The organism is Kitasatospora sp. NPDC048194 (genome assembly GCF_043202455.1).
Taxonomy (GTDB): Bacteria; Actinomycetota; Actinomycetes; order Streptomycetales; family Streptomycetaceae; genus Kitasatospora.
Genome location: NZ_JBIDAK010000020.1, coordinates 1 through 56,159, shown reverse-complemented (window position 1 = coordinate 56,159; position 56,159 = coordinate 1). Strand labels below are relative to the sequence as shown.

Sequence of the window (56,159 nt, the reverse complement as noted above, 5' to 3'; positions counted from 1 at the left end):
CGGTCACCGCGCCGCTTGCGGGTGGGTGACCAGGTGGTGCCCGGGTGCTTGACCGGGTCGCGGTTCTCCTCGCGGAAGCTGTCGGTCAGCCCGGCGGTCTGCAGGGCCGCGGTGACCGGCCAGTTGAGGGCCCCGACGCCGTTGTGGGCGGCGGCGGTGGCGGCCGTCCAGTCCAGGTGGGAGGGCGAGGAGAGCGCGCCGCCGAGGACCACCGGGAGGTGCCGGGCCAGGTCCGCGCGCACCGCGTCGGCGAGCGCCTCGGCCTGCTTCAGCCGGGTCGAGGCGTTCTCGGCGGCGGTGATTCGGTCGGCGCTGCTGCCGTCCTGCACGGCGTACGGGCCGTAGCCCGTCTCGTCGAGGTGCGCGGCCCAGAAGCGGACGCTGCGTCCCCCGGGGAGTTGGACGGTGGCGGCGAGGGCGGGCAGCTCGGCGGTGGCCGGGGTGAGGTCGGTCAGCGGGTGGCGGCTGAGGATGCCGACACTGCCGGCGCTCTGGTGGGCGTACCAGCCGAGCGCGTCGGCCAGCGTCCTGGCCCGCTCGCCGGCCGTCTCCTGGAGCGCGACCACGTCCAGCCCCTGGGCGAGCACGACGCGCAGCTGCTTCTCCAGCGCGTCGCCGTAGGCGGCGCCCGCGTCGTGCAGGTTCCAGCTGGCGGCCTTGAGCCGGGGCGGGGCCGCCGGATCCGCGACCGGGACGAGGACGGTGAGGGTGTCGGTGGCGCCGGTGCTGTCCTTGACGCCGACCACGACCACCTCGGGGTTCCGGCCCGGGGTGGCGGGGGCGGTGCCGGTGAGCGTGCCGGCGGCGTCGACGGACGCCCAGGCCGCGCCGCCGATCTTGCGGTAGCTCGCGGAGCCGGCGGCGTTCCCGGCCGGGCGGCACCAGAGGCCGCCCAGCTTGATCCGCACGGCCGCGCCCGGGGCGACGGGGGTGGCGGTGAAGGAGTCGACAGCGGCGTGCGGGCGGACGACCGCGGGCTTGGGGCGGAAGCTGAACGGGGCCGTCTGGGCCAGGACGCCGTAGCCGTCCTTGGCCAGCAGGTAGGCGGTGTACGGGCCGCCGGTCAGCGCGGAGGTGTCGAGCTGGACGTCGCCGGAGGTGCCCGGGGTGTACTTCCACAGCAGTGAGGAACCGGTGCCGGGCCGGCGGCTGCCGTCGTAGATGCCGACCCAGTTCTTGGCGTCGGGGGTGTCGGTGGTCCAGTGGAAGCTGAGCCGGTCGCCTTCGGCGGGGCTGCTGGACGAGGTCAGGGTCAGGGCGCTGCCTGCGGCCACGGGAGTCCTGTCCGCCGCCGGGGCACGGTCCGCCGGGGGACGGGTACCGGGGCCACGCGCGGCTGGTCACGGAGGCTGGGAGGGGAGAGTGCCCATAGTTGGCTGTACAACTGTGGGCGCCCCTCATTCATCCGAAGACCAGCGACCGGGACGTGAACGCCGCGTGACGGAGCATCGGGCGGTTCGGGAACACCGTGGCGGAAGCGCCGTCAGACCACCGGGGCAGGCCGAAGGGCCGCGACGGACGATCCGTCGCGGCCCCGCCCGCCGCGAATCAGCGCCGGGCCAGCCGGCGCTCTCCCGAGGCACCGGGCGCGTAGGGCAGTTCGTAGTAGGCGAAGACCTCGGGTTCGTCGGTGGCCGGCAGGATGTCGTCGGTGCCGATCGCAGGGGCCTTGCTGACCTTGCTCTTCGGGTACGCCACCCGCACGTAGTCCGGGCCGACCACCGCTCCCTCCAACGGGACGAAGGCCAGGCGACGTCGGCCCATCACCCCGACCGTCACGGTGGCGAAGAACGGCTCGTCGGTGGACGTCTCGACGTAGACCGACTCCAGCGTGCCGATGCGGTGGCCCTTCTCGTCGACCACATGGTGGCCGCGCCACTCTCGGATGTCTGCCATAGCGATCCCCACGGCCTCGAACCTCCCGTGTCGCGTCTGCCGCGGCTGCACAGCCCGGAGCTTCCATCCTGCTCCGGTACGGGCCCGGCGGCGCGACGAACGGGACATCCGGGGCCACCCCGGCCTCGGCGGCCGGGACTCCCCGGGCCGACGGAAGGCAGCGGATTGGGGGGTTATTACCACCGACCGGGCCGGTGCCTCCCGGCTACCGTCGTGGGGACGGCTCGGGACAGGGCCGGTCATACGGGGCCATCACGCGACGAACGCGCATGACATGGGGGGGAACACCATGCTCCACTTCCGCCGCTACGCCGGGGCCGTCGTGGTCGCCGGGCTCGCCGGGCTCGCCGCCGGGGCGCTCACCGCCTGCAACCCGGTGGGCACCAAGTTCAGCGACGACGCGACCGTCACCGACAGGATCACCGCCGTGAAGCTCGACAACTCCTCCGGGGACGTGACCGTCCGCGGCAAGCCGGGCGCCGGCGGCGTTTCCGTGCACCGCAGCATCGAGTACCGCAGCGACAAGCCGGGCGCGACCACCCGGGTCGAGGGCGGGGTGCTGGTGCTCGGCGGCTGCGGGCGCAACTGCTCGGTGGACTACACCGTCGAGGTGCCGCCGGGCCTGCCGGTCAGCGGCGGCACCTCCTCCGGCGGGGTCCACCTCTCCCAGGTCGGCGAGGTGTCGGTGCACACCGACTCCGGTGACATCTCGGTCGACCAGGCCTCCGGGGGCGTCGACGTGCGCACCAACAACGGTGAGATCAAGGGCACTTCGCTCAAGGGCGACCGGATCCAGGCCAAGACCGACAACGGCGGGATCACCCTCACCCCGGGCAAGGCCCAGGACGTCAAGGCCAGGACCTCCAACGGCGAGATCCACCTCACCGTGCCGGCCGCCTCCTACCACGTCAGCGCCGGGACGGACATCGGCGAGAAGCACATCGGCGTGCAGAACGACCCCAACGGCGCGTACAAGCTGGACCTGGGCACGGACATCGGCGACATCACCGTGAAGACCGGCTGACCGAGCCCTCGCCACCGGCCCGGCCCGGCCCGGCCCGCGCCGCCGACCGCCTCGCCTTGCCTCGCCGGGCGGCCGGGCGAAGCGGCCGGGCGGGCGGAGCGGCCAGGCGGGACGGGCCGGCTCGGCGGGACCGCCGGCTCACAGGCCGGTCTGGATCTCCGCGCGGTGGCGGAGGTACTCGTCCGGGTGCGACCGGGCGATCGAGACGGCCACCTCGACCAGGGGGTGCAGTTCCGCCGGGTAGGCGCGCGGCACCAGCGGGAGCCCGGGAAGGATGCAGCGGCGGACGTCGAGGTCCTCGTTGGCGACGAACTCCCGCAGCGCGGCCGCGTTCCAGCTGTCCCGGACCGCCGCGCCCTCGTCGGCGGTCGCGTTGCGGCCGCCGGCGACCGACAGGGCCGTCCAGTACCAGGCCCGAGCGGCGCCGGCGCGCTCCGAATCGGTGCCCGTCCGCAGGCGCTCGAGCAGGGCCTGGCGGACCCGGCGCTGGCCGAAGGCGATCAGGGCGGGTTCGACGAAGCGGCGGTTGAAGCTCGGATTGGGGTCGTGGACTGCGGCTTCGATGAGCGCCTCGAAGTACTCCTCGGGCAGCTCGGAACGCCCGGCGAGCGCCTTGTGGACCTCCCACCGGGCCGCGCCCTGGTAGTCCGCGCCCGGTGCCACCTCGACCCCCAACAGGAGGAGCAGTCGCGCGAGCCGCAGCTCGAACGCCTGCGACCCGTCCTCCGTACGCCCGGGCAACGGCTGGAGAACCCGCACCTCGCCGGCCGTGTCCTTGGTTTCCACGAACACCCTCCTCATTCTGAGTCACCGGCAGACTACTGGCTGACACATCAGTTCGGAGGTCGTTTCGGGCAGGCCGGTCCCCAGGGCGGTAGGCCCGTTAGCGATGTGACGGACGCTCAGCGCGCCCGGCCTGTCGCGGGCTTCGGACTGCGGGCTTCGCGCTGCGGGCTGCGGGCTGCGGGCTGCGGGCTGCGGGCGCGATCGCGCTCAGGCCGGGCGGCCGGGCGGCACCAGCCCGGACTGATAGGCGATGGCGACCAGTTGGGCCCGGTCGCGGGCGTCGAGCTTGGCCATCGCGCGGTGCACATGGGTGCGGACGGTGAACGGGCTGACGAACATCCGCTCGGCGATCTCCTCGTTGGTGAGCCCGGTGGCGGCCATCGACATCACCTCGCGCTCGCGGGCGGTCAGCACGGCGAGCCGTGCGGAGGCCTCGGCGGCGGCCGGCCCGGGCTGGGCGAGGAACCGGTCGATCACCGCGCGGGTCGCGGCGGGCGAGAGCAGGGCGTCGCCCGCCGCGACGGTCCGCACGGCGGCGAGCAGTTCCTTGGGGTCGGCGCCCTTGCCGAGGAAGCCCCCGGCGCCCGCGCGCAGCGCCTGGGCCACGTACTCGTCGATCTCGAAGGTGGTGAGGATCAGGACCCGGGTGCCGGACAGCTCCGCGTCGCCGCAGATCTCGGCGGTCGCGCCGAGGCCGTCGGCGCCGGGCATCCGGATGTCCATCAGGACGATGTCCGGCTTGGTGGCCCGGGCGAGCTCCACCGCCTCGCGGCCGTCGGCGGCCTCACCGACCACCTCCATGTCCTCCTCCGCGTCGATGAGCATGCGGAAGGCTCCGCGCAGCAGGGCCTGGTCGTCGGCGAGCAACACGCGGATGGTCATGCAGGGTCCTGGTTCTTCGGGGCGGTGCGGTCGGGCGGAACGGGGAGGCCGGTCCCGGTGGAGCGCGTCGAGCCGGCGGTGTGGTCGGCGCGATCGGCGTGATCGCTCCGGGCGACGCGATCGGCCTGGGCGGCGCGGTCAGTCCGGGCGGCGCCGCGGTCGGGCCGCAGCGGGCAGTCCCGCCGGGTGGCGCGGGCGGGGCGCGCCGGGCCGCCGGGCTCGGGCCGAGGCTCGGGACGGGTGGCCCGGCCGGGTTGCCCGGCGGTGCCGTCCGCACCGGCGCCGTCGTCACGAGCGCCGTCGTCACGGGCGCCGTCGTCACGGGCGCCGGTGCGCAGCGGCAGTTCGGCCAGGACGAGGAAGCTGCCGTCGGGGCGCCGGTCGACGGTGAGCCGGCCGCCGACCGCGGCGGCCCGCTCACGCATGCCGATCAGGCCGAAGCCGCTCTCACCGGGGGCGGGCCGGGGCAGCAGGACGGTGCGGACGCGGCCGGCGGCGGGCGGGCGGCCGTTGGCGACGCTGACGGCGACCCGGCTCCCGCTGTAGGAGAGGGCGACCTCGGCGTCGGCGCCGTGGGCGTGCTTGGCGACGTTGGTCAGCGACTCCTGGAGGATCCGGAAGGCGGTGAGGTCGACGCCGGGCGACAGCGGGCGGGGCTCGCCCTCCACGGTGAGCCGGACCCTCAGGCCGGCCCGCTCGAAGGTGTTGACCAGCTCGGGCAGCCGGTCCAGCCCGGGGGTGGGCTCCAGCGGGGCCGGCTCCTCGGCCCGGCGCAGCAGGCCGACGGTGGCCCGCAGCTCCTGGAGGGCGGAGCCGGTGGCGTCGGTGATGTGGCTGAGCACCTCGCGGGCCTGGACGGGGTGGCTGTCCATGAGGTGGACGGCGATGCCGGCCTGGGCGTTGGCGAGGGCGATGTGGTGGGCGACGACGTCGTGGAGGTCCCGGGCGATCCGGATGCGCTCGTCGGCGACCCGGCGGCGTGCCTCCTCCTCGCGGGTGCGCTCGGCGTGTTCGGCGCGCTGCCGGATCTCGGCGAGCTGGGCGCGGCGGTTGCGGATGGAGTCCCCGAGTGCGCCGGGCAGCAGGGCCCAGGCGAGGACGCCGATCCGCTCGCCGATCGCGCCGCCGTGGCCGAAGAGCAGCGTCGTCCCGGTGAGCAGGACGGCGGTGACGATCGAGGCGCGCAGGGCGGTGGCGCGGTCGGTGCGGACGGCGAGGAAGTAGAGCGCGAGCAGGAGGGGGGTGGCCAGCATCGGGGTGAGCCGGGGGCTGCTCAGGGTGAGCAGCATGGTGCAGAGCAGCGTGACGGCGACCACCGCGCGGGGGTGGCGGCGGTGGAGGAAGACGGCGCCGGCGGCGATCAGCGCGAGGGCGCCGGTGGCCGGGTCGAGTCGGGTGAGGTGCCCACCGGTCTGGTCGACCGTGGCGCCGAGGGCGGTCACCGCGATCAGCGCCGCGCCGCCGACGGCGTCGAGCAGCCGGGGGTGGTCGCGGCGCAGGCGCTGCCAGGTGTCGCTCATGGTCGTGCTCTCCGGTCGGGGGCCTCCGGTCGGGGCCCTGGCCGCACCCTCGGCCGGGCTCCGCCAGTTCTCGTGCCGCGCCGCGCCCGGGCGGGGCGCGGCGGGCCGCTGGGGGCCGCCGCCGAGCGGCGGCCCGAACAGCAACGGTAACGGTTGGGGTCGAACCGGTGTCCGGGCCGGCCGCCGCCGGGCCGCTCCCCTAGCGGGGGCAGGGCCCGGCCCGAACGGCTTCGGGCAGCGGCCCGCAGAGCCCCGTCGCCGCCCGCTCCGCCCGGCCGCCTTGGCGAGCCGAGCGGAGCAGGCGAGCCGGGGGCGCCGGGCGGCGCGGGCGGAGCCCGTTCGGGCCGGGCGGCACCGGGATCAGACGGTGACGGTCTCTCGGACCGGAGCAGGTTCAGCGGCGACGGTGTGCAGCTTGCTGCCCTCGACGTCGACGTCCGGTATCAGGCGGTCGAGCCGGCGCGGCAGCCACCAGGCGCGGCGGCCGAGCAGGGCGAGGACAGCCGGGACGATGGTCATCCGGACCACGAAGGCGTCGAAGGCGACGGCCGCCGCGAGCCCGAGGCCCATCATCTTGATCATCGGCTCGCTCATCCCGATGAACCCCGCGAAGACGGCGATCATGATGAAGGCGGCGGCGGTGACCACCCGGGCGTTGTGCCGGAAGCCGGTGACGATGGCCTCACCGGGCTGCTCGCCGTGCACGAAGGCCTCCCGGATGCGGGTGACCAGGAACACCTCGTAGTCCATGGCGAGCCCGAAGACCACACCGATCATGAAGATCGGCATCATGCTCATCACCGGACCGGTCTGTTCCACGCCGATGAGATCGGCCAGCCAGCCCCACTGGAACACCGCGACCACGGCACCGAGCGCGGCGGCCACCGAGAGCAGGAAGCCCAGCGCGGCCTTGAGCGGCACGAGGACGGAGCGGAAGACCACCAGCAGCAGCAGGACGGCGAGGCCGACGACCACCGCGAGGTAGGGCAGCAGAGCGTCGGTGAGCTTCTGCGAGACGTCGATGTTCATCGCCGTCGTACCGCTGACCAGCACGGTCGCCCCGGTGGAGGCCTTCAAACCGGCCGCGTGGCCGCGGATGGCGTGGACCAGGTCCTTGGTCGCGGCCTCGGCCGGGCCGGTGGCCGGTACGGCGTTCACCAGGGCGGTGTCCCCCGCCTTGTTGAAGATCGGCGGCGTCACCGCGACCACGCCGGGCAGCCCGGAGACGGTCCTGGCGACCTCGGCCGCGGCGGCCTTGGGATCGGCGGTGCCCTTGGCGTCCACCAGCACGGTCAGCGGGCCGTTGAAGCCGGGGCCGAAGCCCTCGGAGAGCCGGTCGTAGGCACGGCGCTGGGTGGTGGAGGTCGGCTTGGCCTCGTCGCCGGGCAGGCCGAGCCGCAGGTCGAGCGCGGGGGCGGCGAGCGCGCCGAGGCCGATCACGCCGAGCACCAGCACGGCGAGCGGGCGGCGGAGCACGAAGCGGGCCCAGCGGGCGCCGCCGTTCTCCTTCGCCCCTGCCGACCGGAGCCCGCCCTCGGCCTTGCGGACCTTGCGGGGCAGCACCCTGCGGCCGATGAAGCCGAGCAGCGCCGGCACCAGGGTCAGCGCGACCAGCACGGCGATGACGACGGTGCCGGCGGCGGCCATGCCCATCTTGGCGAGGATCGGGATGCCGACCACGGAGAGCCCGGCGAGGGCGATCACCACGGTGAGCCCGGCGAACACCACCGCGGAGCCGGCGGTGCCGACGGCCCGCCCGGCCGCCTCCTGCGGGCTGCGGCCCTCGGCGAGCTCGGCCCGGTAGCGGGAGACGATGAAGACCGCGTAGTCGATGCCGACCGCGAGGCCGAGCATCATCGCCAGGGTGCCCGTGGTCGAGGAGAGGCCGAGCGTGCTGCCGAGCGCGGTGATCAGGGCCATCCCGAGGCCGACGCCGATCACGGCGGTGAGCAGCGGCAGGCCGGCGGCGACCAGCGAACCGAAGGTGATCACCAGCACGACGGCGGACAGCGCCATGCCGATCGCCTCGCTGCTGCCGCCCGTCTCGGGCTTGGCCATCAGGGCGTTGCCGCCGACCTCGACCGTGAGCCCGGCCGCCCGCCCGTGCCGGGCGGCCTGCTGGAGCGCGTCGGTGGCGCCCTCGGACAGGTGGCCCGCCTTGACGGCGTAGTTGACCGTCGCGTAGGCGGTGGTGCCGTCCTTGGAGACGGCGCCCTGGGTCCTGAACGGGTCCACCGCGCCGGTGACCTGCTCGGCGTGGGCGAGCTCGGCGACCGTCTTCTCCACGGCCTGCTGGTTGCCCTGGGCGGTGATCTTCTGACCGGAGGGCGCGACGAACACCAGCCGCGCCGAGGCCCCGTCGGCGTGGCCGCCGGGGAAGCGCTCGTTCATCAGGTCGAAGGCCTTCTGCGCTTCCGTGCCCGGCATCGAGAAGCCGTCGTCGGGGGCGGCGGGCGCCTTGGCCGCGAGGACTCCGCACAGCGCCAGCACGGCGACCCAGAGCAAGGTCACCAGCCGGCGCCGGACGAAGGCCCATCGGCCCAGGCGGTAGAGGAACGTGGCCACGGGAGAGCGGACTCCTTCGGTGGATCGGGGTTCGGAGACGGTTCGGAGACGGTTCGGGGACGGGTTCGGGCACGGGTTCGCGAGAGGCGGACCTGGTCCGCCCGCAGCATGGCCAATCCTTGATCGCGGCCCCCTGCTCCGTCGTCGTCCCAGCGCAGGCCGTTTGCGTACTGCGGACGCAGTACGGCGCTCCCCCGTACGGAGGAGCGCACGCCCTGCGCCGGGAGCAGTCGGCACTCCTTCCGGCGGCGGACGGGACGGGGCGGCGGTCCGCGGCGGGAGCAGCCCGGAGCGGCCGGGCATCACCCGTGCGGGGGCGACGACGGGCCGGGGCCGCCCGGGCGCAGTAGCGTGATGTGCCTGGCCCGACCGTTTCCGTACGGTTCGGGAGGATCCGTCCCGATCGGTGCTGACCCCAGCCCGCCGCCGGAGGTGCCACATGGGCGTTCCAGCCGCCCGCATCGTGTTCGACGAGAACGACCGCGCGGCCGTCGCCGACGCCGTGACCGAGATGCTCACCACCGGTGCGCTCACCCTCGGGCCGTGGACCGAGCGCTTCGAGCAGGCCTTCGCCGCCGAGCACGGCGCCTCGCACGCCGTGGCGATGAGCAGCGGAACGGCGGCGCTGGAGGTGATCCTGCGCACCGTCGACGTCCGCGGCCGCGACGTGGTCGTCCCCGCCGTCACCTTCTACGCCACCGCCGGTGCGGTGGTGCACGCGGGCGGCCGTCCGGTCTTCGCCGACGTCGACCCGGCCACCCTCGCGCTCTCCCCCGAGACGCTGGCGGCGGCCCTCACCCCGGACACCGCGGCCGTCGTCCTGGTCCACATCGGCGGCCTGGTCACCCCGCGGGTGGACGCCCTGCGCGCGCTCTGCGACCAGCGCGGCGTCCCGCTGATCGAGGACGCCGCGCACGCCCACGGCAGCAGCCACGACGGCCGCGCCGCCGGCACCTTCGGCCTGGCCGGGGCCTTCTCCTTCTACCCGACCAAGGTCACCACCAGCGGCGAGGGCGGGATGATCCTGACCGAGTCGCCGGAGCTGCGGGACGAGGCCCGGATCTACCGCGACCAGGGCAAGGGCTCCTTCGGCGCCAACCACCACGTCCGGCTCGGCTACTCCTGGCGGATGAGCGAGCCGCACGCGGCCATCGGTGCGGTGCACCTGCGCCGGCTCAAGGAGTTCATCGAGACCCGCCGCGCCGTCGCCCGCCGGTACGACGCCGCGCTGACCGCCGTGGACGGACTGGAGCCGGTGCTCGAACCGCCCGGCTGCCGCGGCAACTACTACAAGTACGTGGCGCTGCTGGCGCCCGGCGTCGACCGCGCCGCGTTCAAGCGGGCGGTGGCCGAGGAGTACGGAGTGCGGCTGTCCGGCGAGGTGTACGACCTGCCGCTGCACCTGCAGCCGGTGTTCGCCCCGTACCGGAACGGTCCCCTTCCGGTGGCCGAGGACGTGTGCGCCCGGCAGGTCTGCCTGCCGGTGCACTCCGACATGACCGAGGACGAGGCGGAGCTGGTGATCGAGGCCGTCTCGGCGGTGCACCGGCGGATGGCCGGGTAGCCGGAGCGAAGGGAGCAAGACCGTGCGGATAGCCGTCACCGGTGGCTGCGGGTTCATCGGCTCACACGTCGTGGACCACCTGATCGCGGCCGGCCACGAGGTCCTCGCCGTGGACACCACCGACCAGTACCTCAACCCGGACGCCGAACACGCCCGGATCGACGTCCTCGACCTCCCGGCGCTGACCTCCGCGCTGGCCGGCAGCGAGGTGGTCTACCACCTCGCCGCGATGGCCGACGTCGAACAGGTCAGCGCCGACCCCGTCCGGGCCGTGCGTGTCAACATCGACGGCACCGAGGCCGTCCTGGAGGCCGCCCGGCGCAGCGGCCTGAGCCGGACCGTCCTGGCGAGCACCGTGTGGGTCTACGGGGCCGCCCTCGCCGACGACCAACTCGACGGCGGGGAGCAGGAGCTGGACGAGCACGTGCCGATCGAGCTGGAGCACAGCGGGCACCTGTACGTGGCCACCAAGCTCGCCGCCGAGATGCTGGTGCACAGCTACCGCGAGCTGTACGGGCAGCACTTCACCATCCTGCGCTACGGCATCCCCTACGGGCCGAGGATGCGCGACGAGCTGGTGGTCGCCCGGTTCGTGCAGGCGGCGCTGGCCGGCCGGCCGATCACCATCGCCGGGGACGGGCGGCAGAGCCGCAACTTCGTGTACGTCGAGGACCTCGCCGACGCCCACGTCCGGGCCCTCTCCCCCGCCGCCGAGGACCAGACCTTCGCGTTGGAGGGTTCCACGGCCGTCTCGGTGCGCGACATCGCCGACACCGTCGACCGCTTGCTTGGGCCGGTCACCATCGAGCACATCGACGGCCGCAAGGCCGACTACGCCGGACGGCGGATCTCCTCGGCCCAGGCGAAGCGGCTGCTCGGCTGGTCCCCCCGGACCAACTTCGCCGACGGCGTGCGCCGGTACGCCGACTGGTACCGCGCCTGGGCCGCCACGCCCGCCGCCGGCTGACCGGGGCCGCCCCGATGCCGCACGCCCTGCTGGTCTCCGGCTCGCTCGGCCAGGGCCACGACGTGATGGCCCAGGCCTGCGCGGACACCCTGCGGGAACGCGGCTGGACCACCCGCACCGTGGACGCGATGGCCCTGCTCGGAGAACGCTCGGGCGCGGCCGGAGAGGCCGTCTTCCGCCGCCTGCTCGACCTGCCCGGTGTCTACGACGCCTTCCACTTCTCCGCGCTGCGCCCGGGGGCGCGGCTCGCCCTGCTCGCCGACGCGGCGGCCCGCGCCCGGCTCGTCCCGGCGCTGCGGGAGCTGATCACCGCTCAGCGCCCCCAGCTGGTGGTGTCGGTGTTCGCCACCGCCACCTCGGCAGTCAACCAACTGCACGACCGCGGCTTCCGGCACTTCGTGTTCTGCACGGACGTGACGCCGCACCGGCTGTGGGTGCAGGAGGGCACCGACCTGTTCCTCGTCACCTCCGAGGTCGCCGCCTGCGCGGTGCGCCGCTACCGCCCGGACGCGGAGATCCTGGTGGTGCCCGCGCCGCTGCGCCGGCCGTTCTACCGGCCGCCCGACCGGGCCTCGGCACGCGCCGAGTTGGGCGTGCCGCCGGAGGCCGACTGCGTGTTGCTGATGTCCGGCTCCTGGGGGCTCGGGCCGATCGCCCGCACCGCCGCCTCGCTCGCCGCGGCCGGGCCGCACGTGCTCGCGGTGGCGGGGCGCAACGGCGAACTGGAACAGCGGTTGCGGGCGGCCGCCCGCAGCCGGCCCCGGCTGCACCCGTTCGGCCACACCGACCGGATCCCCGCGCTGATGGCGGCCGCGGACCTGGTGGTCACCAGCTCCGGCGACACCTGCAGCGAGGCCCGGGCGCTCGGGCGGCGGCTGCTGCTGCTCGACGTCGTCCAGGGCCACGGTCGGGACAACCTCCAGCACGAGCTGGAACTCGGCCACGCCGACGTCGCCACCGCCCGGCCGGCCGAGGTGGTCCGCAACGCGCTCGCCGCGCTGGGCCGGCCGGAGCCCCAGCCGTCGGCCGGGGCCTCGCCGGAGGGGTGGCGCAAGGGTTTCGGGGCGGCGCTGGAGCGGGCGGGGCTCGGCTAGCGAGCCCCGGTTCCCCGCCGCCTACCGCCCGTCCGCCCAGGTCCTGTCCGGCGGATGAGGTGACGATCCACGGCACTGTCACCGTGGTCCCCTCCGCCTGTGGCTCAGCCTGTGATCGGGCGGATAAAAGGGTGGTCGCCTGATGGGCTTCCCTGCCAGGATCTGGGTGTGACCACGCTGTTCCTGATGGTCGGCCTGCCCGGGGCCGGAAAGACCACGCGGGCTCGGCAGCTCGCCGCGGAGCACGGCGCGCTGCGCTTGACGCCCGACGACTGGATGATTCCCCTGTTCGGCGCTGCGGAGGCGGACGGGAAGCGCGACGTGCTGGAGGGGCGCATGCTCTGGCTCGCCCTGGAGGCGGTGAAACTGGGCACCAACGTCGTCGTGGACTACGGCTGCTGGTCACGGGACGAACGGTCTGCGATCTGCTGGCTGGTGGAGGCCGAGAAGGCGTGCTTCCGCATGGTCTACCTGCCGGTGGACGAGGAGACCCAACGCGCCCGTATCGCCCACCGCTGGGCGACCACGCCCGAGGAGACGTTGCCGATGTCCGAGGCCGACATTCTGCACGGGCGGGCGCATTTTGAGGAGCCCGACGCGGCGGAGCTGGAGGGCCGCAGGGTCGCCGGCCCGCCGCCCGGCTGGGTCGACTGGCGGGAGTGGGCCGCCGACCGGTGGCCGTCGTTCGCGTGACTGCTGCGGCCCACGCTCCTACTGGCCCGCTCGCCTACTGACCGCTCGACGCGCCCGGGAGGAGGAGCGCGCCGTCGTCCGGCTCCGCGCCGGTGGTGACGTGCTTCGGGTTGTCCTGGGCGATCGCGCTCGCCCCGGCGGACGGGCTGTTCCCGTCGTGCGCGGCCGTCGCCCCGGCCAGGGCCGCGGCGGCGAGGCCGGTGGCCGCGATCGCGTGGGCCAGTCCGCCGGTCCAATCAGGCATGGTCGTCTCCCCCGTCGTCGGCGCGCCCGCCCCTGCGGGGGGCGCGGCGTACCGATCGTCCCAGCCGGACCGGCCGGAGGGCAACGGGCGGGACGGCGTGGTCCCGCAGCGGGCCGAGGGTGAGGGCGTGGGCGCGGCAGTGGGCGGCGATGAGCGGGAGGGCCGCGAGGGTGGCGCGCCAGGAGCCGGGGGCGGAGGTGCAGTCGGAGTCGTGCAGCAGCAGCGTCGCTCCGCCGGTGAGTCCGGGGCGGGCAGTGGCGTAGACCGACTCGCCGGTGGCCTCGGCCGTCCAGTCGCGGCCCCAGGCCGTCCACAGCACGCTGCGCAGGCCGAGTCGGCGGGCGGCGAGGGCCGGGCCGGCGGTCAGCACGCCGTACGGCGGGCGGTACCAGACCGGGCGGGCGCCGCAGAGAGCGGCCACCGCCTCGGTGGCGCGGCGCAGTTCGCGCAGGTCCCGGGCGGGCGCCGGGTACCACTGCTGCCGGTGGTGCCAGCCGTGCACGGCGACCTCGTGGCCGCGCAGCACCAGCTCGCGGCCGAGGGCCGGGGCGCGTTCCAGCATCGTGCCGAGCAGGAAGAAGGTGGCGCGGACGCCGAGTTCGTCCAGCGCGTCGAGGACGTACGGAGTGCTGCGCGGGTCCGGGCCGTCGTCGAAGGTCAGCGCGAGGTGGCGCGGGTCGGTGCCGTACCCGGCGGTGCGGCGGGCCAGGGTGCGGCGCACCGGTGGGAGGCGGACGGCCGCCGGGGCGAGGTGCAGGAACTGGGCGCCGGCCGCGGCGGCCAGCGCCGTGGCCGCCCGGGCGGTCATCCGAAGCGGGAGGCCATCCGCCGGAACACGCCGGGTGCGACGCCGTGGATCCGAGCCGGGAGGCCGAGCCAGTGCGGGACGTAGAGGCGGTCGCGCCCGGTGGTGATGGTGGCGAGGACGGTGTCGGCGACCCGCTCCACCGGGACGGGGCGCGGCCGGGCGCGCTGGTACGGGGTGCCGCGACGGTCGAAGAACGGGGTGTCCACCGCGCCGGGCAGTACCAGGCGCACGCCGACCCCGGTGCCGCGCAGCTCGTACCAGAGGCTTTCGGCGAACATCGCCAGCCCGCCCTTGGTCGCGGAGTAGCCCGACTCCTCGCGCACGCCGACCTGCCCGGCCATCGAGCCGAGCAGCACGATCCGGCCGTGGCGGCGCTCCAGCATGCCGGGCAGCAGGTGGCGGACCAGCCGCAGCGGGGCGGCGAGGTTGACCTCGATCATCCGGTCGAGGGTGTCGGAGGGGGTCTCGGCGAAGGGGCCGCGCCAGCCGAGGCCGGCGCTGGCGATCAGCGCGTCCACCCGCCCCGTCTCGGCGAGCGCGGCCTCGGCGAGCCGGGCGGGGCCGTCGGGTTTGCTGAGGTCCTCGGGCAGGGCGCTGCCGCCGGTGCGCTCGGCGAGTGCGTCGAGGCGGGCGCGATCGGTGCCGGAGAGCAGGGTGTGCCACCCGGCGTCGGCCAGGCGGGTGGCGGTGGCGAGTCCGATGCCGGAGGAGGCGCCGGTGATCAGCACGACGGGCCGGCCGGTCGTTCCCGGCCGTCGGGTTCCGGGCTGGGCTTCCTCCGCCATCGCGCACCTGCCGCTCCGTAGGCGATCCGCCGTCCGTTTTGTCCGGCAAGTCACCTTCGCACGGCAGAGCCGTCCGGGCTACCGGGGTGGTACGACCGGCTGGGTGCGGGCGTCCGCCGGCCGGGCGGACGGCTCCGCGGACTCGCCCTCCAGTTCGCCGAACCGGGACAGCAGGAACGTTCCTCCCACCGCGACGGCGAAGCCCGTCAGCGCGCACCAGGCGTAGCCCGGACGCGCGGCGTCGCCCAGCGACAGCACTCCGACCAGGGCCGGGCCGAAGGTCTCGGCCACCGTCCCGGCGGCGGTCGCGGCCGTCACCGTGCCGCGCTGGAGGGCCAGGGCGTACGCGAGGTAGCCGCCGAGGCCGCCGACGGCCAGGGCGTAGGCGGCGGGGTCGGTGAGGACGCCGGCCAAGCCCGAGGTGTCGAGGACGCGTACCGCCAGACTGGTGATCCCGAAGCCCACGCCCGCCAGCAGCCCGAGCCCGGCCGCCGCCGCGGTGCCGTCCCGGCGGGCCAGGACGAGGGTGGCGAGCAGCATCACGGCGGTGGTGGCCAGCAGCGCCCAGTGGAAGGCCGCCGGGGCGTACTCGCGGCCCTCCTCGCCGGAGCCGAGGGCCAGCAGGGAGAGGCCGGCGACCACGGCGAGGATCCCCGCGACGTCGCTCCGGCCCAGCCGGGCGCCCAGCAGCCAGACGGCGGCCAGCGCGGTGACGGCCAGGCTGGCGTTGGTGACGGCCTGGACCAGGAAGAGCGGAAGGCTGCGCAGGGCGACGATGCTCAGCACGAAGCCCAGGATGTCCAGCAGGGTGCCGAGGATGAACTGCCAGGACCGCAGCAGCGCGGCCAGCAGCCCCGCCCGCACCCGGTCCGCCCGCGGCGCCGACCGCGCTCCGCGCGCCTGGGCGACCGCCCCGAAGCCGAAGCAGACGGTGGCGACCAGGGCGGTGGTGAGTCCCAGCAGCATGCCTCTCCCAGCCTCGCCGGCAGCATCGGTCACCCACCAGTCTGAGCCCACGGGCGGCGGGGGCGCACGGGTGGCGCAGACGCGCGGGCGGCGGGGGCGCACGGGTGGCGCAGACGCGCGGGCGGCGGGGGCGCACGGGTGGCGCAGACGCGCGGGCGGCGGAGACGCGCGGTCGGCACCGGCACACGGGCAGGGGCGCACGGGCGGCGGAAGCAGCGGCAGCCGCCGGACGGGCCGGTGTGGCCGGTGCGGGCAGGCCGGCGGGCCCGCCCGCACCCTGATCGCGAACGCCGCCGCGGCGCTCGGCCGGGCGGCGCGGCGGCCCGCGGCCCGCGGCGCGCGGGTCAGCCGAGCGCGGCGGCCAGCAGCGCGGCGGTCCCGGCGACCAGCGGCTCGTCCATCGGGGCGGCCGGGACGGAGGGCTTGGTGGTCAGCACCGCCAGGACCACCGGGTCGCCGGCCGGGGTCCAGGCGATCCCGACGTCGTTGGTGGTGCCGTGGCTGCCGGTGCCGGTCTTGTCGGCGAGGGCCCAGTCCTGCGGCAGGCCCTCGCGGAACCGGTGGACGCTGGTCGTGTTGCCGCGCAGCCAGGTCAGCAGGCGTGCGCGCTGCCCGGGCGGCAGGGCGTCGCCGAGGGCCAGTCGGCGGTAGGTCCGGGCGATGGCCTGCGGGGTGGTGGTGTCGGTGATGCGGTCCGGCTCGGCGGTGTTGAGTTCGGGCTCCCAGCGGTCCAGCCGGGTGGTCCGGTCGCCGATCGAACGGCAGAAGCGGGTGACGGCGGTCGGGCCGCCGAGTTCGCGCAGCAGCAGGTTCCCGGCGGTGTTGTCGCTGTGGTCGATCGCGGCCGCGCAGAGCTCTCCGACGGTCATGCCGGCGGCCAGGTTGGCGGGCAGGCCGGTGACGGGCGCGCCCTTGGCGCGCTCGATATTGGCCTGGGTGTAGTGGATGCGCTTGGCGAGGAACTCGCCGTCGCGGTCGAGGTCCCGCAGCACCGCGGCGACGGCGACGGTCTTGAACACCGAGCAGATCGGGAAGAGTTCGCCCGCCCGGTGACGGACCGTCCGGCCGGTGGCGAGGTTGCGGGCGTAGACGCCGAGCCGGGCGGAGTGACGCTGTTCGAGCGCGGCGAGCGAGCGCTGGATGCCGTCCTCCGCTGCGGCGTGGGCCGTTCCGCCGGTCGACGCCGCGACCGCGACGGCCGCGGCGCCCACGCCGAGGGCCAGGACGGAGCGGCGGCTGCGCCCGGGCTCCGAAGGCTTCGCGTACATGGTTCCCCTCTCCGGATCGCGCGGCTTGCGGCGCCGCGTCCTTCGACGGACAGGACGCGCCGACCGTCCGGAACGGTTCGTCGGCAACTCATCGACCGGACACGAGCGGCGCGGAAGCGGAAGGAAGCAGAGGAAGCAGAGGAAGCGGCGGGCAGGCCCGCCGACCGGCTCAGGGCCGCAGCGCCACGGCCGCGTACGCGGAGGCGTCGGAGGCCGACACGGCCGCCTCGCCGGGCGCGGGCCGCCAGTGCGGGGTGGGGACGATGCCCGGGGCGAGCAGTGTCCAGCCGTCGAAGAACCGGGCGAACTCCGCCCGACTGCGGGCCTGGAGGGCGGTGCCGCCCGCCTCGTAGACGCCGACCACCCGGCCGATCTCGGCCGGGGCGAACTCGGCGGTGAGGTGGGTCATCACCAGCGCGCTGCCCGGGGCGAGGACGGACTTGAGGTGCTCGACCAGCTCGTACGCGCCGCGGGCGTCGGGGACGAAGTGGAGCAGCGCGTTGAGGGAGAGCGCGACCGGACGGCCGAAGTCGATGGCCGCGCGCAGCTCCGGGGCGTTCAGCAGGCCGACGGGGTCGGTGACGTCCGCCTCGATGTACGCGGTGCGGCCCTCGGGCGTGCCGGTCAGCAGGGCCTGGGCGTGGGTCAGGACGATGGGGTCGTTGTCGGCATAGACGACCCGGGCGCGCGGCTCGACGCCCTGGGCGACCTCGTGCAGGTTGGGCGAGGTGGGGATGCCGGTGCCGATGTCGAGGAACTGGTCGATCCCGGCCCGGGCGAGGGCGCGGGTCGAGCGGTGCATGAAGGCGCGGTTGGCGCGGGCGGCGTGGCGCAGCCACGGCGCGACGGCGAGGGCGTGCCCGGCGGCCTCGCGGTCCGCGGCGAAGTTGGTGAAGCCGCCGAGGTAGTAGTCGTACATCCGGGCCGAGTGCGGCACGTTCAGCCGCAGGTCGACCCCGTCGTAGAGGCTCATCGCGCTTCTCCTCGCCAGGACGGACACCGTCCGATTGCTGCCCCGCGGGCCCGGGGGCCAATCGCCCCTCCCGACGGCCCGAACAGCCGTGCCTGCCCCGGCCGAACCGGTGGCCGGATCACATCGGATGACAATCCGTATTCGCAGGACAGCCTGGAGTGACGGGCCCGACGTGATGAGGATGGGCGCAGACAGCCCGACCCTCGGGTGGCGCGGCGAGCAGCCGGCGGCCACGGAAAGCAGGCTCGATGACGATCGACAGGGGCGCTCCCGTGCGCACGCACCGGGAAGGGGAGGCGGTGGGCACCGACGCCGCATGGCCCGGGCAGCCGACCGCGGTGGAGGCCGGTCCGCGCCTGGACCTGACCTATGCCGCCTTCTGCGAGACGCACCAACCAGCCTGGCACGCCCTCGCGTTGACCCGGATAGGCAGTCAGGGCGACGCCGCGCTGGTGGTCGAGGCGGTCAAGGCCGACCTGGCCCGCTGCTGGCCGCAGGTGCTGCGGTTCGAGGAACCGGCCGCGTACGCCTGGCGGTTGGTCACCCGGCACGTCGCGGACTGGGTCGCCGCCGAGGAGCCGGTGGAGGTGGAGGCGGTCACCTTCGCCGCCGTGATCGGCGCGTTCAAGCAGGTCGCCAGCGGGCTGTTGCACAGCGAGGCGGACGAGGTGCGGCTGTACGCGGCGATCCTCGAACTGCCGGACCGCCAGCGGGACGTGGTGATCCTGCGGTACCTGCTGGGTCTGCACAGCAAGGTGATCGCGGCCTACCTGGGACGGCCGGTGGCGACGGTGCACTCCAACCTCCGGCACGCCCGGGAACGACTGGCGCGCCGCCTCGGCGTGCGCGAACTGCCGGACGACGGAGACGGACTGTGACCGTCGACCGCCCGGACGGGGCATCGGGTGGGGCGTGCGCCGCCGGCGGGGGGCGCACGGCCTTCCACGTGCCCCGGCCCGAACGCGCCAACGCCGAACGGATCGCGGCCCTGCGGCAGGCCAGGCTGACGGCGGCCCCGGCGCACCTGCCCTCCGAGCACGAGCAGGCCTCCTTCGAACTCGGTCTGGTGGTCGCCCTGGTGCTCGGCGCGCCGTGCGCCTCCCGGGGCCTCGACCTGCTGGTCGACGCCCGCCGGATCCAGCCCGAGGGGGCTGAGGTGTTCGGCGCGCTGCTGTACGCCACCGGCAACGAGGAGGGCGCGGAGTTCTGGTGGCGCTTCGCGGCCGGCTCGGGCAGCGGGACGGCCGCGTACTGCCTGCACCTGCACCACCTCAGGCTCGGCGAGACCGACGACGCGGACTACTGGCGGGCCTGGTCGGAGCAACTGGCCGCGGCCGAACACCCGCCAGGGCCGCAGCCGCCGCCGGGGGCCCGGCCGCTGCTGCCGGAGGACGTACGGCGCGACGTCCTCTCCAGGGTGCACCGGGGCCTGGCACCCCGGCTGCCGCCCGCGCTGGTCGCGGTGATCGACCGGTTGCCGGTCCAGGGCGGGGAGGACGAGGACGAGCAGGAGGTGCCGAGCCCCTGGGGGCTCACCTCGGGCGCGACCGCGGCCTGCTCCTGGGAGCCGCCGCGGGGGCTCGCCGAGGGCACGTCGGGGTGAGACCGTTGATGATCACCGGCGCTCACTCGTCCGGGTGACCCGTCCGGCATGCCGGGCGGCCGGTGCCGCCCCTTCCCAGTGGTCCAGTCCAATCCCCCGGCCCGACAAGGCCGTTCCGCCCGGGCGGCGATAGACTACGCATCATGGGAGAGCGCCCAGGCGCGCCCACCGCGCCGCCCCTCGTGCTGGTCACCGACCGCGACTCCCGGCTCATCGATCCGACCCGGGCCTACCACCTCGGCCGCGACCCGACCAGCGAGATCGTCCTGGACGACCCCCGGGTCTCCTGGCACCACGCGGTGCTGCGCGCCGACGACGGCCACTGGCTGCTCGAGGACGTCGGCAGCACCAACGGCACCTACGACCAGGGCCACCGGATCGTCCGCGAGGACGTCGGCCCCGGCACCCGGTTGCGGTTCGGCGATCCGGCCACCGGCCCGTCCGCCACCTTCGCCGGGCTTCCCGGGGCTGCCCCCGGTGCGGAGCCCGCGGCCCGCCCGGGCGAGCGCACCGTGCTGCTCGCCCCGCAGTCCTCCGCCGTCTTCCGCAGCCCGAGCGCCGTCCTCCCCCTGCCGGGCCGCACCGTGCGGATCGGCCGCGCGGAGGACAACGACCTGGTCCTGGACGACCTGGTGGTCTCCCGGCACCACGCCGAGCTGCGCGAACTCCCGGACGGCGGCCAGGAGATCGTCGACCTGGACAGCCACAACGGCACCTACCTCAACGGCACCCCGGTCAAGCGGGCGCGGGTCGGCCCGGCGGACGTCGTCGGCATCGGCCACTCGGCGCTCTGCCTGGCCGACGGCCGACTGGTCGAGTACACCGACACCGGCGAGATCTCGCTGGACGTCCAGCACCTGGTCGTCCGGGTCGGCCCGGACCACCGGGTACTGCTGGACGACGTCAGCTTCCCGCTCGCCGAGAAGGCGCTGCTCGCGGTGGCCGGCCCGAGCGGCGCGGGCAAGTCCACCCTGCTCAACGCGCTCACCGGGCTGCGCCCCGCCGACCAGGGCACCGTGCTGTACGACGGCCGGGACCTCTACCGCGACTACGCCGAACTGCGCCGCAGGATCGGCCTCGTCCCGCAGGACGACATCCTGCACACCCAGTTGACCGTCCGCCGCGCCCTGTCCTACGCCGCCGAGCTGCGCTTCCCCGGCGACACCGCCGCCCACGAACGCGAGGCCCGGGTGCTGGAGGTGATCCGGGAACTGGGACTGGAGAGCCGGGCCGACCAGGTGATCGCCAGCCTCTCCGGCGGGCAGCGCAAGCGGGTCAGCGTGGCGCTGGAGCTGCTCACCAAGCCCTCGCTGCTGTTCCTGGACGAGCCGACCTCGGGCCTGGACCCGGGCATGGAGCGCTCGGTGATGCACATGCTGCGCGGACTGGCCGACGACGGGCGGACGGTTGTCGTGGTGACCCACAGCGTGCTGAGCCTGAGCGTCTGCGACCGCCTGCTGGTGCTCGCCCCGGGTGGCCGCACGGCGTACTACGGGCCACCGGGCGAGGCGCTCGGGTTCTTCGGCTTCGACGAGTGGCCGGAGGCCTTCGAGGCCTTCGAGAACGAGGACCACGCCGCCTGGCAGCAGCGCTTCCGGGCCTCCCCGCTGTACGCCCGCTACGTCGCCTCGGAGTCCGTGCCCGCGGCGCAGCTGCCCGCCCCCGCGCCGCCGGACCAGGGGCGGGCCGAGCCCGGGATCGGGCCGGAGAAGCCCCAGGGCTGGTTGTCCCAACTCGGCACCCTGGTGCGCCGGTACACCGCCGTGCTCGCCGCAGACCGGCTGTTCCTCACCGTGATGATCGCGCTGCCCTTCATCATCGGCCTGATGTGCCGGGTGATCGCGGGCACCCGGATCAGCCAGGACAACGCGATCAACTGCCTGCTCACCCTCTGCATCGGCGGCCTGCTGACCGGCTCGGCGAACTCGGTGCGCGAGCTGGTCAAGGAACGGGCCATCTACCGGCGGGAGCGGGTGGTGGGCCTGTCCAGATCGGCCTACCTGGTGTCCAAGGTGGTGGTGCTGGGCGCGATCACGGTCGCTCAGGCGGCGGTGCTCACCGTCGTCGGACTGGCCGGGGTGCGGATCGAACCGCGGCTGCCGCCCGGCAGCCCGCCGGCGCTGACCACCGGGGTGGTGATGCCCCGGCTGCCGGAGCTGATCATCGCGGTCGGCCTGCTCGCCTTCTCGGCGATGATGCTCGGGCTGCTGGTCTCGGCGCTGGTGGCCAAGGAGGAGGCCACCATGCCGCTGCTGGTGCTGCTCTCCGTGGTGCAGATCGTCTTCAGCGGCCTGATGCTCAAACTCCACGGCGTGCCCGGTCTGGAACAGGTCGCCTGGCTGGTGCCGTCCCGCTGGGGTCTGTCGGCGATGGCCCGCACCGTCGACCTGCGCGCGCTCTCCTTCCCGACCCCGCTCACCGCGGACCCGATGTTCCGCCCCGAGCGGGCCGGCTGGCTGCGGGACATCGCGGTGCTGCCCGCCCTCTCGGCCGCCTACGGACTGCTGGTGCTGTTCCTGCTGCGGCGGCACGAGCCCGCCGTGATGCGGAAGTGAGCCCGCCGTGACGAGGAAGGAGCGGCGGGCGCGAGGCGCTCCGGACGGGGCGGCGGGAGCGCGCCGGGTGGCGCCCGGCACCCGCCGGTAGAGTGGAAATCGACCTGTGCAGTCGTGCCGCGCACGGCGGGGGTCCGGCCGTCCGACGGCCGGGTCGCGCGGCGGAGGAAGTGCCGCCCATGGACGAGTTCGCGTTCCGCCCCACCCACGTCGCCCCGCCGACCGGGATGGCGACCTGGGCGGCCCCGGATCCGGCACGGCCCTCCGCCCGGCTCGACCCGCTGCTCCCGCTGCGGCTCATCGCCGGCCAGGGCGACTGGGCCCAGGTGCTCTGCTCCAACGGCTGGACCACCTGGGTGGACGCCCGCCTGCTGGTCGCCCTCCCCCAGCCGCCGCCCGCGGCCGGCGCCCCGCCCGCCCGGACGGCCGACCCGCGCCCGGCCCTCGCCGAGGCGGAGACGGCGCTGGCCCGCTACCGCGCCCTGTTGGAGGACCTCGCGGCGGGCAGCCTGGACCTGGAGTCCTTCCGGGAGCGGACGCGCGGTCTGCGGCTCGGCCTGGTGGCGGACGGCGAGGCGCTCTGGGTGTTCGACCCCGTGCACGACCGCTGGTGCTACTGCGACGGGCTGCAGCTCCAGACGTACGCCTCCACCGACCGGCCGAGCCCGCGACCGGCCACCGCACCTTCGCCCTCGCCTTCGCCCTCGCCCTCGCCCTCGCCCGCCCCGGCGTACGGCCCGTACGCACCCACCCGGACCGGCGACCCGTGACCGCCTCCCGGAGCACCGCAGCCGCCCTGCCCGCCGGACTGGTCGGACGCAAGGTCGCCGGCTACCGGCTGGAGAGCGAGATCGGACGCGGCGGGATGGCCGTGGTCTACCGGGCCAAGGACCTGCGGCTCGGCCGGACCGTCGCGGTCAAGCTGCTGGCCCCCGAGCTGGCCCGCAACGAGGTCTTCCGCCGGCGCTTCATGCACGAGTCGGAGGCGGCCGCGGCGATCGACCACCCGCACATCATCCCGGTCTTCGAGGCGGGCGAGCACGAGGGCATCCTCTACCTCGCGATGCGCTACGTCGAGGGCGGTGACCTACGCACCCTGATGAACCGGGACGGCCCGCTCCCCGTCGAACGCGCCGCCCGGCTGGCCCTGCAGATCGCCTCCGCGCTGGACGCGGCGCACGGCCGCGGCCTGGTGCACCGGGACGTCAAGCCGGGCAACGTGCTGGTCGCCGCCGGAACGGACAGCGAGCACCCCGAGCACCTGTACCTGGCGGACTTCGGCCTCACCAAGAAGTCGCTGTCGCTCAGCGGGCTGACCAGCGTCGGCCAGATCGTGGGGACGCTCGACTACGCGGCTCCCGAGCAGATCTCCGGCAGAGCGCTGGACGGGCGCTGCGACCAGTACGGCCTCGGCTGCGTGGTCTTCGAGATGCTCGCCGGCACCCCGCCGTTCCGCCGGGAGAGTGACCTCGCCCTGCTCTGGGCGCACCTCAACGAACAGCCGCCCGTCCTGCGCGAGCACCGGCCGGACCTCTCGCCGGCGGTCGAGGCGGTCGTCGCCCGGGCCCTCGCCAAGACGCCCGACGAGCGGTACGCCGACTGCCTGCAGTTCGTCGCCGAGCTGCGGGCTTCGGCCATCCCCGCTCCCTGGGCCGGGGCCGGGCCGCCGACCCAGGTCGTCCCGGTGCCCGACCGGGGCGTCGCGCCGGTGCCCGAGCCGCCCGCCTGGGCCGCACCGGTGGTCCACCCGGCACCCCGGGACTGAACCCGGAGCCGCACCGCGACCGAGAGGGAGCCCTGACGATGAACGCCGTGAGCCAGGTCTTCGCCATGCTCGCCGCCGCGATCCACCTGGTGGTCTGGCCGCTGGAGAGCTACCTGTACGGCCACCCGCGGGTGCGCTACCTGCTGACCGGCAGCACGGCGGACGCCCCGGAGGTCCGGCTGTGGCGCTTCAACGTCGGCTTCTACAACCTGTTCCTGGCCCTCGGCCTGGTGGCCGGCCTGGTGCTGCTGCACACCGGCCACGCCGGGTCGGGGCGGGCGGTCATCGTCTACGTCGGCGCGTTCATGGTGGCCGGCGGGATCACCCTGTTCGTCTCGGAGCCGAAGCTGTGGCGCGGCGCCCTCGGCCAGGCCCTCCCGGCGGCGGTCATCCTGATCGCCGAGGCCGTCTGACCGCCTCCGGCGGGCGGTACAGCAGGCGGCCTCCGCACCGCCGAGGCCGTCCGACCGCCCCCGGTGCGCCGTTCAGCGGCCGGCCTCCGCACCGGCCTCCGGCACCTCGCCGAGGTGCCGGAACCGGGCCGCCAGCAGCGCGCCCAGTGCGCCGGTGACCAGCCCCCAGCCCGCCGCGAGCGGGACGGCCGTCCACAGCACCGGGCGCAGCGTCAGACTGCCGCTGCCCAGCCCGGCCAGCGGATTGCTGCCGCCGAGCACCGTACCGAGCAGGTCGGCCAGACCGCCCTGGCCGAGGCCGACGCCCAGGACGGAGAGCCCGTAGTCGGCGTCGACCCTGGTCCACAGGCCGACCAGCAGCACCGTGACGGCCGTGGCCAGGGCGAAGCGGACCGCGTGCTGCCAGAGCCGGACGGTGCGCGGGGAGCGGTGGGCGGCGAGGAACGCGGCGGCGAGCAGCAGGACGGCGGCCACCGGCAGCAGCCACCAGCTCCTCGGGTCGTGGTCGGCGAGGGTGCCGAGGTCGACCGTCGCCTGCTGCCCGTTCGGGGCGCGCAGCACCGAACTGAGCGGTCGCGGGACGGGCAGGCCCAGCGCGCCGGTCAGTCTCCCCTGCCATTGGGCCCCGAGTCCGAGCCCGAAGGCCAGCCAGGCCAGGTCGGGCAGCGCGAGCACCACCACGGCCAGGGTCTGCCGGGCGTTGCCGTGCACGATCGCGGTGACCACGCCGACCACCGCGCCGATCGCCAGGTACGCCAGCAGCACCGCCCAGAGCGCGAAGGCGGGTGGACGGACGGCGAGTTGGTAGCGCAGCAGGGCACCGGGCAGCGGCGCCCGCCGGGACACCGCGAAGACGGCGGCGAGCACCAGCAGCAGCCAGGCCAGTCCGATGCCGATGGTGGTCGCGGCCTCCGCGTGGAAGCCGACCTGCGGGGTGAGTCCGAGCGCGTTGCCGATGGTCTGGGCGAGGCTGCCGCCGAGCGGCACCGTGAAGGTGTGCCTCGCGACGACGGTGATCAGCACCAGGGCGAGCAGCCACAGCAGCACCGTCCGGGCGATCCGGCCCAGCAGTTCGCCTCCCCCGGCCACCGCCCGGAAGCGCAGTTGGCGCAGGAACACCTCGGCCATCGCCACCGCGCCGACCACCGACACGGTGAGCGGCATCGCGGTGACCCCGGCGTCCACGGCGGCGAAACCGCCCGCCGCGCCGTCGAGTTGGACGGAACCGCCGACGGCGAGCGCCATGGTGGCGGCGAGGACGGGTGGAAAGCCGCCCTCGGGGAGGTCGTCGGCGCCGGCCAGCCAGAGGCCGAGCGCGGCGACCGCCGCCATCGCGACCAGGCCGGCCAGCACGACGGCGAGCGCGTCGAGCCAGCCGCGGACGGCGCCGGACGGGCCGGCGGCCCGGGATGTGGGCTGCTGCATGTCGCCTCCTCTGGCCGAGCGGGTCCGTTCGGCCCCGGGGTGCCGGTTCGTGGGTGCCGGTGCCGGGTGCCGGTTCCCAGCCTGACCGACGGCCGGGGGGCACGCTCGGCGACCGCGCGCGCACCTGCTGTTGCGGCGGACGGGGCTCCGGGGGAGAAAGGAAAGCCCATGGCAGGAGCTTCCCGTGCCGGCCGTTCCGCCGGCCGCCTGCGAAACGGAGCCTCGATGAGTTCCCAACCGCCTCCCTCCGGTCCGCCGAGCGAGCCGCCGTTCGGGCCGCCCTCCGGTCCCCCGTCCGGCCCCCTGGCCGGGCCCCCTTCGGGTGGCGGTGCGGCCGGACCGCCGTCCGTACCCCCACCGCCCTCCGGCCCCTCGGGGCCGGCCGGGCCGCCCTCGGGCGGCGGGGACGGCAGCACCGGCGGTGGTGGTCCGCGCAGGCCGTGGTGGCGCTCCGGCAGGGGCCTGGCGGCGGCCGCGGCCACGCTGGCGGCCGCGGTGGTGGCGACCGTGCTGATCGTCAGCAACCAGGGCGGCGGGAGCAAGACCGAGACGGTGCCGACCGCCAACGAGGTGGCGCTGCAGACTCCGGCCGACCCCGGGCCGGATCCGTTCACCCCTTCGGTGGAAACCACCCCGGTGACCGCATCGCCCGCGGCCCCGACGAGCTCCCGGACGCAGCAGACCGGACAGGGCGGCCATAGCACGTCCCCCGCCGCCCTGCACAGCGTCAAGGGCACCTCCGAGGGGCTCTACGCGGGAACGATGTCCAAGCCGAGCTGCGACACCGAGCGACTGATCACCATGGTCTCCGCGGGCGACAAGGGCCGGGCCTGGGCCTCCGCCGCGGGCATCGAGCAGTCCGCGATCCCGTCCTACCTGCGCTCGCTGACCTCGGCGTACCTGCGGGTGGACACCCGGGTGACCAACCACAGCTACAAGAGCGGCATGGTGACGGAGTACCAGTCCGCGCTCCAGGCCGGCACGGCCGTGCTGGTGGACGCCCAGGGCGTGCCGCGGGTGCGCTGCTCCTGCGGCAACCCGCTGAAGCCGCCGGCGCTGGTGTCCGGCGCCAAGTACGTCGGGAAGCCGTGGCCGGGCTTCCAGCCGGCCTCGCTGATCGTCGTCGTCCCGGCGCCGCAGCCGGTGACCGAGCTCGTCCTGGTCGACGTCCAGACCGGCGGCTGGTTCGCCCGGCTGACCGGGCGGGCCGAGGTGGTGGACAAGGGCGTGGCGCCGCCCAAGGGACCCCTGGTACCGGGGATCCCGCCGCCGGCTCCGTGGCAGATGGGCACGCCGTCGGCGGGTGCCTCGACGTCGGGCGCCACGTCCGGATCCGGCTCGGCGAGCACCTCGGGTGCGACCTCATCCGGCGCGACGTCCTCCGGCGCGACGTCCTCCGGCGCGACGTCCTCGGGCGCCTCGACGGGGACCGGGTCGGCCTCGGCCTCGACCGGTTCGACCAAGCCGTCGGGGACGACCGCGACGACGGGCGCCTCCTCCGCCTCCGGCTCGACGACCACCAAGTCACCGACCGGGCAGACCACCACCACCACGGCCGCCGGAACGACGACCGCCACCGCGCCGAAGACGCCGACCGCGACCTGCGCGACCACACAGCCGCCGACACCGTCGACCCTGCCGCCGTGCCCGTCGACGGCCACCGCGACCTCCTGACCGCGCCCGACGACCCCGCTGCCACCGTCCGCCCGCGGCCGGTGGCAGCGGCGCGCCTCAGCGCAGCCGCACCCCGGCGCCCTTCGGCCCGAGCGCCCGGACGTCCGCGGGAACCCGTGTCCCGCCCCGTCTCCGGCCACGTGCCCGGTCCCGCGCCCGGTCCCGTGTGCCGGGACGCCGCGCCCGCCCGTGCCGCGCCGCGCAGTCGAGGCCGACCACGGCGTCCGGCGCGGCGCCGTCGTCGACGTGGCCGATGCTGCACCTGTTCATGCCGCCCCCCGTTCCTGTCGGTGTGCCAGGGATGCTCGCACACCCCACTGACACCCGACCGGCCGCCGGCCGCAGCGGCCACCCGCGTTATTCGCTGGCCGACGGCGCGTCGGACGGGCAGAGTGCCGTCATGATCACGAGGGGACTGGACCAGGACGGGTACATCGCACGGGAGGGCTCCCTGGCGCGGGTGTCCGCGGCGTTCGCGCCGGTGGTCGACACCGCCCGGGAGCGGATCGCCGCCGCGTTCGACCCGGCACGGCTGCACAGCGCCTACCTGTACGGCAGCGTCCCGCGCGGCACCGCGGTCCCCGGCGTCTCCGACCTCGACCTGCTGCTCGCCCTGCACCACGAGCCCACCGCCGGCGACCGCGCCGAGGCCGACGCGCTGGAGGCCGGTCTGGACGCCACCTTCCCCCAGGTCGACGGCGTCGGAGTGCTCCTGTTCTCCACCGGCACGCTGCTGAGCGACCTGGAGCGCCACGACCTGGGCTGGTTCGTCGCCTGCCTGTGCACGCCGCTGCTCGGCCCGGACCTCGCCGGGCGGCTCCCCCGCTACCGGCCGGGCTCCCTGCTCGCCCGGGAGACCAACGGCGACCTCGCGCTCGCGCTCCCCGGCTGGCGCGACCGGCTGGCGGCCGCCGGCTCCGACGCCGAACTCCGGCTCCTCGGCCGCGCCGTATCCCGTCGGCTGGTCCGGACCGGCTTCACCCTGGTGATGCCCCGCTGGGGCGGCTGGACCAGCGATCTGGCGGCCTCCGCCGAGGTGTTCGCCGGCTACTACCCCGGCCGCGCCGCCCAGATGCGCCTCGCCGCCGCGATCGCCCGCACGCCGACCACCGACCGGGCAGCCCTCGCCGCGCTCGTCGACGACCTCGGGCCCTGGCTGGCCGCCGAGTACCGCGCCGTCCACGGTGCGAAGGCTCCCCGCCCGTGACCGACCGCCCCCTCGCCAGAAGCCGTGACGTGACCCCGCGTCGTGGACGAGGTGATCGCCCTGCCGGGACGGACGGGCGGGCGGGCGGGCGGGCCGGGCACGTTCCCTCGGCCCGGCCGGGGCGCGTGCCCGGGGTGCCCGCCCTCAGTCCACGCAGGGGATCCCGCCCGCCTTCACGGCCGGGCCCTGCATCGGCAGCCCCGCGGTCGGGTCGGTGGAGCCGTCGGGCGCCGTGCCCGCAGTGGGCGCCGCCGGAGCGGACGTCGGAGTCCGGGGAGCGGCGAGGGTGACCACGACGTGCCCGGCCGGGACGGCGGAGGACGGGACGGCGGTGACCGCGTAGCGGGCGGCGATCTGCTGGGCGTCGGCCTTGGCCCCGCTGCCGTACGCCACCGTCGTGGCCCGGGTCCGCGCCGGGGCGTCACCGATCCTCCCCGCCTGGAAGCCGAGGTCGGCGAGCGCCTTGGACTCGGTGGAGGCCGCACCCGCGCCCGCCGCCGCGTTGACGTCGACCACGGACCTGGGGGCGGCGGTCTGCTCCCCCGGGGCCGCGCTCGGCGTCGCGCTGGGCGCTGCGGCCGGGGCCGCCGGCACCGGTTCGCGGTTGAACAGCTGCTGGACGATCTTCTTGATCAGGTCCGGGTTGACGGTGTTGACCTCCTGCCCGCCGACGGTCTTGAACCCGGTGATCGGGAGGGTGTTGAACTCGACGTTGCCGCCGGTGAGGTTGGGCGCCTGCTGGGCGAAGTCGAGGATGTTCCACTCGTCGTCGATGACGACGTCCTTCTTCACCACCCCGAACAGCCGCTGCATCTGCCCGAAGTCGTTGAGGATGCCCTGCTGTTTGAGCTTGTACTCGACGGAGGAGATGAACGCCTGCTGCCGGTGGGTGCGGTCGAGGTCGCCGTTGGTGAGGTGGTGGCGCTGGCGGACGAAGGACAGGGCCTGGGCCGCCGAGAGCGAGCTGATCCCGGCGGGCAGCTTGAGGCCGGTGCCGCCGCCCTCGTGGGTGGCGGTGCGGGCGACGATCGGATCGTCGACCGGGTGGTTGAGGCAGACCTGGATCGGCTCGACCGCCTTGGCGATGTCGTAGAAGCCGATCAGGTTGACCTCCGCGAAGTGGTCGATCGGGACGTCCAGGAAGCTCTGCACGGTCTGGATGGTGGCCGAGCGGCCGGCCTCGCGGCTCTGCCTCTCCAGTTCCGCCTTGGACAGGCCCTTGCCCGCGAGCTTCGCCTCGGCGGCCTCCTTGGCGATGCCGTAGGCCTCCTTGATCTTGTGCATCCTGCCGTCGGCGCCGACGGTCTGCACGTAGTCGTCGCGCGGGACGGACAGGGCGGCGACCTTCCCGCCGTTGGCGGGGATGTGCAGCACGATCAGGGCATTGGTGTTGTAGCCGCCGATCTCGCTCGATCCGGCGTGCAGTTCGTCCTCCACGAACTGCTTGGGCAGGTCGTTGCCGTCCATGTCCTTGCGGCTGTCGAGGCCGATCAGCAGCAGGTTGACGGACTTGTCCAGGTGGCGCGGTGCGTTCTTCTTGGCCTCGCTCAGCGCGGTGGACTTGATCATGCCGTCGTCCAGGCTGCGGTACTCGTACCAGGTGAACCCGCTGGCGCCGAGCACGGCGATCGACACGGTGCAGGCGAGGGTGCGGCCGGCGACGGTCAGCGGGGCGGGGCCGCGCGGCGTCCGGCCGCGGGCGCGCGGGCGCGGGTGGGGCCGGGGGCGGGGATGGTGGCCGCGATCAGCCACGGCGGCTCCTTCCGCTGGGGGCGGCGGCCCTGCCGGGTCGGCGCCGGTCGAGCACGGTCCGCACCACGATGACCAGCAGCGCGGCGGTCAACGCCTCCGCCATCACCGGGAACGCCCCGACCACCCAGCGCACCGCGCCGGTGCCGACGGCCTTCCCCCGGTACCGGTCGGGATTCGACAGGTGCTCGACGCCCGAGGCCGTGAGCAGCACCACGATGGGGGCGCCGGTGAGGACCCACCACCGCCCGGCCGGGCCGCACAGCGCGGCCGCGGCGGCCGTGCCGAGCACCGCGCCGACCGCGAAGAGGACACCGACGCCGGGGCCGCCCAGCTCGTCCGCGACCGCGCCGAGCAGGGGCAGCCCGACGGCCGCCAGGGCCGCGAGCCGTCCGCCGAGTCGGCGGGCCTGCGGCCGCCGGCGCGAGGCCGCGCCGCGCTGGGCGCGGCCACCCCCGGCCCGGTCGGGCGTGCCGCCGCCGGCCGCCGGGGAGCGCTGGGCGGGAACGGCGGGTTCCTCGGAGCGGGTCCCCGCGTCCTGGTACGGCGTTCTCGCCCGCTGGCCGGCCATGCGCACTTCCCTCGATCGTTTCGGCTGCGGCGGCGCGACCACGCCACCGCACGTGCCGGGACGCCTTCCGTCCTGCGGCGGTCCCGACTTCTCCGGGCCGGCGGAAGCCGGGCCGGAGCACACGGAACCCATTCCAGCAAAGTCACCCACCGTCATCCTGCAGGAGCGCACGGCCCGGTGGGCCGTCGTCGGGATGACCATGATCCACGCTGTGTCGGCACATCAACAGGAACGCGCCAGGGGAGCAGTGCGTCACCGTCTTCGGGCGTTCGAGGAACCTCGCGGACACGGCGACCGGCTGCGCCTCCGGGCACGGCGACGGGCCGGGGCGGCGTCCGGCGGGCTGGCGGGGCCGCGGACGGGCGCCCGGGCGCAGGTGACGGCGGGCGGATCGGCACCGGTGCCGAGGAGGCGGAGGACGTCCTGTGCGACCCTGACGAGGACGGGAAGAGCGCCGAACGGGCTCCACGGGGCAGGATCGGCTGTACGACGGACGAACGACGGTGCGGGCGGACGGGGAGGAGCCGGAAGCGGTGAGCGAGGAACAGAAGGGGTCGCGCTGGGGGCGCTGGCTCGTCATCGGCGTCCTGGTCGCGGTCGGCTGGGGCCTCGTCCGCGGCGGCGGCCACGACACCGCGGCCTCCTCGACGCCGTCCCCCTCCGCCCCGGGTGGCACGGCGCCGTCCGGGGCGCAGTCCGGAGCGCCCGCCGCCGACGCTCCCTCGGCCGCGCCGTCCAAGCCCTCCGGCCGCTACGACCCGGCCGACTACGCCGCGCCGGTGCGCAGGTACGCCGCCGAGGCCGGGATCGACCCGCAGCTGCTGATGGCGGTCCTCTACAACGAGTCGTACAAGCCGCACGATCCGGACCTCGAACGGGCCTGGCAGCGCGGCAAGCCCGACGCCTCCTTCGGCATCGCCAACATGCACCGGGCCGCCTTCGACGACACCAAGGCGGGCCGCCCGTTCGCCTCCCGCCAGTGGGAGGAGCTGCCGGACGACCGCGACCTGGCCATCCGGGCGGCCGCCTGGCACCTCCACGACCTCGCCGGGCAGGTGCCCGCCCGGCCGAGCGCGCCGCTGAACAAGGACGAGCTGCTGGCCCTCGGCTACAACGCGGGCGCGGGCAACATGCTGGCCTTCGCACGGGGCGTCAAGATCGGCCCGCAGGCGCAGTCGTACCTCAACCGGCTGCACGACAACTGGGCGAAGTCCGGCGAGGCCGTGAAGTAGGTCCCTCGCCGTCAGCCGCGGGTGCGGCGGCGCAGCCGGAAGCCGGCGGCGACCAGCAGGACGGCGGCGGCGGCCGTGCCGACGGCGGCCCAGGTGGTGGCGTCGTCGCTGCTGTCGTCGCCGGGGGTGCCGGTGGCGGTGGCCGGCGTGGCCGGCGTGGCCGCCACCGTCGCGAGGGCGGGCCCGGTGGTCGCGGCGGTGGCCGCCGTCGGCGCGGTCGGCCCGGCGGTCGCGGGGGTGGGTCCGGCGGGGGTGGGCCCGGCGGTCGGGCTCGCGCCGGGCGGTACGGGATCGGTGATCACGGCCGCCTCGACGTCGAGTTCTCGCTCGCCGTGGCCGAGGGAGGGGAACGCGCAGTCGACGCTCACCCGCCAGTGGCCGGCGGGGAGCAGTTCGCGGGTGGTGTACGTGCCCGGGTGGCCGGGAACGGCGACCAGGCGCCAGGGGCCGACGCTGCGGCCGTCGGCGGCGGTCGCGGAGAGCGTCCCGGCGAACTCCTCGGTGACCGGGTCGTGGTCGTTCTCCCAGGTGGCTTCGGTGCTGACGTGCCCGTTCTGCTGGCCGGTCACCTCCAGGTGGACGGAGTCGCCGTGGGCGGCGGCGGGTGCGGCGGTGGGCAGGACGGCCGCGGCGGAGAGGGCGACGGCGGCGAGGAGCTGGCGGGTTCGCATGGCGGGCATTCCTCGGGCGGTGAGGTGCGGGTACTGGGAGCAGTGGCGCCGGGTGCGGCCGCCGTCGAGTGATGACGGCGGCCGCACCCGGGCCGGTGGACGTGCGCGCTTACGCGGTCTTCAGCAGTGACCAGCTCTGGTACGGCCGGCCGTTCGGCTGCTGCAACTCCAGCAGCCAACCGCCGTAGTACCAGCGGTCGCTGAGCCCGAGGACGAGGGCGGAGCCGGCGGCCGTGACGGTGAAGCCGCCGTCACCGGCGTTCAGCCGCCAGTTCTGGGCGGCGGTGTCGGTGCACGGCTGCTGCGCGACGTACTGGCCCGCGACGGCGGTGCCGCCGAGTTGCAGGCACTTGCCGGAGCGGACGGACTTGATCCGCACGGCGCCGTTCCCGGCGTCCTCGAAGGTCCACTTCTGGTTGGCGTAGCCGGTGCGCTGGTAGGCGATGGCCACGGTGCCGTCGTTCATCGAGCTGCCCCACAGGTCGGCGGCCTGGCCGGTGAGTCCGTTGACCATGGTGTAGTGGGTGCCGGGCTGCGGGCGCCCCGCGTCGCCGAGGGTGCGGAAGGTGGCGGCGCGGCCGGGCTTGCCGACGGCTCCGGCGGCGTCGCGGACCGCGACGGCCACGGTGTAGGAGGTGTCGGGCGCCAGCCGGACGACGCCCACCACGGTGGAGCGGACGGTGCCGATGGTCTGGCCGTTCAGCTGGATGTCGTAGCCGGTCGCGCCGGGGACGGCGGTCCAGCTGAGCATCACGGAGTTCTGGGTGATCTGACTGGCCGCCACCTCGGGGGCGTTGCCGCCGCCGGTGGTCGGGGTCGCGGTCGGCGAGGGCGTCCCGGTCGGCGTGGCGGTGGGGCTGCCGGTGGGCGTCGGGGACGGCGAGGGCGTGCGGGTGGGCGATCCGGTCGGAGTCGGGGTCGGCGTCGGGGTGGGCGTGGGGTTCGGGCCGGTGCCGTTGCCCGCGATGAGGAAGCGGTTGTTGGCGACGTTCCAGTGCGTGGTGAGGTAGCTCCCGGGAGCCGGGTTGGTGTTGTAGTAGTCGTCGTGGTTGCAGTCCAGCCGGTCGTCATGGGCGCGATCCGGGCAGACGGTGCGCATCTGGGGGTAGTACGGGGCGTCCGAGTAGCACATGATGTCCCACTCGTCCGTGCAGTGTCCGGCCTTGCTGGAGTTGGGCGCGCTGTTGTTCACCGCGCCCAGGTTGTGGCCGAGTTCGTGGGCGGCGGTGGAGCCGCTCCAGCAGCCGGCGTCGGTGCGGCCGTACGAGGGGCCGAAGTTGCTGAGGTTGTCCTGGCCCGGGCGCTCGTCCCCGGCGAAGGTGCCGATGCCGCAGTACACCTTGGCGTCGGTGAACATCATGTACTTGCGGTCCTTGCGGTTGAACCCCTGCGCGGCGAGGGCCCGGTTGCTCGCGTTGAAGTCCTGGATCTCGGCGTCGGAGATCTGCACGTTCAACACCGAGGCGGTGCAGTCGGACTCGGTGACGAAGCGGACGTGGCGCACGCCGCCGGTCTCCTGGGCGCTGGCGTTGTAGATGACGTCGACGTCGGCGGCCCACTTCCTGAACGAGGAGAGGTACTGGGCGAAGCGGTCGTTGCCCGGGGTGTGCACGTACACCACCTGGACGCGGTTGCCGCTGCTGCCGTCACCCTCGCAGACCAGCCCCGAGCCGACGGCCGGGGCCTGGGCCGGCGAGCCCTGCGGGGCTCCCGCGCTGCCGGAGTCGCTCAGCAGCGCCTTCTGGGTGGCGTCCAGGACGGGCGCGCCGCCCTTCAGCAGCTCGGCGGCGGACGGCGGTTGGGCGTTGGGAGCCGGGGTGAGCGCGGGTGCCTGGGCGGCCGGCGCGGCGACCGGCGGGACGTCCTTGTGGATGTCCGTGTCCTTGGGCGGGACGTCCGGGCCGTGGCTGCACTGGGTGCTGCCGGTGACCTCCAGCATGTTGCCGCAGCGATCGCCGGTGGGCAGGCTCAGTCCCGCGTAGACCAGGCCGCGGTCGGGCTGGTCCTTGGGTATCGCCTTGGGTGCGGCGGCCTTCTCGTCCCGCTTGGGGGCGGGCGCCCTGGTGGCGCCCTCGGCGGTGCCGGTCTCCCCGGGGCCGCCGTCCTCGCCGCCGTCCGTGCCCGCGTCGGCCCGGTCCGCCTGGGCGTCCGCCGCCGCGACCGCGCCGTGCACGGCCGCCGGCTCGAACGCCGTCCGCAGGCCCAGGGTGCCCGCGACCAGTCCGGCCGCCACCGCCACGGCGACCAGGGTGCTCCTGCGGGTGAGCCGACGGCGCCTTCGCCGACGGAGCTCGCTGCTCCGGTGTCCCATCGCGTTCCTTTCCTCGTGCGACGGCCCGCGCGCGCCCGTGGTGAGGGGCGCCCGGACCTTCCGACACTCCGGAGAGCGGACGGGACGGACGGCAATAACAGAAACCTCTTGCGGAATTCTTCAACGCGTTCGAAGTGCCGGGCCGCCGGGCATTGGAGGGCGGGAGGCACCCGAGGAGGGACCCGGCCGGGACAGGGTGCGCCCTGACCGGCCGTCGGTGTACGGAGGGTGAGTGATGGTCAGCGCTGCGACCGGCTCCGGGTCACGCCGCCACGGTGATCCCGGCCCGTCCGGCCGCCGGGGTTCCGGCGCCGCAGCCGCCGTGCAGGCGGGCCAGTCCGGCGGCGAGCACCGCGCGGTCCCCGGCGAGCCAGAGCCGCAGCGCGGCGGAGAGGGCGGCGCTGGCCGGCCGGGCGGCCGGACCGGCGGTGCGTGCCAGCCGCTCGCCCAGCAGCGGCAGCAGGTCCACGACCGGGGCGGGCAGCCAGAGCGTCAGCGCGCAGGGTGCGGGTCGGGCGAGGACGCGCCGCAGCGGCAGGGCGGAGGCGTCGTCGTACAGGGCGGGGACGACCTCCAGCAGGCCGTCGACCGCCACGTCGGAGAGGTCGCCGCCGTGGCCGCGCGCCAGGGCCCGCAGCAAGGCCCGTTCGGCGGCGGTGATCCGGACGGTCAGCATGACCTCGTCGTCGCAGTCCATGGTCCCGGTCCCCTGTCGTGGCGTCGGTGGCGTGCCGAGTCGGTGGATTCCTTCTGATCAGTCCTGTGCCAGGTGGGTTCCTGCCCCGTCGGGGCCGTCCGACACGGCGGTATCAGGCCGTCGTGGCCGTCACGGGCGACGGGCGGCGATGACGGGGGACGACGACGGGGCGGACGGGCCATCAGATCCCTCCTCTTCCGCACACCATGCTGGCCCTCGCACACCCGCGCGGCGAGGGCCGAAAGGCCCTGCCAGCGCACCCCGCGCGTCCGCCGGTGCGGCGACATCCGCGCAGGTCGACGCGGCGTGTCGGAGTCAGGCCCGATGCTCGCACCGATCGGCCGTTGGAGTGATCCGCCCGCGCTCGGCGCAACGCCCGTGAGACCGGCGCGTTTGCCATGACGTGCGCCCTCCCACAGCGGCGCACGCGGGGTCCGCGCGCGCCGGTCCCCCACCTCCCGGCCGGCCCGCCCGGTGCCCTTCCCCGGTACCGTCCGCACCGGTCCCCCCTCTGGTGAGAGGTAGTGTCATGAACCTGCTGACCGATGCCCTGCTGGCAGAGACACGGAAACGGATCGTCCCGCCGAGAACCACGCCACCCCCCGCCCCGACGAGCCGCCCGGCCGTCCCCCCGCTCGCCCCCGGCGCGCTCCCCGGCCTCGGCCACGCTGCCGCCCTGCTGCGTGACCCGCTCGGCTTCCTCGGCTCGCTGTCCCGCTACGGCGGCGTGGTCCGCATCCGGCTCGGGCCGCGCACCGTCTGCGTGGTCACCGACGCCCGGCTGGTCCACACCCTGCTGGTCGCGCGCGCCCATGACTGTCCGCGCGGCGCCGTCCAGGACACCCTGAAGACGGCCTTCGGCGACGGCCTGCTGATGTCCGAGGGCCAGGCCCACCGCGACCGCCGCCGGATCATCCAACCCGCCTTCGGACCGGACCGGATGGCCGAGTACCTGGCCGTGATGCACCACGTCACCGAGGAGCGTGCCGGGCGCTGGCGGCCCGGGCAAGTGCTCGACGTGGCCAAGGAGATGAACCACCTGGCGTTGGAGATCGTCACCCGCTCGCTGTTCGGCGCCCGGCTCAGCGAGGACGCCACCCTCTCCTTCCACCGGGCGCTGCCGGACCTGGTGAAGGGCCAGATCGTCCAGTCCCTCTACCCCCACCCGGCGTTCGCCCGGCTGCCGCTGCCCGTCAACCGCCGCTTCGACGCCGCCGTGCGGGTGCTCAACCGGGTCGTCGACCAGGCCGTCAACCGCCGTAGCGGGCCGCCCGGTTCGCAGACACCGACCGAGCGCGGGGGCACTCTGCCGACCCTGCTGCGCGCCGCCACCGACCCGGCCACCGGCCGTCCGCTCACCGAGGCCGACGTCCGCTCCGAGGCGATCACCATGTTCGGCGCCGGCACGGAGACCGTCTCCACGACCCTGACCTGGCTGCTGGACGAACTCCTGCGCCACCCCGAGGTGGAGGCGCGCCTCCTCGCCGAACTGGACGAACACCTGCCCGCCGGCACCGTCCCCACCCCGGAGGCGCTCGCGCGGCTCACGTACACCCGCAGCGTCACCCAGGAGGTGGTGCGGCTGCACGCGCCCAACGCCTTCCTCATGCGCACCGCCCGGGTGCCGGTCGAGCTCGGCCCGTACCGCGTCCCGGCCGGTACGGAGCTGCTCTACAGCCTCACCGCCCTGCACCGCGACCCGGTGCGCCACCCCGAGCCGCTCGCCTTCCGGCCCGAACGCTGGCAGGACGCCGGGGGCGTCGGACGGCCGTCCTTCCTGCCGTTCGGGGCGGGCAAGCACAAGTGCATCGGGGAGGCTTTCGCCTGGGCGGAGTTGACCGTCGCGGCGGCGGCGATCCTGCGCCGCTGGCGGCCGGTCGCGCTACCGGGGTCGCGGGCCCGGGAGGTGGTGTGGACCACCGTCCAGGCGCAGGGCCTGCGGGTACGGCTGGCGCCGCGCACGGCCGTGCCGGCGGAGGTCCCCGCGGCCGCCCCGGCGGCCCGGCGGGCGACGGCGGTCGACGGGGCGCGGGCGACGGCCGCGCGCTGTCCGTTCACCGCCGCCCCAACCGCCGCCGCTCCTGCCTCCTCCCCGACTGCCCCAGCCGCCCCAACCGCCGCTCCCGCCGCACCGGCCCGGCACCGCGCTCCCTCCGAGTTGCACGCCTCCGCCGAGCGGCACGCCGACTGGGCGGTCCGCCACGGCCTGCTCACCCCCGACGAGCTGCCCGGCTACCGGGCCTACGCGCTGCACGAGCTGATCGGCCAGGCCTTCCCCGCGGTCCGGGGCGCGGAACTCGACCTGCTGATCGACATGCTCGGCTGGTTCACCATCCTGGACGACCGCTTCGACGGGCCGCCCGGGCGCCACCCCGCCGAAGCCCGCGCCCTGGTGGACCGGCTGACCGCCGCGCTCGACGGCGGCGACACCGCCGGCCCGGCCGACGACCGGCTGCTCACCGCCTGGCGGGAGCTCTGGGCCCGCCAGAGCGACTCGATGCCGGCCACCTGGCGCAACCGGGCCGCCCAGGAGTGGCGGGCCTGCCTGGCCACGTTCCCCGCCGAGGCCGAGCACCGCGCCCGCGGCACCGTCCCCGCGCTCGCCCTGGGCCTCGCGGACACCATGCGGCTGCGCCGCCACGGCAGTTGCGTCTATCCGTTCATGAACATACTGGAACGGGTCCACGGCGCCGAGATCCCCGCCGACCTGTACGCGGAGCCCGCGCTGCACCGCCTGCGGGCCAACACCGCCGACGCGGCCACGCTGATCAACGACCTCTACTCCCTGGAGCGGGAGGAACGGCAGAGCGCGGCCGCCTTCAACACCGTCCTCACCCTGCAGCGGATCCGCGGCTGCGCCCGCGGCCGGGCCGTCCGCGCGGTGCGCACCCGGGTCTCCCGGCTCCGGCAGGAAAACGAGGCGCTGCGCCGCGAGCTGGGCCGCCGTCACCCGGCGGGGCGGTGGTACCTGGACGGCACCCGGGAGCTGGTCGCGGGCGTCCACCTCTGGACCAGCACCAGCGACCGCTACCTGGTGCCGGACCCGCGGCCGCGGTGACCGCTCCGGCGCGGGGCGAGCGGTGGCGCCTCCCGTGCCGCCGCTACCTGCCGCCGCTACCTGCTGCCGCCGACCGCGAAGAGCAGCAGGACGAAGCCGGCGAACAGGTGGGTGGCGAAGATGTAGATGCCCGCGCGGATCAGCATCGCCTTGCGGCGGCTCTTCTCCTCGTCGGTGCTGTCACCGGCACGGTCGCTCATGGTGGGGTTCTCCTGGGTTCTGCGGGTCGGGGCGGCCGTGCGGCCCTCGGGGCTCGCCGGCCGCTGCGGATCCGGGGCGCCGCTGGTCTGCGGCTCTGTCGGGGCGGCGGGCTCAGCGGGGTGACCGACCGCCGATCGCGCGGAGCTCGGGGAGCAGCGCGCCCTGGTCGGTGATCAGCTCGGTGAGGATCCGGCGCGCGGCGCGCAGCAGTTCGGCGACGTCCGGGGTGCTGAGCGCGTACACCACCGTGTTGCCCTCGCGGCTGGCGGTGACCAGCTGGGTGCGGCGCAGCACAGCGAGCTGCTGGGAGAGGTTGGACGGCTCGATCTCGATCTCCGCCAGCAGCTCGCGCACCGGTCGGGGGCCGTCCTGGAGCAGTTCCAGCACGCGGATCCGGACGGGGTGGCCGAGGGTGCGGAAGAACTCCGCCTTGGCCTGGTACAGCGGGACCGGCATGGTCCGCCCCTCTCTCGGGTCCGGCTCGGCGGTCGTCCGACCGGGCCGGGCGGACGGCGGCGCGGCCGCTAGGCATCATCGCGACAGATGAAGATTTCTTCAAGTCGTCACAGCCGGAGGTGACCCGTCCCACACCGCCGACGTCGCGATGCCGCAGTCCACCGTGCGAGAACTCTGTGACTTCGGCGACTGCTGCGACGGCGGCCATCTCTGCGCAAACGACGCCGCAGCGCGGTGCGCAGGGCGTCCTGAGCTGGTCATGGGCATCCGCAGCCCGCACGGATTCACAGCAGAGACGCTTTGGGTGGGGTCAGGCCACCCGCTCGACCGGGGCGTGGAGGGAGGCACCGGCCAGGTGCCACGCGCCGGTGACACTCCAGCCATGGGCAGGCAGCACTTCGGCCGCGGCGCGCTCCGCCTTCGCGCGGACATCCTGCTCGCCGACCCGCACCCCGATGACGACCGGGCGCAGCGCGATGCCGAATCCGAGGGACGTGATGACCACCGGGCCGTCGTCGCTCTGCCAGTAGTCGTGAAGCGTGTTCTCGGACACCATGACATCGCAGTACTCCCCCCGCACGGTCTCGGCGGTGGTGGAGATGATGGCCGTGTGACCGGCGACGGGGCGGGCGCTCGTGTCCGCGAGGAGGACGGCCGCCACCTCGTCCGCGCGCTGCTGAAGCTCCGGCAGGTACTCCTCGATGATGTGGTCGGGGTGATCCTCGCCGTACCAGCGGAGCAGGTCGCCCCGGGTCGCGACGATCCTCTCCCGCGGCCAGCGGACGGCGCCGGCATCCACCTCGACGCAAGGGATGCAGTCGTGCCGTGACACGTACAGGGCCGTGTCTTCGTCCGAGGTGTCCAGGAGCCGCCGGACCTGGGACACGGTGATGTCGATACTCGGCATCGGTTGCTCTCCTTGTTGCTGTCACGTGCCCGTGGTCAGCACTGCCACAGGAAGACGGCCTCGGTGCAGGGCTCGCAGGCGAAGGCGTAGGCCGCGCCGCCGCCGAAGTTCATGGCGGTCGCGGCGTGCTGGCCCTCCTCGAGGCGGACGGCCAGCGGCATGGGCTGTGAACAGCCCGGGCAGTCGGGCGTCTCGTCGCCCTGGAGCCAGTCCGGCTCGCCACCGAGCTGGCCCAGGACATGGCGGGGCGGACGACCGGACCGCTCGAGCCACTCCGCGCGGGCTTCGCCGTAGTCGGCCGCCACGGGCAGCGACTGGAAGGCGATCGCGCTCACCGCGCCCAGCAGGACCGCCTGCGGGTCGCCGTCCTCGCCCAGGTCCGGTACCACGAGCGGCCGCAGCCCGTCCGCGGGGAACAGCAGCGCGCGGTTGCCGCCCGCTTTCGGATCCCACTCGGCACAGAGGCCCGGGTTGTTCTGACACATGAACAGGCCGAGCACGCCCCGCCCGTGCGGGGTGCCCTGGCCGACGTGGCGCCCGAGGTCGTCCAGGTGGATCTGTGCCAGGAACTGCATCGGCCCGCGGCAGGCCGCGCAGGTCGGCCAGACGGTGCCGGCCGGGGCCAGCGGCAGTCCGCCGGTACGGGTGGCCGGCCGGTCGGGCTCGGCGGGGCCGGCGTAGGTCATCAGCGTCGTCACAGCGGTGGACTCTACGGCAGGGCACCGACAGCCACACCGGCCCGGCGCCGGCCTGCGCCGCAGGTGAGGACGGCGGCGCACCCGTCGCCGGACCACTGATCGCCGGCATCTCATCCGCAGACGTACGACCTCCGTCCGCGGGTGAGATGCAACTCTGACTACGCTGTCGGCGCATGAGCCGAATCTTCGAAGTTCCGCCCGGTTCGCGGCTGGCCGCAGCCATCACCGAGGACTGGGGTTTGCTTCCGCTGCGTGTCCCCGCCGGCTGGAATGTCGTCTACAACGCCCTGGAGGTCCGGCGTCTGCCGGACGGCACGGTCGAGGCCAACGATTCGGAGGACCTGTACTGGGCCCGCACCTCGCCACCGCCGTGGCTGTCCGCACAAGAGGTGGCGGAGAAGGGGGGTCTGCGGAGTCGGGAGATCACCATAGACGCCGGCTGGTACGGCAACTGCGGCTTCCGCGTCGTCGTCCTGGACCCCGGCTGGGAGCACGAGCGGGCCTCCCATGCCACGTCCGATCTCGGCGAGTTCGTCGCCACCTTGGAGGCGTGGATGGGGATGGTCACCCAGCGAGGAGAGCTCCCCAAGGCGTAGGTCCACCCTGTGGAGGCCTCTCCAGGCGCTGCCTCAGGCAACGTTCGCTCCGGTGGCGACTTCGGTGGGCCTCGACGTCGCTGGGTGTGCAGGCGATCTCGACGTTGTCGGCCGTCGCCCGGCCGCGACTCGACGCCAACGCTTGGTGGTCAGGTGCGGGGAGGACATCGACCGGGGCGGCCGGCCCCGAAGCCTTGCCACCGGTGACCCGCTGAAGCTGATGAGGCTCGTCGGCGTCACCGAGCGGACCGCCATGCGCTACGGCGGCACCGCCTCCCCGGAACGCACCGCGAGGCTGCCAGGGTCGCGGCTCGCGGATGCCGACGGGGCCCTCAGGCAACAAGCGGGGCGCCAGGAAACCGCCACCGGGGTTCGATTCGGTCACCCACTCGCTGCAGCAGCGTCTGCGTGGCGTGTCGCGTTGGCAGCATCGGTGTCACCCTCGTCGGGCCAGCGGCCCTCTATGTGCAGTTGGACGAGCGCGGCGTGGGAGAGCGGGCTGGTGGGATCGGTGACGTCGCCGTTGGTGGTGTAGTCCAGAAGTACGACATCCTCCTTGCCGCGCAGCCGCTCGACCAGATCAGCGGCGCGGTGTTCGAGAACCCACCGGTAGGCCGGCAGATAGATCCGGCGCCGGGCCGCCTCGTAGCGCAGCAACCGGTCGCCGTGCAGACCGGTGCGGTGGCCTTGGACAGGGCCGTGTCGACGCACCGTCCGCTTCAGGCCCTTCATCGTGGTGATCCCGAGCTTGGTGGGGTCGACATCGCAGTCCTGGAAGACCTTGAGGGCTTGCCAGATCCCCTCGACGGACTGGCTGGTCACACCGTCGCAGTAGGGGACCGGAATGCCGCCGTGCGGGTAGAACGGACTCAGCCGCACCCACGGTTCGGGTGCTCCGGAGGTCACGTCGATGATCTCCGCGCCCGGGAACGCGGCGGTCAGCGACGCCATCGCACGGCGACGACCGGCAACATGGATCGGCATCTGAGGGCTCCCTGCCTCGGTGACATGAGCCACCGAGCATCCCCGATGCCACTGACACTCGCGCTGAACACCGTCACGCTCTACGCGCGGACAGCCGAGCCTGAGCAACTGGTCCGGACACCGCAGAACCGGCCTACCCCGCCCTCGCCGGGTCCATGACCGAGGTGACCGTTGGCAGCAACGGGCGGACGGGGTCTCGATGCCAGGGGCTCTCCAGGGCGTCGCCGCCTGGCCGGCCGGGCGCGGAAGTCGCGCTGCCTTCAGTGGATGAACCTACGCCGCGGAGGAGTTGGGTGTGGTGGCAGGGCGGTCCGGTAACCGTCCTGGCACCACCAGACCGCCACTGAAAGGCCGCCTCCTATGCCCCTGTTGCGCCTCGGCGTCTCCCTCCAGCCGCGCTGGCCGATCGAGGACGGAACCGCTGTGCTCCGCGCCGCCTCGAATGCCGAGCAGCTGGGCTTCGACCATGTAGCCGTCGGCAACCGCCTCTTGGACAGTGGGTTCGGCCTCGACACCGACCCTCTCGTCCTGCTCTCGGCCGTCGCCGGTGTGACGACACGCCTGCGGTTGCTGACGTCCGTACTCGTCGCGCCGTACTACCCGGCGCTGGTGCTCGCCAACCAGGCGGCCACGCTGGACGTCGTGTCCGGCGGCCGCCTGTTCCTGGGTATCGGCACCGGCTGGAACCCTGACGAGTTCGAAGCCGTCGGCGTACCCTCCCGAGAACGAGGTGCCCGCACCGACGACCATCTCGCGGCTGCCAAGGCCCTGTGGACGACGCGTCCCGCGGATTTCGAGGGGCCGTTCACGAGACTGCGCGCCGCCCACCTGGGAGTGCCGCCGGTCACCCACGGCGGCCCACCGGTGTGGGTCGGCGGCCACAGTGACGCCGCCCTGCGGCGCGCACTGCGGTTCGGCGACGGCTGGTACGGCACCGGCGCCGACGCCGCGGACATCGCTGACGTACAGCGCCGTCTGCGCGAACTCGCGACCGACGACGAGCGGGTCGAACGCCTGACACTCGCTTCGGCCGCGTTCCTCACGCCGCCCGGAATCCCTGCGGCTGTCCCGTCTCCGGGAGAGCCGCTGGGGGGCGTTTCACCGACCGCCACGCGAGTCGCTGACGCCCTTGGAGAACTCTCGGAAGCGGGGCTCACCGTCTGCACCCTGTGGTTGCCCGTTGCAGCCGAACATGTGGAGAAGGCGATGGAGTGGATCGCGTCCGAGGTCATGCCACAGCTCGCCTGATACACGGGGGCACACCGGCTTGATCGGGCCGCCGCGGCGAGAGGGGCGTCCGCCCCGGCGGATGCCCTGCTCGCCGCGGATGCTGGCGCTCGGCCACCGTGTCCCGTGCCAGGACATGACGAGACATCGGATGATACTGATCCGCTCGCGGCGACCCGGGCGGCGAATCAAGGCTTCGAGATCATCTCAGTGTGGGTTTTGCAGGTACCTTGGCCGGACCCCGGGCACGCCTGGACGGGTGCCCGGCCGTGGCGTCCCGGCCGCCGCCGCGTTGAACCGGGGGTGAACCGCCTCCGCGCCGCCCTCGCGGCCCTGCTCGCCCTCGCCGCCCTCACCGCGCTCACGGGCTTCGCCCCGGCGCCCCCGGCCCTGCTCGGCGGCGAGCTCCGCCGGATCCCCACCGAGGAGCGCGTCGTCGCCCTCACCTTCAACGCCGCCTGGAACGAGACCGGGCTGGACACCGTGCTCGGCATGCTGCGCGACCGCGCCGCCCCGGCCGTCTTCTTCCCCACCGGTGATTTCGCCGACCGGCACCCCGGGGCCCTGCGCGCCGTCGCGGCCGCGGGCCACGGCCTCGGCAACCACTCGTACGGCCACCCGGACTTCACCACCCTCACCCCCGACCAGGCCCGCGCCGAGGTCCGCCGGGCCGACACCGCCATCCGCCGCGCCGTCGGCGGCGGCGCCGACCCGCTGCCCTTCTTCCGCTTCCCGTACAGCGCGACCACCCCGCAGACCGTCGCCGCCGTCAACGGGCTCGGCTACGCGGACCTGGAGTTCACCGCCGACACCAACGGCTACCTCGGCCCCGGACACGGCATGACCGCCGACCGCGCCGTCGAACGGGCCCTCGCCGCCCTGACCCCCGGCGCCGTGCTCCAGCTCCACGTGGGCGCCACCGACGAGGGCGGCCCGACCACCTGCCTGGACGCCGAGGCCCTGCCCCGGATCATCGACGGCGTCCGCGCCCGCGGCTACCGGATCATCGACCTGCGCACCCTGCTCCGCGCTCAGGGCCGGTCCGACGGCCGGGTGCCGGCGGGGTCCCGTTGAGCGCCCGCAGCCGGCTGCGGGCGCTCAACGGTTGCGGGCGCTCACCGGTTGCGGGCGCTCGACGGGTCCGGCGGATCAGCGCAGTGCTTCCCGCAGGGCGTCGACCCGGGTGACCGACCGGGTGAAGGCCGCGCGGTCGAGGCGGCCCGAGCCGAGGGCGGCGGCGAGGGCCTCCGTGGCGTCCTCGCCCTGCTGGGGGTCGCGGGCGGAGCAGAGGATGAGGTCCATGCCGGCGGCAGCGGCGGAGACGGCCCGGGTGCCGGTGTCGCCGTAGGGGGTGAGGGCGCCGGCCTCGAGGGCGTCGGTGATGGTCACGCCGCCGAAGCCGAGGCGGTCGCGCAGTTCGCCCTGGATGACCGTGGGCGAGAAGCCCGCCGGCCGGTCCGGGTCCAGAGCCGGGTAGATCGCCCAGGAGGCCATCACCAGGCGCACGCCCGCCGCGATGGCGGCACGGTACGGGGCCTCGCCGCGGCTGCGGAGCTGCGCCAGGGGGACGGGGAGGGTGACGGGGCGCGCGTCGGTGTTCTCGTCCCGGGCGGCCGAGCCGAGGCCGGGGAAGTGCTTGGCGGTGGCGGCGACCCCGCGGCTCTGCTGCGCGGCCAGGAAGGCGCTGCCCAACGCGCCCACGCGGGAGGGGTCCTGGCCGAAGGAGCGCTCGAAGTGGTCGATGAAGTTGTCCGGGGTGTCGTACACGTCGAGGACCGGCGCGAGGTTGACGTTCAGCCCGGCGCCGGTGAGCGTGGCCGCGGCGCCCGTCCCGGAGTCCACGGCGGCGAGGAGCGGGTCCGGGGCCGATCCGGTGCGGCGGGCGGAGAGTTCGGGCGCGCCGGGCAGCCGGCGGACCCTGCCGCCCTCCTGGTCGGTCATCAGCAGCAGCGGTCGCGGATGCCGCGCCGCTGCGGCCGCCTCCTTCAACCGGGCCACGGCCTCGGCAAGTTGTTCGGGGCCGGTGACGTTCTCGCCGAACAGGATGACCCCGGCCGCCCGACCCTCCCCGATGGCCCGCAGGGTCTCCGGTGGCGGGGTCGGGCCCGGGTAGGACAGCACGATCCGGCGTCCCGCGAGCTGGTACGGATCCTCGTCCTGACCGGCCACCGCCGTGGTCCTCTCCCCGGGAATCCCGCCGCCACGCGTGGCCGACCCGGCCGGGACCGGTCCCAGCACGGCCCCGAGCACCAGCAGCACCGACCCGAGCCGGGCAATCCGCCGGAACGCGGCCATCACGCCTCCAGGGTGAGGAGCGGCATACGGTCCGTCAGCGTACCCAGGGCCCCGGCGCCCGGCATCCCCGCGGAAGCCCCCCACCCCGGCCCCTCCGCCGCCCGCCCCGCCGACGGCCGGAGCCGGCGGGAGCCCCCGGCGGGGCGACCGGTCTGCCGCGCCGCACCCGTCCGGGTGAACCGGCGTCCGCCGACGACCGGGCAGACCGGTACGGGGCGGGGCTCAGCCGGCTCGGCCAGGGGCCGGGGTGGCGGACCGGCGGGCGCCGTGGCGGACCAGTCGGCCCAGCACGGCCACGCCCTCGTCGATCTCGGCCGGGGAACGGGCCGCGTAACCGAGGACCAGGCCCGGTGGCTGGGGGAGGCGGGCGTGCCAGGAGAGCGGCTGGACCTTCACGCCCGCGGCGAGGGCGGCCGTGGCCAGTTCGGTGTCGCTGCGGCCCGGTCGCTCGGGGAGGGTGAGCATCAGGTGCAGGCCGGCGGCCGCGCCGTGCACCGTGGCGCCGGGCAGGTGGGCGCGGACGGCGGCGATCATCGCGTCCCGGCGCCGGCGGTGGCGGCGGCGCAACAGGCGCAGGTGGCGCTCGAGTTCGCCGGACTCCATCAGCCGCGCCAGGACCAGCTGGGGCAGCACCGGGTTGCCGAGGTCGGCGAAGCGCTTGGCCTCCAGGACGGCGTCACGCAGCCGCGCGGGCACCAGCAGCCAGCCGGTGCGCAGGGCGGGGGCGAGCAGTTTGGAGATGCTGCCGGCGTAGCAGACCTGCTCCGGCAGGGCGGCCCGGAGCGCGGGCAGGGGCGGGCGGTCGTAGCGGTGTTCGGCGTCGTAGTCGTCCTCGATGACGAGGCCGCCCTCGCGCGCCCAGCCCAGCAGTTCGCGGCGTCGCTCCCCGCCGAGGACGACCCCGGTCGGGTACTGGTGGGCGGGGGTGAGCAGCACGGCCGGGGCTCCGGTGGCGCGCAGGGCGTCGACGCGGACGCCCTGCGCGTCGACGGGAACGGGCGGGGTCGCGGCGAGCCAGTGGGCGAGGTGCTGGCGGGCGCCGAGCGAGCCCGGGTCCTCGAGCGCGACCTCGGTGATGCCCAGGCGGCCGAGGGCACGGCCGAGCAGGGCGAGGGCCTGGGCCGTCCCGGCGACGACGAGCACCTCCTCCGGGTCGGCGCGGATCCCCCGGTTGCGGGCGAGCCAGTGGGCGACGGCCTCGCGCAGGGCGGGCGCGCCGCGGACGTCGCCGTAGCCGAGGTGGTGGGCGGCGAGGCCGTCGAGGACGGCCCGCTCGGCCCGCAGCCAGGCGGCGCGCGGGAAGGCGGCGAGGTCGGGGAGGCCGGGGGTGAGGTCGATCCGGGCGGGGGCCGCGCGCAGTTGGTCGAACACCTCGGCGTCCGGGCCGTCACGGAAGAGGACGGGCGCCGGCCGGCGGGGAGCGGGCGCGGCGGCGGGCGCCGGGGCCGCGACCACCACGGTGCCGCCCCTGCCGCGCCCGCAGACCTGCCCGGCTTCGCCGAGTCGGCGGTAGGCGTCCGTCACCACCCCTCGGGAGACGCCGAGTTCGGCCGCGAGCACCCGGCTGGCGGGCAGTCGGCTGCCCACCGGGAGCCGCCCGTCGGCGACGGCTTCGCGCAGTCGGCGGGCCAGCCATTCGGTGAGGCCGCCGGTCGGGGCCTCGGCGGCGTCGAGCTGGAGGAAGTCCGCCCCGAGCTCTTTGGACCTGTCGTCAGCCTCGCCTTTGGACCTGTTCACCGGTCCATAGTGGCGCGAGGGTTGCCCCATGACCACCGAAACGCACACCCGGGCCGCCCCGTACGTCCACGGCTACTCGGACGCCGAGGCGCAGCGCCTGGGCGACCAGGCCGACACCCTCGCCGAGTTGTTGCACGCCGGCACCGCCTATCCGGCGGGCAGCCGGGTGCTGGAGGCGGGTTGCGGGGTCGGGGCCCAGACGGTGCACCTGCTGGCCGGGAGCCCGGGCGTGCTGCTGACCGCCACGGACCTCTCGGCGGAGTCGCTGGACCAGGCGCGGGCCCGGGTGGCCGCCCAGGCGCCCGCCGCCCGGGTCTCCTGGCACCACGGCGACCTGCACCGACTGCCCTTCCCGGACGGCGCGTTCGACCACGTCTTCCTGTGCTTCGTGCTGGAGCACCTGCCCGACCCGGCGGCCGGCCTGGCCGCACTGCGCCGGGTGCTCCGGCCGGGCGGGACGATCACCGTGATCGAGGGCGACCACGGCTCGGCCTTCTTCCACCCGGAGAGCGCGGCGGCCCGCCGTACCGTCGACCACCTGGTCCGGCTCCAGGCCGCGGCGGGCGGCGACGCCCTGATCGGCCGCCGGCTGTACCCGCTGCTGACGGCCGCCGGGTTCGCGGAGGTGGCGGTCCGCCCGCGCACCGTCTACGCGGACGGCGGCCGACCCGCCCTGGTGGAGGGCTTCACCCTGCGGACCTTCGTCGCGATGGTGGAGGCCGTCCGGGCCGAGGTGCTGGCCGCCGGGCTGGCCACCGCGGAGGCCTTCGACCGCGGCATCGCGGAGCTGCGCCGGGCGGCCGAGCCGGGCGGGACCTTCCACTACACCTTCTTCAAGGCCGTGGCGGTCAAGCCGTAGGGCCCGTGCCCGGGCGCTCGGGACGCCCCGGCCGTACCGGGGGTCGGCGAGCCCGCGCAGTTCGCCGGTCGACCTCGCGGCGCGGCCGCGGCTGGGGCGGGCCGGCCAGGGCCGGGCGGCCACAGCGGGGCCGGGACGCGGTCGATCAGCCGGAGGTGTCCCCCAAGTGCGCGAGGAGGGCGCGCATCGCGTCGACGAGCGCCGCCCGCTGGTCGTCGTCCAGGCCCGCCAGCATGCGGCGCTCGCCGGCGACGTGGTCGGGCAGGGCGCGGTCGATCAGGGCGTGGCCGTCCGGGGTGAGTTCGACGTCGCGGCTGCGGCCGTCCTGGTCGCTGCGGGTCCGGGTGACCAGGCCGCGGGCTTCCAGGCGGTCCAGGCGCTGGGTGATGGCGCCGGAGGTGACCATGGCGGACTGCATCAGACGGGTGGGGGTGAGGCGGTAGGGCGGGCCGCTGCGCCTGAGGGTGGCGAGGACGTCGAAGGAGGCGGCGTCCAGGCCGTGTCGGGCGAAGGTGCGGTTGAGCTCCGCGTCCACCAGGCGGTAGAGGCGCTTGAGCCGGCCGAACACCTCCATCGGGGAGACGTCCAGCTCGGGCCGCTCGACGGCCCACTGCGCGACTACGCGGTCCACATGATCTGCCATCGCCCCAGAGTAGGCGACGCCGACGAAGTTCCTTAGCAGTGAGGTAACTGTGAGCCATGTCACCAGCGGGGGCCACCCATGATGCCTTAGCACTGAGATACGTTTCCTTAGTGCTAAGAAATCGGCTCGCCATCGTGCTGGTGACTGCCCTGGCCCCCGCCGTCTGGGGCACCACCTACCTCGTCACCACGGAAATGCTCCCGCCCCACCGGCCACTGCTGGCCGCCGTCATCCGCTGCCTCCCGGCCGGACTGCTGCTGATCGCCCTCACCCGCACCCTCCCGAAGGGCGGTTGGTGGTGGCGCGCACTGGTCCTCGGCGCGTTCAACATCGGCGGCTTCCAGGCCCTGCTCTTCGTCGCCGCCTACCGCCTGCCCGGCGGAATCGCGGCCACCGTCGGCGCCGTCCAGCCACTGGTCACCGCCGCGCTCTCCGCAGCACTGCTCGGCGACCGGCTCACGCTGCGGACCGTGCTGTCCGGGGTCGCCGGCGTGGCGGGCGTCAGCCTGCTGGTGCTGCGCGCCGACGCCCGGCTGGACGCCCTCGGGGTGGCCGCCGCGCTCGGCGGCGCTGTGCTGATGGCCTTCGGCGTCGTCCTCTCCAAGCGCTGGGCCTCCCCCGCACCGCTGCTGGCCACCACCGGCTGGCAACTCACCGCCGGGGGCCTGTTGCTGGTGCCGGTCACCCTGCTGAGCGAGGGCGCCCCGCCCACCCACTACACCCTCGACAACGTGCTCGGCTACGCCTACCTCTGCCTGATCGGCGCGGCCCTCACCTACGCGGTGTGGTTCCGCGGGCTGCGGGCCCTGCCGCCGACCTCGCTGTCCTTCCTCTCCCTGCTCAGCCCGGTGGTCGCGACCGCGACCGGTTGGCTCGCGCTCGGGCAGGACCTCAGTCCGCTTCAGGTGCTCGGCGCGGTGGTGGTGCTCGGCTCGCTGATCGCCGCCCAGACCCAGCGTCCGCGCACCGCGGCCCTGCCGCCGGCACCGGCTCGAGATCCGGCTCCGGCACCGGCTCCGGGCGCTACTGCCGTCGGCTCGGGTGCTGCCCCCGCCGCTGCGGAGGCCGCCGCCGCGAGGGTGCGGCAGCCCCCGATCCCGTCGCCCCTGCGCGACGGCACCGCACCGCACACCCGCTGACATCCCCTTTTCCGTCCAAGGAGGACCCCGCATGCGCATCACCGTGTTCGGCGCCACCGGCAACGTCGGCAGCCGCGTGGTGGCCGAGGCGCTCGCCCGCGGCCACGAGGTCACCGCCGTCGTACGGGACCCGGCCAAGCCGCACGACCTGCCGTCCACCGTCACCCTCGCCGTCGGCGACGCCCGCGACCCCGGCGACGTCATCCGGATCGCCGCAGGACAGGACCTGGTGGTCACCGCCACCCGCCCCGTGCCCGGCCACGAGCACGAGCTGGCCGCCGCCACCCGGGGTCTGCTGGACGGTCTGGCCGGGACGGGCGTGCGCCTGATCGCGGTCGGCGGCGCCGGCAGCCTGACCGTGCCGGGCACCGACGGGACCCTCCTCGTCGACTCCCCCGGCTTCCCCGACGAGATCCGGCCGATCTCGCTGGCCTGCGGCGAGCAGCTGGACCTCTTCCGCGCGGACCAGAAGGTCGACTGGACCTACCTCAGCCCGGCCGCCCAACTCGAACCGGGCACGCGCACCGGCCGGTTCCGGCTCGGCCGGGACGAACTGCTCGTCGACTCCGAGGGCCACTCGGCGATCTCGATGGAGGACCTCGCGGTCGCCCTGCTCGACGAGGCGGAGCACCCCGCCCACCGACGCGCCCGCTTCACCGTCGCCTACTGAACCACCGGCCGTCGAACCGCTACCGAACCACCCGCCGCTCGGTCACCGGCGGCCTGCCGCCGGCACCGGGACGAAGCCGCCGGGTACGCCCCTCCACCGGGAGGGGTGTACCCAGCACCACCTCGAAGAGGGGGCCCTGCGTCATCGTGCGTCAGCTGCCGGGCGGGACAGGATCGTGCCCGTGAACAGCACCGCATCCCGCACCCGCCGCGCGGCCGCCCTCGTCGCCGTCGCCACCGCCCTCCTGGCCTCGCTCGCCCTGCCCGCCACGGCCAGCGCCGACGCCGCCCGCGACCCCGGCGACACCAGGGCCGTGCCCGCCCGCTACGCCCACCAGAGCCTCGACTGGCAGCCCTGCGAGGGGCAGCCCGCGCTGGACTGCGCGACCATGGCCGTCCCGCGCGACTGGCACCGCCCCGGCGCCGGAGCCGATCTGAGCATCGCCGTCTCCCGGCACCGCGTGGCCGACCCGGCGAAGCGCAGGGGGACGCTGATGGAGACCGCAGGCGGGCCGGGCGGCCAGGGCCTGCTGCGCCCGATGGACCTGGTCCAGGGCGCCCCCGCCGTCGCCGCCGCCTACGACATCGTCAGCTTCGACCAGCGCGGCGTCGGCCGCAGCACCCACGCCCGGTGCCAGACCCCGGAGGAGTTCCAGGAGTTCCTGGCCGGGGACTACCGGGACCAGTCCCCCGAGGCGATCGACCGCGTGATCGCCAACTCCCGCAAGCTGGTCGCCGGTTGCGAGGAGCACAGCGGCGATCTGCTGCCCTACCTGACCACCGAGCAGACCGTCCGCGACATGGACCTCTACCGCTCCCTGCTCGGCGAGAAGAAGATCAGCTACTACGGCGCCTCCTACGCCACCATGATCGGCGCCTACTACGGGACGCTCTTCCCGCACCGGGTCGAGCGGATGGTGCTGGACAGCAACATCGGCTTCGACGGCAGCTGGGAACGGTTCGAACTGGGCCAGCCCATGAGCTTCCAGCGGCGCTTCGAACAGGACTTCCTGCCCTGGATGGCGGCCCGGGACAGCACCTACCACTGGGGCTCGACCCCGGAGGAGGTCCAGGCGCACTGGGAGCAGCGGCGCGCCGCCCTGCACGAGCGGCCCGTCATCGACGGGTCGTTGACCCTCGGGCCCAACCAACTGGACAACGGCACGATCAACGCGATCTACAGCGACAGGGCCTTCCCGCTGCTCGCCGGCGCGCTGACGGCGCTGGACGACTGGCCGAACGCCGACCCGGCCGCCCAGCAGGCCGCCCGCCGGCTCTTCGGCCAGTACCTGAGCCCGGAGTTCCTCGCCGAGTACTTCTCGGTGACGTGCGCCGACACCCCGTGGACCAAGGACATCGGCACCTGGATCCGGCGCGGTGCCGAGAACACCGCCCGCTACCCGCTCGTCGGCGCGCGGACGCTCGCCTTCAGCTCGGTCTGCGCGGCCTGGCCGACGGGCCCGGCGCCCGAGGTCGCCGTCACCGGCGCCCACCTGCCCCCGGTCCTGATGCTCAACTCCCTGCACGACCCGGCCACGTACTACGAGGCGGCGCTCGGCGCGCACCGCGCGCTGCGCGGCTCGAAGCTGGTCACCGTCACGGGGAACGGCAACCACGGCCAGTACCCCGGTTCGGACCCCTGTGTCACCGACGCCGTCGAGCGCTACCTGCTGGACGGCAGGGCGCCCGCCCACGACGTCACCTGTCCCGTCCCGCCGACCGCCTGAACGGGCGTCCGGTCAACTGCCGCCGGTCACCTCACCTGGGCGGCCGGTCAACTACCGCCGCCCGCCCGCAGCTTGGCACGGGCCCAGGCGGCGGCCGCGGCCAGCCCGGCGAAGCCGCCGACGGCCAGCTTGATCCCGGCCTTGGCGACGATCCAGCCCACACCGGGGACGCTCCAGCCCAGCCAGCTGAACATCGCCAGCATCACCGTGCAGCCGCACAGGATCGCCAGCACGGTGACCGCGACGGCAGCGGTCCGCGACAGGTCACCCGGGCCGTCCTCGCCGGGCGCCGGAACCGGCCCGGCGGCGTTCGCGCCGCCGCCGACCTCCTGGCGGGCGGCTTCGTCCGCGCCGCGGCCGTCGACCCCGTCGTTCGTACCCCCATCACCCATGCGCCGATGATACGGCCTCAGGGGGCCGCGGCCTCCGGCCGAGGGGCCGGGGCTCGGGCCGAGGGGCTCGGGCCGAGGGACCGGGTGGCCGAGGGGCGGGGGCTCCCCGGCCCTCGGGCGGCGGGCTCACCGCCAGGCGTGGTGGGTGTCGCCGAGGTGCTCGCCGGTCTCGTCGTCCGGGAAGCTGACGGCCATGGTGACGCGGTACTCGTGGACGCCCTCCCGGTGCCCCGGCACCCGGGCCCAGGCCAGCGAGTGGACCTCGGCGTCCGGGGCCTGCCGGCACCAGGCGGCCGCCTCCTCCAGGGCGCGGGCGGCCGAACGGCCGGTGCACACCACCGCGGTGTAGGCGGCGACCGCGACGTCCCCGCCGGAGGAACGGCCGGAACGCGACACCGCCCGGACGGCGGCGGCGGCCTGGGTCAGGTCACGGGCCAGGTCGTCCACCACCCGAGGGGGTGCCGGCAGGACGACCGCTCCCTCGACGACGGTCTCCGGCAGGTTCGCGCTCACGGTTTCGGCCTCCATTCGCATGGTCACGCGGCACAGCATGCCGGACGACTTTTCCTGGCATGCCCACTTTCACGTGAACGTCATCCTTCCCGGGCCGAGTTGGGGACGCCCCCTGGTGCCGACCGGCCGGCCCTGCTAGACATGTCGGGGATTGGCGCCGGCATCCGGGCAGGTCAGGGCGGTCGCCTCCGGGCGCCGCCAGGAGCTCGACGCGCCGTCCACGTACCACCCCCGCGCTTCGGTCCGCCGCACCGGGCTCCGGCAGCGCCGGGGTGTTTCCGCCGAAAGTTCGGCCAACTCACCGTGGCGGCAGCGGACTCGGCTGCGCGACGGCCGGTCGCCGGTGGTCGGGCCGACCCGAGCGAGCAGCGGTACGAGCCGGGGGACCCCCGCTGAACTGCGGCGTTCGCGGCGTCGGTGGGAGCCGCCCGGCTCCCCGTCTTCCTGTCCCTGTCAGATCGTCGTGATACTAATCGTCGCGGCGGCAGCTGCCGCCGGGGCGGGGGCACGACGACGAGGGCCCACCGTTCCACGACGGCCCGGACGGGCGACGGGGAGGGGCGACAGATGGCGGGGAAGTTCGGCAGCGCTCGGGGCGGGCGGCGGACACGGCTCGGCAAGCGGGTCACGGGGACGGCGGCGGCACTCGCCGCGCTGGCCGCCCTGACCGGCTCTCAGGTGTCGGGCCTCGGGCTCACCCCGGTCGCGGCGGCCGCCGACACCAACCCGGCGCCGGGCGGCGCCACCGCGCAGGACGGGTCCGGCACGCCGGCCTCCCCGTTCGGCGGCCCCGCCGCTCCCGGCACCGGCCGCCCGGCCGACGGCGGCGGCACCGTCCAGCTGCCCCAGCCGCCCGGCACGCTGCCCGGCGCGCCGTCGGCCGGCCCGTTCGCCGCCACCGGTGCCTCGCTGCCCGCCACCGTCCTCGCCGCCTACCAGCAGGCCGAGTCCTCGATCGCCCGGCGCAGCCCCGGCTGCCACCTGCCCTGGCAGCTGCTGGCGGCCATCGGCCAGGTCGAGTCCGGCCAGGCCGACGGCGGCCAGGTGGACGCCCGGGGAACGACCCTGACGCCGATCCTGGGCCCGGTGCTGGACGGCAACGGCTTCGCCGCGATACCCGACAGCGACGGCGGTCGCTACGACGGCGACTCCCGCTGGGACCGCGCCGTCGGCCCGATGCAGTTCATCCCGTCCACCTGGGCGTCCTGGGGCACCGACGCCAACGGCGACGGCAAGGCCGATCCGAACAACATCTTCGACGCCGCCGAGACGGCCGGCCGCTACCTGTGCGCGGGCGGCCGCGACCTCTCCGACCCGGCCCAGCTCGACCGGGCGGTGCTCAGCTACAACAACTCCACCGAGTACCTGCGGACGGTGCGCAACTGGATGGCCCACTACGGCAGCGGCCTGGTCAGCACCGTCCCGGACCGCCCCGGCACCGCGATCCTGCCCGGCGCCCTGCCCACGCCGCTCCTTCCGACCGGCATCCCGGGCACCGGGAGCACGGGCAACGGCACGAGCCCGGTTCCGAGCGTCCAACCGACCACGCCCGCCTCCCCCGAGCCGCAGCCGACGACGACGCCGGCGACGCCCACGCCGACTCCGACGGCGTCCCCGCAGCCGACCACGACGCCGACGCCCAGCGGCTCGCCGTCGCCCTCCGCCAGCCCGTCGGCCACCGCGACCGGTACACCGTCCCCGACGGCCACCCCCACGACCACGCCCACCGGCACGCCGACGGGCACGCCCACGTCCTGCCCGAGCCCGACGCCGACCGCGACGCCTACCGGCACCGCCAGCCCGACCGGCACCGCCTCCCCGACCGGCGCCCCGTCCCCGACGGCGACCCCGACCGGCACGCCCACGACCACGCCGTCCGGGCCGGCCGCCTCCCCCGGCTGCCCGACGCCCACGCCGAGCGGCACCCCGGGCGCCCCCGGCACCACCCCGTCCGCCGCGCCGAGCAGCACGCCGAGCGCCTCGCCGTCGCCCTCGGCCGCCACGACGAAGAAGTAGCCGCCGGCCGGAGGACCAGCGGCGGGGGGGGGGGGGGGCGCCGCGGGGGGCGCGCCCCCCCCCCCGGGGGGCCCCCGCCCCCCCCCGCGCCGGGGGGGGGGCGGGGGCCCCCGGGGGGGGGGGGGGGGGGGGGC

51 protein-coding genes (1 of these 51 running past the window's edge) are annotated in these 56,159 nt (G+C 75.1%); 23 read left to right on the top strand and 28 right to left on the bottom strand.

The features are described from left to right. Positions 1–1,274, bottom strand: the 5' portion of a protein-coding gene (locus ACGF07_RS23265; RefSeq protein WP_392901674.1) for an endonuclease/exonuclease/phosphatase family protein. The gene continues 163 nt to the left of window position 1, outside the view; only the first 1,274 of its 1,437 coding nucleotides appear in the window; the start codon lies at positions 1,272–1,274; its stop codon lies beyond the left edge, outside the window. Positions 1,275–1,548: 274 nt separating this feature from the next. After that, positions 1,549–1,896: a PRC-barrel domain-containing protein gene (locus ACGF07_RS23260; RefSeq protein ID WP_350738547.1), complete on the bottom strand. Its 348-nt coding sequence runs from the start codon at positions 1,894–1,896 to the stop codon at positions 1,549–1,551. A gap of 274 nt (positions 1,897–2,170) precedes the next feature. Between ACGF07_RS23260 and ACGF07_RS23255 the strand changes: the two genes are divergently transcribed. Continuing rightward, entirely contained in the window at positions 2,171–2,920 is a 750-nt protein-coding gene (locus tag ACGF07_RS23255) for a DUF4097 family beta strand repeat-containing protein (protein WP_392901672.1), read from the top strand. A 138-nt stretch (positions 2,921–3,058) separates the two neighbouring features. Here ACGF07_RS23255 and ACGF07_RS23250 read toward each other — a convergent pair whose 3' ends face one another. The 4 genes from ACGF07_RS23250 to ACGF07_RS23235 all read right to left on the bottom strand — a co-directional run bounded on the left by ACGF07_RS23250 (position 3,059) and on the right by ACGF07_RS23235 (position 8,673). Then, positions 3,059–3,706 (bottom strand): hypothetical protein, encoded by a 648-nt coding sequence (locus ACGF07_RS23250; protein WP_392901670.1) that lies wholly within the window; start codon positions 3,704–3,706, stop codon positions 3,059–3,061. Positions 3,707–3,913: 207 nt separating this feature from the next. Beyond that, positions 3,914–4,588 carry a response regulator gene (locus tag ACGF07_RS23245; RefSeq protein WP_392901668.1) on the bottom strand — a complete coding sequence of 225 codons (675 nt, stop codon included), beginning with the start codon at positions 4,586–4,588 and terminating at the stop codon, positions 3,914–3,916. Next, positions 4,585–6,108 carry a sensor histidine kinase gene (locus ACGF07_RS23240; protein WP_392901667.1) on the bottom strand — a complete coding sequence of 508 codons (1,524 nt, stop codon included), beginning with the start codon at positions 6,106–6,108 and terminating at the stop codon, positions 4,585–4,587. The genes ACGF07_RS23245 and ACGF07_RS23240 overlap by 4 nt, the downstream gene beginning before the upstream one ends. Positions 6,109–6,468: 360 nt before the next feature. Then, positions 6,469–8,673 (bottom strand): MMPL family transporter, encoded by a 2,205-nt coding sequence (locus ACGF07_RS23235; RefSeq protein ID WP_392901665.1) that lies wholly within the window; start codon positions 8,671–8,673, stop codon positions 6,469–6,471. A gap of 439 nt (positions 8,674–9,112) precedes the next feature. On the opposite strand from ACGF07_RS23235, the gene ACGF07_RS23230 reads away from it, so the two are divergent. The 4 genes from ACGF07_RS23230 (at position 9,113) to ACGF07_RS23215 (ending at position 12,991) form a co-directional block, all read left to right on the top strand. After that, positions 9,113–10,237, top strand: a complete 1,125-nt coding sequence (locus ACGF07_RS23230; RefSeq protein WP_392901663.1) for a DegT/DnrJ/EryC1/StrS family aminotransferase — start codon at positions 9,113–9,115, stop codon at positions 10,235–10,237. 22 nt (positions 10,238–10,259) lie between these two features. After that, entirely contained in the window at positions 10,260–11,204 is a 945-nt protein-coding gene (locus ACGF07_RS23225; RefSeq protein ID WP_350738526.1) for an NAD-dependent epimerase/dehydratase family protein, read from the top strand. Between the two features lie 14 nt (positions 11,205–11,218). After that, positions 11,219–12,298, top strand: coding sequence for a hypothetical protein (locus tag ACGF07_RS23220; RefSeq protein WP_392901661.1), 1,080 nt, complete (start codon positions 11,219–11,221; stop codon positions 12,296–12,298). A 168-nt stretch (positions 12,299–12,466) separates the two neighbouring features. Then, positions 12,467–12,991: an AAA family ATPase gene (locus ACGF07_RS23215; protein ID WP_392901659.1), complete on the top strand. Its 525-nt coding sequence runs from the start codon at positions 12,467–12,469 to the stop codon at positions 12,989–12,991. 34 nt (positions 12,992–13,025) lie between these two features. Here the strand turns inward: ACGF07_RS23215 and ACGF07_RS23210 are convergent, their stop codons facing one another. The 6 genes from ACGF07_RS23210 to ACGF07_RS23185 all read right to left on the bottom strand — a co-directional run bounded on the left by ACGF07_RS23210 (position 13,026) and on the right by ACGF07_RS23185 (position 18,035). After that, positions 13,026–13,235 (bottom strand): hypothetical protein, encoded by a 210-nt coding sequence (locus tag ACGF07_RS23210; protein ID WP_392901657.1) that lies wholly within the window; start codon positions 13,233–13,235, stop codon positions 13,026–13,028. Next, positions 13,228–14,043, bottom strand: coding sequence for a polysaccharide deacetylase family protein (locus ACGF07_RS23205; protein WP_392901655.1), 816 nt, complete (start codon positions 14,041–14,043; stop codon positions 13,228–13,230). The genes ACGF07_RS23210 and ACGF07_RS23205 overlap by 8 nt, the downstream gene beginning before the upstream one ends. Continuing rightward, on the bottom strand, positions 14,040–14,828 hold the full coding sequence (locus ACGF07_RS23200; protein ID WP_392901653.1) for an SDR family NAD(P)-dependent oxidoreductase: 789 nt from the start codon (positions 14,826–14,828) through the stop codon (positions 14,040–14,042). Before ACGF07_RS23200 ends, ACGF07_RS23205 begins: the two co-directional genes overlap by 4 nt. A 78-nt stretch (positions 14,829–14,906) precedes the next feature. Continuing rightward, positions 14,907–15,794, bottom strand: coding sequence for a hypothetical protein (locus tag ACGF07_RS23195; RefSeq protein ID WP_350738508.1), 888 nt, complete (start codon positions 15,792–15,794; stop codon positions 14,907–14,909). 344 nt (positions 15,795–16,138) lie between these two features. Further along, positions 16,139–17,062 carry a class A beta-lactamase gene (bla, locus tag ACGF07_RS23190; RefSeq protein ID WP_392901651.1) on the bottom strand — a complete coding sequence of 308 codons (924 nt, stop codon included), beginning with the start codon at positions 17,060–17,062 and terminating at the stop codon, positions 16,139–16,141. Positions 17,063–17,231: 169 nt separating this feature from the next. Then, entirely contained in the window at positions 17,232–18,035 is an 804-nt protein-coding gene (locus ACGF07_RS23185; protein ID WP_392901649.1) for an SAM-dependent methyltransferase, read from the bottom strand. Between the two features lie 248 nt (positions 18,036–18,283). Here ACGF07_RS23185 and ACGF07_RS23180 point away from each other — a divergent pair, with 248 nt between their 5' ends. From ACGF07_RS23180 to ACGF07_RS23155, 6 genes are all read left to right on the top strand, one after another. Continuing rightward, entirely contained in the window at positions 18,284–18,913 is a 630-nt protein-coding gene (locus ACGF07_RS23180; protein WP_392901647.1) for an RNA polymerase sigma factor, read from the top strand. Next, positions 18,910–19,638 (top strand): hypothetical protein, encoded by a 729-nt coding sequence (locus tag ACGF07_RS23175; RefSeq protein ID WP_392901645.1) that lies wholly within the window; start codon positions 18,910–18,912, stop codon positions 19,636–19,638. The genes ACGF07_RS23180 and ACGF07_RS23175 overlap by 4 nt, the downstream gene beginning before the upstream one ends. Before the next feature lie 143 nt (positions 19,639–19,781). Continuing rightward, on the top strand, positions 19,782–22,193 hold the full coding sequence (locus ACGF07_RS23170) for an FHA domain-containing protein (RefSeq protein WP_392901644.1): 2,412 nt from the start codon (positions 19,782–19,784) through the stop codon (positions 22,191–22,193). 179 nt (positions 22,194–22,372) lie between these two features. After that, a complete protein-coding gene (locus ACGF07_RS23165) occupies positions 22,373–22,963 on the top strand; it encodes a hypothetical protein (RefSeq protein WP_392901642.1) in 591 nt (196 codons plus the stop codon). After that, positions 22,960–23,958 carry a serine/threonine-protein kinase gene (locus ACGF07_RS23160; protein WP_392901640.1) on the top strand — a complete coding sequence of 333 codons (999 nt, stop codon included), beginning with the start codon at positions 22,960–22,962 and terminating at the stop codon, positions 23,956–23,958. Before ACGF07_RS23165 ends, ACGF07_RS23160 begins: the two co-directional genes overlap by 4 nt. A gap of 38 nt (positions 23,959–23,996) precedes the next feature. Further along, on the top strand, positions 23,997–24,371 hold the full coding sequence (locus ACGF07_RS23155; RefSeq protein WP_392901638.1) for a DUF1304 domain-containing protein: 375 nt from the start codon (positions 23,997–23,999) through the stop codon (positions 24,369–24,371). 72 nt (positions 24,372–24,443) lie between these two features. Here the strand turns inward: ACGF07_RS23155 and ACGF07_RS23150 are convergent, their stop codons facing one another. Then, positions 24,444–25,796 carry a streptophobe family protein gene (locus ACGF07_RS23150; RefSeq protein ID WP_392901636.1) on the bottom strand — a complete coding sequence of 451 codons (1,353 nt, stop codon included), beginning with the start codon at positions 25,794–25,796 and terminating at the stop codon, positions 24,444–24,446. Positions 25,797–26,303: 507 nt separating this feature from the next. Here ACGF07_RS23150 and ACGF07_RS23145 point away from each other — a divergent pair. Both ACGF07_RS23145 and ACGF07_RS23140 read left to right on the top strand, forming a co-directional pair. Further along, the gene (locus ACGF07_RS23145; RefSeq protein WP_392901634.1) at positions 26,304–27,470 is read left to right on the top strand and encodes a DUF6777 domain-containing protein; all 1,167 of its coding nucleotides are present in this window, start codon (positions 26,304–26,306) and stop codon (positions 27,468–27,470) included. 400 nt (positions 27,471–27,870) lie between these two features. After that, the gene (locus ACGF07_RS23140) at positions 27,871–28,677 is read left to right on the top strand and encodes a nucleotidyltransferase (RefSeq protein ID WP_392901632.1); all 807 of its coding nucleotides are present in this window, start codon (positions 27,871–27,873) and stop codon (positions 28,675–28,677) included. A gap of 144 nt (positions 28,678–28,821) precedes the next feature. Here ACGF07_RS23140 and ACGF07_RS23135 read toward each other — a convergent pair whose 3' ends face one another. Next, positions 28,822–30,429 carry an LCP family protein gene (locus tag ACGF07_RS23135; RefSeq protein WP_350738473.1) on the bottom strand — a complete coding sequence of 536 codons (1,608 nt, stop codon included), beginning with the start codon at positions 30,427–30,429 and terminating at the stop codon, positions 28,822–28,824. Next, positions 30,422–30,997: a DUF6542 domain-containing protein gene (locus ACGF07_RS23130; protein WP_392901630.1), complete on the bottom strand. Its 576-nt coding sequence runs from the start codon at positions 30,995–30,997 to the stop codon at positions 30,422–30,424. The genes ACGF07_RS23135 and ACGF07_RS23130 overlap by 8 nt, the downstream gene beginning before the upstream one ends. A gap of 533 nt (positions 30,998–31,530) precedes the next feature. On the opposite strand from ACGF07_RS23130, the gene ACGF07_RS23125 reads away from it, so the two are divergent. Beyond that, positions 31,531–32,229, top strand: coding sequence for a lytic transglycosylase domain-containing protein (locus tag ACGF07_RS23125; RefSeq protein ID WP_392901628.1), 699 nt, complete (start codon positions 31,531–31,533; stop codon positions 32,227–32,229). Between the two features lie 11 nt (positions 32,230–32,240). Here ACGF07_RS23125 and ACGF07_RS23120 read toward each other — a convergent pair whose 3' ends face one another. From ACGF07_RS23120 to ACGF07_RS23110, 3 genes are all read right to left on the bottom strand, one after another. Continuing rightward, a complete protein-coding gene (locus ACGF07_RS23120) occupies positions 32,241–32,900 on the bottom strand; it encodes a hypothetical protein (protein WP_392901626.1) in 660 nt (219 codons plus the stop codon). A gap of 109 nt (positions 32,901–33,009) precedes the next feature. Beyond that, complete coding sequence (locus tag ACGF07_RS23115) at positions 33,010–35,211, bottom strand: RICIN domain-containing protein (RefSeq protein ID WP_392901625.1); 2,202 nt, start codon at positions 35,209–35,211, stop codon at positions 33,010–33,012. Positions 35,212–35,473: 262 nt separating this feature from the next. Continuing rightward, positions 35,474–35,908 carry a hypothetical protein gene (locus tag ACGF07_RS23110; protein WP_392901623.1) on the bottom strand — a complete coding sequence of 145 codons (435 nt, stop codon included), beginning with the start codon at positions 35,906–35,908 and terminating at the stop codon, positions 35,474–35,476. Between the two features lie 529 nt (positions 35,909–36,437). Here ACGF07_RS23110 and ACGF07_RS23105 point away from each other — a divergent pair. Next, the gene (locus ACGF07_RS23105) at positions 36,438–38,966 is read left to right on the top strand and encodes a cytochrome P450 (protein ID WP_392901621.1); all 2,529 of its coding nucleotides are present in this window, start codon (positions 36,438–36,440) and stop codon (positions 38,964–38,966) included. A 56-nt stretch (positions 38,967–39,022) separates the two neighbouring features. On the opposite strand, the gene ACGF07_RS23100 is transcribed toward ACGF07_RS23105, so the two are convergent. The 4 genes from ACGF07_RS23100 to ACGF07_RS23085 form a co-directional block, all read right to left on the bottom strand. Then, the gene (locus ACGF07_RS23100) at positions 39,023–39,166 is read right to left on the bottom strand and encodes a DUF6126 family protein (RefSeq protein WP_392901619.1); all 144 of its coding nucleotides are present in this window, start codon (positions 39,164–39,166) and stop codon (positions 39,023–39,025) included. Between the two features lie 112 nt (positions 39,167–39,278). Continuing rightward, on the bottom strand, positions 39,279–39,623 hold the full coding sequence (locus ACGF07_RS23095; RefSeq protein ID WP_392901617.1) for an ArsR/SmtB family transcription factor: 345 nt from the start codon (positions 39,621–39,623) through the stop codon (positions 39,279–39,281). Positions 39,624–39,933: 310 nt separating this feature from the next. After that, positions 39,934–40,530, bottom strand: coding sequence for a hypothetical protein (locus tag ACGF07_RS23090; RefSeq protein WP_392901615.1), 597 nt, complete (start codon positions 40,528–40,530; stop codon positions 39,934–39,936). 35 nt (positions 40,531–40,565) lie between these two features. Then, positions 40,566–41,228: a DUF1963 domain-containing protein gene (locus tag ACGF07_RS23085; protein ID WP_392901614.1), complete on the bottom strand. Its 663-nt coding sequence runs from the start codon at positions 41,226–41,228 to the stop codon at positions 40,566–40,568. 173 nt (positions 41,229–41,401) lie between these two features. On the opposite strand from ACGF07_RS23085, the gene ACGF07_RS23080 reads away from it, so the two are divergent. Then, entirely contained in the window at positions 41,402–41,824 is a 423-nt protein-coding gene (locus ACGF07_RS23080; RefSeq protein ID WP_392901612.1) for a hypothetical protein, read from the top strand. Positions 41,825–42,205: 381 nt separating this feature from the next. On the opposite strand, the gene ACGF07_RS23075 is transcribed toward ACGF07_RS23080, so the two are convergent. Continuing rightward, the gene (locus ACGF07_RS23075) at positions 42,206–42,808 is read right to left on the bottom strand and encodes a DUF6939 family protein (protein ID WP_392901610.1); all 603 of its coding nucleotides are present in this window, start codon (positions 42,806–42,808) and stop codon (positions 42,206–42,208) included. Positions 42,809–43,168: 360 nt separating this feature from the next. Here ACGF07_RS23075 and ACGF07_RS23070 point away from each other — a divergent pair, with 360 nt between their 5' ends. Together ACGF07_RS23070 and ACGF07_RS23065 are read left to right on the top strand one after the other, a co-directional pair. Further along, a complete protein-coding gene (locus tag ACGF07_RS23070) occupies positions 43,169–44,056 on the top strand; it encodes a TIGR03619 family F420-dependent LLM class oxidoreductase (protein ID WP_392901608.1) in 888 nt (295 codons plus the stop codon). Between the two features lie 282 nt (positions 44,057–44,338). Beyond that, positions 44,339–45,109: a polysaccharide deacetylase family protein gene (locus ACGF07_RS23065; protein ID WP_392901606.1), complete on the top strand. Its 771-nt coding sequence runs from the start codon at positions 44,339–44,341 to the stop codon at positions 45,107–45,109. A 75-nt stretch (positions 45,110–45,184) separates the two neighbouring features. Here the strand turns inward: ACGF07_RS23065 and ACGF07_RS23060 are convergent, their stop codons facing one another. Together ACGF07_RS23060 and ACGF07_RS23055 are read right to left on the bottom strand one after the other, a co-directional pair. Next, the gene (locus ACGF07_RS23060) at positions 45,185–46,330 is read right to left on the bottom strand and encodes a glycoside hydrolase family 3 N-terminal domain-containing protein (protein WP_392901604.1); all 1,146 of its coding nucleotides are present in this window, start codon (positions 46,328–46,330) and stop codon (positions 45,185–45,187) included. Positions 46,331–46,552: 222 nt separating this feature from the next. Next, positions 46,553–48,067: a PLP-dependent aminotransferase family protein gene (locus ACGF07_RS23055; protein ID WP_392901602.1), complete on the bottom strand. Its 1,515-nt coding sequence runs from the start codon at positions 48,065–48,067 to the stop codon at positions 46,553–46,555. A 28-nt stretch (positions 48,068–48,095) separates the two neighbouring features. Here ACGF07_RS23055 and ACGF07_RS23050 point away from each other — a divergent pair, with 28 nt between their 5' ends. Continuing rightward, positions 48,096–48,926: a methyltransferase domain-containing protein gene (locus tag ACGF07_RS23050; protein WP_392901600.1), complete on the top strand. Its 831-nt coding sequence runs from the start codon at positions 48,096–48,098 to the stop codon at positions 48,924–48,926. Between the two features lie 145 nt (positions 48,927–49,071). Here the strand turns inward: ACGF07_RS23050 and ACGF07_RS23045 are convergent, their stop codons facing one another. Then, a complete protein-coding gene (locus tag ACGF07_RS23045; protein ID WP_392901598.1) occupies positions 49,072–49,569 on the bottom strand; it encodes a MarR family winged helix-turn-helix transcriptional regulator in 498 nt (165 codons plus the stop codon). 110 nt (positions 49,570–49,679) lie between these two features. Here ACGF07_RS23045 and ACGF07_RS23040 point away from each other — a divergent pair, with 110 nt between their 5' ends. The 3 genes from ACGF07_RS23040 (at position 49,680) to ACGF07_RS23030 (ending at position 53,104) form a co-directional block, all read left to right on the top strand. Next, positions 49,680–50,708: an EamA family transporter gene (locus ACGF07_RS23040; RefSeq protein WP_392901596.1), complete on the top strand. Its 1,029-nt coding sequence runs from the start codon at positions 49,680–49,682 to the stop codon at positions 50,706–50,708. Between the two features lie 31 nt (positions 50,709–50,739). Beyond that, entirely contained in the window at positions 50,740–51,378 is a 639-nt protein-coding gene (locus ACGF07_RS23035) for an NAD(P)-dependent oxidoreductase (RefSeq protein WP_392901594.1), read from the top strand. A gap of 181 nt (positions 51,379–51,559) precedes the next feature. Then, on the top strand, positions 51,560–53,104 hold the full coding sequence (locus ACGF07_RS23030; protein ID WP_392901592.1) for an alpha/beta hydrolase: 1,545 nt from the start codon (positions 51,560–51,562) through the stop codon (positions 53,102–53,104). 47 nt (positions 53,105–53,151) lie between these two features. Here ACGF07_RS23030 and ACGF07_RS23025 read toward each other — a convergent pair whose 3' ends face one another. Then, positions 53,152–53,496, bottom strand: a complete 345-nt coding sequence (locus ACGF07_RS23025) for a hypothetical protein (protein WP_392901590.1) — start codon at positions 53,494–53,496, stop codon at positions 53,152–53,154. Positions 53,497–53,622: 126 nt separating this feature from the next. Next, on the bottom strand, positions 53,623–54,036 hold the full coding sequence (locus ACGF07_RS23020) for a hypothetical protein (RefSeq protein ID WP_350747283.1): 414 nt from the start codon (positions 54,034–54,036) through the stop codon (positions 53,623–53,625). A 540-nt stretch (positions 54,037–54,576) separates the two neighbouring features. Here ACGF07_RS23020 and ACGF07_RS23015 point away from each other — a divergent pair. Further along, positions 54,577–56,025, top strand: coding sequence for a lytic murein transglycosylase (locus tag ACGF07_RS23015; RefSeq protein WP_392901588.1), 1,449 nt, complete (start codon positions 54,577–54,579; stop codon positions 56,023–56,025). The last annotated feature ends 134 nt before the right edge of the window (positions 56,026–56,159 follow it).

Coding starts and splice junctions, on each gene's coding strand:
- ACGF07_RS23260 (WP_350738547.1), bottom strand. CDS start 1,896: ATGGCAGACATCCGAGAGTGGCGCGGCCACCATGTGGTCGACGAGAAG.
- ACGF07_RS23255 (WP_392901672.1), top strand. CDS start 2,171: ATGGGGGGGAACACCATGCTCCACTTCCGCCGCTACGCCGGGGCCGTC.
- ACGF07_RS23245 (WP_392901668.1), bottom strand. CDS start 4,588: ATGACCATCCGCGTGTTGCTCGCCGACGACCAGGCCCTGCTGCGCGGA.
- ACGF07_RS23240 (WP_392901667.1), bottom strand. CDS start 6,108: ATGAGCGACACCTGGCAGCGCCTGCGCCGCGACCACCCCCGGCTGCTC.
- ACGF07_RS23230 (WP_392901663.1), top strand. CDS start 9,113: ATGGGCGTTCCAGCCGCCCGCATCGTGTTCGACGAGAACGACCGCGCG.
- ACGF07_RS23220 (WP_392901661.1), top strand. CDS start 11,219: ATGCCGCACGCCCTGCTGGTCTCCGGCTCGCTCGGCCAGGGCCACGAC.
- ACGF07_RS23210 (WP_392901657.1), bottom strand. CDS start 13,235: ATGCCTGATTGGACCGGCGGACTGGCCCACGCGATCGCGGCCACCGGC.
- ACGF07_RS23205 (WP_392901655.1), bottom strand. CDS start 14,043: ATGACCGCCCGGGCGGCCACGGCGCTGGCCGCCGCGGCCGGCGCCCAG.
- ACGF07_RS23200 (WP_392901653.1), bottom strand. CDS start 14,828: ATGGCGGAGGAAGCCCAGCCCGGAACCCGACGGCCGGGAACGACCGGC.
- ACGF07_RS23195 (WP_350738508.1), bottom strand. CDS start 15,794: ATGCTGCTGGGACTCACCACCGCCCTGGTCGCCACCGTCTGCTTCGGC.
- bla (WP_392901651.1), bottom strand. CDS start 17,062: ATGTACGCGAAGCCTTCGGAGCCCGGGCGCAGCCGCCGCTCCGTCCTG.
- ACGF07_RS23185 (WP_392901649.1), bottom strand. CDS start 18,035: ATGAGCCTCTACGACGGGGTCGACCTGCGGCTGAACGTGCCGCACTCG.
- ACGF07_RS23180 (WP_392901647.1), top strand. CDS start 18,284: ATGACGATCGACAGGGGCGCTCCCGTGCGCACGCACCGGGAAGGGGAG.
- ACGF07_RS23170 (WP_392901644.1), top strand. CDS start 19,782: ATGGGAGAGCGCCCAGGCGCGCCCACCGCGCCGCCCCTCGTGCTGGTC.
- ACGF07_RS23165 (WP_392901642.1), top strand. CDS start 22,373: ATGGACGAGTTCGCGTTCCGCCCCACCCACGTCGCCCCGCCGACCGGG.
- ACGF07_RS23155 (WP_392901638.1), top strand. CDS start 23,997: ATGAACGCCGTGAGCCAGGTCTTCGCCATGCTCGCCGCCGCGATCCAC.
- ACGF07_RS23150 (WP_392901636.1), bottom strand. CDS start 25,796: ATGCAGCAGCCCACATCCCGGGCCGCCGGCCCGTCCGGCGCCGTCCGC.
- ACGF07_RS23140 (WP_392901632.1), top strand. CDS start 27,871: ATGATCACGAGGGGACTGGACCAGGACGGGTACATCGCACGGGAGGGC.
- ACGF07_RS23130 (WP_392901630.1), bottom strand. CDS start 30,997: ATGGCCGGCCAGCGGGCGAGAACGCCGTACCAGGACGCGGGGACCCGC.
- ACGF07_RS23120 (WP_392901626.1), bottom strand. CDS start 32,900: ATGCGAACCCGCCAGCTCCTCGCCGCCGTCGCCCTCTCCGCCGCGGCC.
- ACGF07_RS23115 (WP_392901625.1), bottom strand. CDS start 35,211: ATGGGACACCGGAGCAGCGAGCTCCGTCGGCGAAGGCGCCGTCGGCTC.
- ACGF07_RS23110 (WP_392901623.1), bottom strand. CDS start 35,908: ATGGACTGCGACGACGAGGTCATGCTGACCGTCCGGATCACCGCCGCC.
- ACGF07_RS23105 (WP_392901621.1), top strand. CDS start 36,438: ATGAACCTGCTGACCGATGCCCTGCTGGCAGAGACACGGAAACGGATC.
- ACGF07_RS23100 (WP_392901619.1), bottom strand. CDS start 39,166: ATGAGCGACCGTGCCGGTGACAGCACCGACGAGGAGAAGAGCCGCCGC.
- ACGF07_RS23095 (WP_392901617.1), bottom strand. CDS start 39,623: ATGCCGGTCCCGCTGTACCAGGCCAAGGCGGAGTTCTTCCGCACCCTC.
- ACGF07_RS23090 (WP_392901615.1), bottom strand. CDS start 40,530: ATGCCGAGTATCGACATCACCGTGTCCCAGGTCCGGCGGCTCCTGGAC.
- ACGF07_RS23080 (WP_392901612.1), top strand. CDS start 41,402: ATGAGCCGAATCTTCGAAGTTCCGCCCGGTTCGCGGCTGGCCGCAGCC.
- ACGF07_RS23075 (WP_392901610.1), bottom strand. CDS start 42,808: ATGCCGATCCATGTTGCCGGTCGTCGCCGTGCGATGGCGTCGCTGACC.
- ACGF07_RS23070 (WP_392901608.1), top strand. CDS start 43,169: ATGCCCCTGTTGCGCCTCGGCGTCTCCCTCCAGCCGCGCTGGCCGATC.
- ACGF07_RS23060 (WP_392901604.1), bottom strand. CDS start 46,330: ATGGCCGCGTTCCGGCGGATTGCCCGGCTCGGGTCGGTGCTGCTGGTG.
- ACGF07_RS23050 (WP_392901600.1), top strand. CDS start 48,096: ATGACCACCGAAACGCACACCCGGGCCGCCCCGTACGTCCACGGCTAC.
- ACGF07_RS23045 (WP_392901598.1), bottom strand. CDS start 49,569: ATGGCAGATCATGTGGACCGCGTAGTCGCGCAGTGGGCCGTCGAGCGG.
- ACGF07_RS23035 (WP_392901594.1), top strand. CDS start 50,740: ATGCGCATCACCGTGTTCGGCGCCACCGGCAACGTCGGCAGCCGCGTG.
- ACGF07_RS23025 (WP_392901590.1), bottom strand. CDS start 53,496: ATGGGTGATGGGGGTACGAACGACGGGGTCGACGGCCGCGGCGCGGAC.
- ACGF07_RS23015 (WP_392901588.1), top strand. CDS start 54,577: ATGGCGGGGAAGTTCGGCAGCGCTCGGGGCGGGCGGCGGACACGGCTC.